The 54,597-nt window shown below is 40.6% G+C and carries 50 protein-coding genes; 23 read left to right on the forward strand and 27 right to left on the reverse strand.

Translation table 11 applies throughout. The features are described from left to right. The 9 genes from der to ndk form a co-directional block, all read right to left on the reverse strand. Nucleotides 1-1,457 (reverse strand): ribosome biogenesis GTPase Der (gene der / locus H5183_RS15315; protein ID WP_182732100.1); only part of this gene is annotated, 1,457 nt, incomplete at its 3' end. A 92-nt stretch (nucleotides 1,458-1,549) separates the two neighbouring features. After that, complete coding sequence (bamB, locus tag H5183_RS15320) at nucleotides 1,550-2,728, reverse strand: outer membrane protein assembly factor BamB (RefSeq protein ID WP_182732101.1); 1,179 nt, start codon at nucleotides 2,726-2,728, stop codon at nucleotides 1,550-1,552. Nucleotides 2,729-2,737: 9 nt separating this feature from the next. Then, nucleotides 2,738-3,358, reverse strand: coding sequence for a tetratricopeptide repeat protein (locus H5183_RS15325; RefSeq protein WP_145239705.1), 621 nt, complete (start codon nucleotides 3,356-3,358; stop codon nucleotides 2,738-2,740). A 16-nt stretch (nucleotides 3,359-3,374) separates the two neighbouring features. After that, the gene (gene hisS, locus H5183_RS15330) at nucleotides 3,375-4,655 is read right to left on the reverse strand and encodes a histidine--tRNA ligase (RefSeq protein ID WP_145239702.1); all 1,281 of its coding nucleotides are present in this window, start codon (nucleotides 4,653-4,655) and stop codon (nucleotides 3,375-3,377) included. A gap of 136 nt (nucleotides 4,656-4,791) precedes the next feature. Continuing rightward, nucleotides 4,792-5,910, reverse strand: coding sequence for a flavodoxin-dependent (E)-4-hydroxy-3-methylbut-2-enyl-diphosphate synthase (gene ispG / locus H5183_RS15335; RefSeq protein WP_145239699.1), 1,119 nt, complete (start codon nucleotides 5,908-5,910; stop codon nucleotides 4,792-4,794). Between the two features lie 5 nt (nucleotides 5,911-5,915). Beyond that, the gene (locus H5183_RS15340) at nucleotides 5,916-6,788 is read right to left on the reverse strand and encodes a RodZ domain-containing protein (RefSeq protein WP_145239694.1); all 873 of its coding nucleotides are present in this window, start codon (nucleotides 6,786-6,788) and stop codon (nucleotides 5,916-5,918) included. Then, nucleotides 6,785-8,746: a type IV pilus biogenesis/stability protein PilW gene (gene pilW / locus H5183_RS15345; protein WP_182732102.1), complete on the reverse strand. Its 1,962-nt coding sequence runs from the start codon at nucleotides 8,744-8,746 to the stop codon at nucleotides 6,785-6,787. Before pilW ends, H5183_RS15340 begins: the two co-directional genes overlap by 4 nt. Nucleotides 8,747-8,858: 112 nt before the next feature. Next, nucleotides 8,859-9,992, reverse strand: coding sequence for a bifunctional tRNA (adenosine(37)-C2)-methyltransferase TrmG/ribosomal RNA large subunit methyltransferase RlmN (locus H5183_RS15350; RefSeq protein WP_145239689.1), 1,134 nt, complete (start codon nucleotides 9,990-9,992; stop codon nucleotides 8,859-8,861). 171 nt (nucleotides 9,993-10,163) lie between these two features. After that, a complete protein-coding gene (gene ndk / locus H5183_RS15355; protein ID WP_008111339.1) occupies nucleotides 10,164-10,595 on the reverse strand; it encodes a nucleoside-diphosphate kinase in 432 nt (143 codons plus the stop codon). A 244-nt stretch (nucleotides 10,596-10,839) separates the two neighbouring features. On the opposite strand from ndk, the gene H5183_RS15360 reads away from it, so the two are divergent. The 4 genes from H5183_RS15360 (at nucleotide 10,840) to H5183_RS15375 (ending at nucleotide 15,121) form a co-directional block, all read left to right on the forward strand. After that, nucleotides 10,840-11,427, forward strand: coding sequence for a hypothetical protein (locus H5183_RS15360; protein WP_182732103.1), 588 nt, complete (start codon nucleotides 10,840-10,842; stop codon nucleotides 11,425-11,427). 557 nt (nucleotides 11,428-11,984) lie between these two features. Next, nucleotides 11,985-13,310 (forward strand): PAS domain-containing methyl-accepting chemotaxis protein, encoded by a 1,326-nt coding sequence (locus tag H5183_RS15365; protein ID WP_182732104.1) that lies wholly within the window; start codon nucleotides 11,985-11,987, stop codon nucleotides 13,308-13,310. Nucleotides 13,311-13,461: 151 nt separating this feature from the next. Beyond that, nucleotides 13,462-14,865, forward strand: coding sequence for a tRNA 5-hydroxyuridine modification protein YegQ (yegQ, locus tag H5183_RS15370; protein ID WP_182732105.1), 1,404 nt, complete (start codon nucleotides 13,462-13,464; stop codon nucleotides 14,863-14,865). Nucleotides 14,866-14,875: 10 nt separating this feature from the next. Then, a complete protein-coding gene (locus H5183_RS15375) occupies nucleotides 14,876-15,121 on the forward strand; it encodes a YfhL family 4Fe-4S dicluster ferredoxin (protein WP_182732106.1) in 246 nt (81 codons plus the stop codon). A 149-nt stretch (nucleotides 15,122-15,270) separates the two neighbouring features. Here the strand turns inward: H5183_RS15375 and H5183_RS15380 are convergent, their stop codons facing one another. Next, nucleotides 15,271-16,158: a LysR family transcriptional regulator gene (locus H5183_RS15380; protein ID WP_182732107.1), complete on the reverse strand. Its 888-nt coding sequence runs from the start codon at nucleotides 16,156-16,158 to the stop codon at nucleotides 15,271-15,273. Nucleotides 16,159-16,261: 103 nt separating this feature from the next. Between H5183_RS15380 and H5183_RS15385 the strand changes: the two genes are divergently transcribed. After that, entirely contained in the window at nucleotides 16,262-17,377 is a 1,116-nt protein-coding gene (locus H5183_RS15385; RefSeq protein ID WP_182732108.1) for an FAD-dependent monooxygenase, read from the forward strand. Between the two features lie 162 nt (nucleotides 17,378-17,539). Beyond that, on the forward strand, nucleotides 17,540-20,461 hold the full coding sequence (locus H5183_RS15390) for a TonB-dependent receptor (RefSeq protein WP_182732109.1): 2,922 nt from the start codon (nucleotides 17,540-17,542) through the stop codon (nucleotides 20,459-20,461). On the opposite strand, the gene H5183_RS15395 is transcribed toward H5183_RS15390, so the two are convergent. Both H5183_RS15395 and H5183_RS15400 read right to left on the reverse strand, forming a co-directional pair. Next, entirely contained in the window at nucleotides 20,458-20,814 is a 357-nt protein-coding gene (locus H5183_RS15395; RefSeq protein WP_145242060.1) for a ribbon-helix-helix domain-containing protein, read from the reverse strand. The two genes, H5183_RS15390 and H5183_RS15395, sit on opposite strands and share 4 nt — an antisense overlap. A gap of 21 nt (nucleotides 20,815-20,835) precedes the next feature. After that, nucleotides 20,836-21,393 (reverse strand): DJ-1/PfpI family protein, encoded by a 558-nt coding sequence (locus tag H5183_RS15400; RefSeq protein ID WP_182732110.1) that lies wholly within the window; start codon nucleotides 21,391-21,393, stop codon nucleotides 20,836-20,838. Between the two features lie 578 nt (nucleotides 21,394-21,971). Here H5183_RS15400 and H5183_RS15405 point away from each other — a divergent pair. The 5 genes from H5183_RS15405 (at nucleotide 21,972) to H5183_RS15425 (ending at nucleotide 25,980) form a co-directional block, all read left to right on the forward strand. Then, entirely contained in the window at nucleotides 21,972-22,961 is a 990-nt protein-coding gene (locus tag H5183_RS15405; RefSeq protein WP_259397344.1) for a GGDEF domain-containing protein, read from the forward strand. A gap of 17 nt (nucleotides 22,962-22,978) precedes the next feature. Then, nucleotides 22,979-23,695, forward strand: a complete 717-nt coding sequence (locus H5183_RS15410; RefSeq protein WP_182732111.1) for a Sir2 family NAD-dependent protein deacetylase — start codon at nucleotides 22,979-22,981, stop codon at nucleotides 23,693-23,695. A 127-nt stretch (nucleotides 23,696-23,822) separates the two neighbouring features. Beyond that, complete coding sequence (locus H5183_RS15415) at nucleotides 23,823-24,620, forward strand: response regulator (protein WP_145242054.1); 798 nt, start codon at nucleotides 23,823-23,825, stop codon at nucleotides 24,618-24,620. Nucleotides 24,621-24,892: 272 nt separating this feature from the next. After that, the gene (locus H5183_RS15420) at nucleotides 24,893-25,309 is read left to right on the forward strand and encodes a hypothetical protein (RefSeq protein ID WP_182732112.1); all 417 of its coding nucleotides are present in this window, start codon (nucleotides 24,893-24,895) and stop codon (nucleotides 25,307-25,309) included. Nucleotides 25,310-25,443: 134 nt separating this feature from the next. After that, entirely contained in the window at nucleotides 25,444-25,980 is a 537-nt protein-coding gene (locus tag H5183_RS15425) for a hypothetical protein (RefSeq protein WP_145242050.1), read from the forward strand. 136 nt (nucleotides 25,981-26,116) lie between these two features. On the opposite strand, the gene H5183_RS15430 is transcribed toward H5183_RS15425, so the two are convergent. Further along, nucleotides 26,117-29,056 (reverse strand): TonB-dependent receptor, encoded by a 2,940-nt coding sequence (locus tag H5183_RS15430; RefSeq protein ID WP_182732113.1) that lies wholly within the window; start codon nucleotides 29,054-29,056, stop codon nucleotides 26,117-26,119. Between the two features lie 201 nt (nucleotides 29,057-29,257). Here H5183_RS15430 and H5183_RS15435 point away from each other — a divergent pair, with 201 nt between their 5' ends. The 7 genes from H5183_RS15435 (at nucleotide 29,258) to H5183_RS15465 (ending at nucleotide 38,072) form a co-directional block, all read left to right on the forward strand. Then, complete coding sequence (locus H5183_RS15435; protein ID WP_145242046.1) at nucleotides 29,258-30,505, forward strand: amino acid deaminase; 1,248 nt, start codon at nucleotides 29,258-29,260, stop codon at nucleotides 30,503-30,505. A 12-nt stretch (nucleotides 30,506-30,517) separates the two neighbouring features. Next, nucleotides 30,518-31,369, forward strand: a complete 852-nt coding sequence (locus tag H5183_RS15440) for a MurR/RpiR family transcriptional regulator (RefSeq protein ID WP_145242044.1) — start codon at nucleotides 30,518-30,520, stop codon at nucleotides 31,367-31,369. Next, entirely contained in the window at nucleotides 31,369-32,841 is a 1,473-nt protein-coding gene (locus tag H5183_RS15445) for an amidohydrolase family protein (protein ID WP_257326829.1), read from the forward strand. The genes H5183_RS15440 and H5183_RS15445 overlap by 1 nt, the downstream gene beginning before the upstream one ends. Then, entirely contained in the window at nucleotides 32,834-33,217 is a 384-nt protein-coding gene (locus tag H5183_RS15450) for a RidA family protein (protein WP_145242042.1), read from the forward strand. The genes H5183_RS15445 and H5183_RS15450 overlap by 8 nt, the downstream gene beginning before the upstream one ends. A gap of 161 nt (nucleotides 33,218-33,378) precedes the next feature. Next, entirely contained in the window at nucleotides 33,379-34,827 is a 1,449-nt protein-coding gene (locus H5183_RS15455) for a sodium:solute symporter family protein (RefSeq protein ID WP_145242040.1), read from the forward strand. Continuing rightward, nucleotides 34,820-35,761, forward strand: a complete 942-nt coding sequence (locus tag H5183_RS15460) for a PfkB family carbohydrate kinase (protein ID WP_182732114.1) — start codon at nucleotides 34,820-34,822, stop codon at nucleotides 35,759-35,761. Before H5183_RS15455 ends, H5183_RS15460 begins: the two co-directional genes overlap by 8 nt. Beyond that, the gene (locus H5183_RS15465; protein ID WP_182732115.1) at nucleotides 35,754-38,072 is read left to right on the forward strand and encodes a family 20 glycosylhydrolase; all 2,319 of its coding nucleotides are present in this window, start codon (nucleotides 35,754-35,756) and stop codon (nucleotides 38,070-38,072) included. Before H5183_RS15460 ends, H5183_RS15465 begins: the two co-directional genes overlap by 8 nt. 58 nt (nucleotides 38,073-38,130) lie before the next feature. On the opposite strand, the gene H5183_RS15470 is transcribed toward H5183_RS15465, so the two are convergent. Continuing rightward, complete coding sequence (locus H5183_RS15470) at nucleotides 38,131-38,811, reverse strand: SDR family oxidoreductase (RefSeq protein ID WP_149981888.1); 681 nt, start codon at nucleotides 38,809-38,811, stop codon at nucleotides 38,131-38,133. 346 nt (nucleotides 38,812-39,157) lie between these two features. On the opposite strand from H5183_RS15470, the gene H5183_RS15475 reads away from it, so the two are divergent. After that, on the forward strand, nucleotides 39,158-40,012 hold the full coding sequence (locus tag H5183_RS15475; protein WP_145242032.1) for a mechanosensitive ion channel family protein: 855 nt from the start codon (nucleotides 39,158-39,160) through the stop codon (nucleotides 40,010-40,012). A 253-nt stretch (nucleotides 40,013-40,265) separates the two neighbouring features. On the opposite strand, the gene H5183_RS15480 is transcribed toward H5183_RS15475, so the two are convergent. The 5 genes from H5183_RS15480 to H5183_RS15500 all read right to left on the reverse strand — a co-directional run bounded on the left by H5183_RS15480 (nucleotide 40,266) and on the right by H5183_RS15500 (nucleotide 44,352). Then, nucleotides 40,266-40,799: a GNAT family N-acetyltransferase gene (locus H5183_RS15480; protein WP_182732116.1), complete on the reverse strand. Its 534-nt coding sequence runs from the start codon at nucleotides 40,797-40,799 to the stop codon at nucleotides 40,266-40,268. A 3-nt stretch (nucleotides 40,800-40,802) separates the two neighbouring features. Beyond that, on the reverse strand, nucleotides 40,803-42,149 hold the full coding sequence (astB, locus tag H5183_RS15485) for an N-succinylarginine dihydrolase (protein WP_149981885.1): 1,347 nt from the start codon (nucleotides 42,147-42,149) through the stop codon (nucleotides 40,803-40,805). A gap of 64 nt (nucleotides 42,150-42,213) precedes the next feature. After that, nucleotides 42,214-42,444 (reverse strand): helix-turn-helix domain-containing protein, encoded by a 231-nt coding sequence (locus H5183_RS15490; RefSeq protein ID WP_182719062.1) that lies wholly within the window; start codon nucleotides 42,442-42,444, stop codon nucleotides 42,214-42,216. 361 nt (nucleotides 42,445-42,805) lie between these two features. Beyond that, entirely contained in the window at nucleotides 42,806-43,816 is a 1,011-nt protein-coding gene (locus H5183_RS15495; protein ID WP_182732117.1) for a zinc-binding alcohol dehydrogenase family protein, read from the reverse strand. A 104-nt stretch (nucleotides 43,817-43,920) separates the two neighbouring features. Next, the gene (locus tag H5183_RS15500; protein WP_145242022.1) at nucleotides 43,921-44,352 is read right to left on the reverse strand and encodes a MarR family winged helix-turn-helix transcriptional regulator; all 432 of its coding nucleotides are present in this window, start codon (nucleotides 44,350-44,352) and stop codon (nucleotides 43,921-43,923) included. A 125-nt stretch (nucleotides 44,353-44,477) separates the two neighbouring features. On the opposite strand from H5183_RS15500, the gene H5183_RS15505 reads away from it, so the two are divergent. Both H5183_RS15505 and H5183_RS15510 read left to right on the forward strand, forming a co-directional pair. Then, nucleotides 44,478-44,906, forward strand: coding sequence for an organic hydroperoxide resistance protein (locus H5183_RS15505; RefSeq protein WP_182732118.1), 429 nt, complete (start codon nucleotides 44,478-44,480; stop codon nucleotides 44,904-44,906). A 440-nt stretch (nucleotides 44,907-45,346) separates the two neighbouring features. Further along, nucleotides 45,347-47,467: a methyl-accepting chemotaxis protein gene (locus H5183_RS15510; RefSeq protein ID WP_182732119.1), complete on the forward strand. Its 2,121-nt coding sequence runs from the start codon at nucleotides 45,347-45,349 to the stop codon at nucleotides 47,465-47,467. 267 nt (nucleotides 47,468-47,734) lie between these two features. Here H5183_RS15510 and H5183_RS15515 read toward each other — a convergent pair whose 3' ends face one another. After that, on the reverse strand, nucleotides 47,735-48,262 hold the full coding sequence (locus tag H5183_RS15515; RefSeq protein ID WP_145242016.1) for a hypothetical protein: 528 nt from the start codon (nucleotides 48,260-48,262) through the stop codon (nucleotides 47,735-47,737). Nucleotides 48,263-48,314: 52 nt separating this feature from the next. Between H5183_RS15515 and H5183_RS15520 the strand changes: the two genes are divergently transcribed. Next, entirely contained in the window at nucleotides 48,315-48,674 is a 360-nt protein-coding gene (locus tag H5183_RS15520; RefSeq protein WP_182732120.1) for a DUF1294 domain-containing protein, read from the forward strand. A gap of 46 nt (nucleotides 48,675-48,720) precedes the next feature. Beyond that, nucleotides 48,721-49,917: an iron-containing alcohol dehydrogenase gene (locus H5183_RS15525; protein WP_182732121.1), complete on the forward strand. Its 1,197-nt coding sequence runs from the start codon at nucleotides 48,721-48,723 to the stop codon at nucleotides 49,915-49,917. A 50-nt stretch (nucleotides 49,918-49,967) separates the two neighbouring features. Here the strand turns inward: H5183_RS15525 and H5183_RS15530 are convergent, their stop codons facing one another. From H5183_RS15530 to H5183_RS15560, 7 genes are all read right to left on the reverse strand, one after another. Further along, nucleotides 49,968-51,053 (reverse strand): rhomboid family intramembrane serine protease, encoded by a 1,086-nt coding sequence (locus H5183_RS15530; RefSeq protein ID WP_145242010.1) that lies wholly within the window; start codon nucleotides 51,051-51,053, stop codon nucleotides 49,968-49,970. After that, nucleotides 51,043-51,672 (reverse strand): hypothetical protein, encoded by a 630-nt coding sequence (locus H5183_RS15535; RefSeq protein WP_259397348.1) that lies wholly within the window; start codon nucleotides 51,670-51,672, stop codon nucleotides 51,043-51,045. The genes H5183_RS15530 and H5183_RS15535 overlap by 11 nt, the downstream gene beginning before the upstream one ends. Nucleotides 51,673-51,827: 155 nt before the next feature. Next, nucleotides 51,828-52,172, reverse strand: a complete 345-nt coding sequence (locus H5183_RS15540) for a PEGA domain-containing protein (protein ID WP_145242524.1) — start codon at nucleotides 52,170-52,172, stop codon at nucleotides 51,828-51,830. A gap of 263 nt (nucleotides 52,173-52,435) precedes the next feature. Further along, complete coding sequence (locus H5183_RS15545) at nucleotides 52,436-52,678, reverse strand: hypothetical protein (RefSeq protein WP_145242522.1); 243 nt, start codon at nucleotides 52,676-52,678, stop codon at nucleotides 52,436-52,438. 61 nt (nucleotides 52,679-52,739) lie between these two features. Continuing rightward, nucleotides 52,740-53,072 (reverse strand): immunity protein YezG family protein, encoded by a 333-nt coding sequence (locus H5183_RS15550; RefSeq protein WP_182732122.1) that lies wholly within the window; start codon nucleotides 53,070-53,072, stop codon nucleotides 52,740-52,742. A gap of 24 nt (nucleotides 53,073-53,096) precedes the next feature. After that, on the reverse strand, nucleotides 53,097-53,564 hold the full coding sequence (locus H5183_RS15555; RefSeq protein ID WP_145242518.1) for a YrhA family protein: 468 nt from the start codon (nucleotides 53,562-53,564) through the stop codon (nucleotides 53,097-53,099). 122 nt (nucleotides 53,565-53,686) lie between these two features. After that, nucleotides 53,687-54,421: a hypothetical protein gene (locus H5183_RS15560; RefSeq protein ID WP_182732123.1), complete on the reverse strand. Its 735-nt coding sequence runs from the start codon at nucleotides 54,419-54,421 to the stop codon at nucleotides 53,687-53,689. Nucleotides 54,422-54,597: the final 176 nt, after the last annotated feature.

Consider the following 54,597-nt stretch of genomic DNA (forward strand, 5'->3'; position numbering starts at 1 on the left):
CGGTTTTCTTTACTAAATGCGCGGATCTTACGTTTTTGCGAAAGCGTCACTTTATTAGTACGTCCTGCAAATGGGTTATCACCTTCTCTAAATTCGATTTTGATAGGCGTGCCCATAATTTTTAATGCTTTACGATAGTAATTCATTAAGTAGCGTTTATAGCTATCAGGTAAATCATGTACTTGGTTACCGTGAATTACGATACGTGGTGGGTTATAACCACCCGCGTGCGCGTATTTAAGCTTAACACGGCGACCACGAACCAGTGGCGGCTGGTGATCAGCTTGTGCCATATCCATGATACGGCGCAGCATAGCAGTGCTAATACGCTTAGTTGCTGATTCATAAGCTTCGTCAATTGACTCAAACAAATGACCAACACCTGTACCATGTAAAGCTGAGATAAAGTGTAAGCGTGCAAAGTCAATAAAGCCTAAGCGACGGTCAAGCTCCGATTTAATACGATCTTTCACGTAATCATCAAGGCCATCCCATTTATTCACAGCAATAACCAGTGAGCGGCCAGAATTTAAGGCAAAACCAAGTAAGCTTAAATCTTGATCCGAAATGCCAGCGCGGGCATCTACAACCAATAGCACCACGTTACAATCTTCGATTGCTTGGAGGGTTTTGATCACTGAGAATTTCTCAACCACATCACTGACTTTTTTGCGTTTACGTACACCAGCGGTGTCGATCAACACGTATTCTTTTTCGTTACGAGTCATTGGAATATAAATAGAATCGCGGGTTGTGCCCGGCATATCATAAACAATAACGCGTTCTTCACCTAATATACGGTTAGTCAGTGTTGACTTACCTACGTTAGGACGACCGATAATAGCAAGTTTTACTGGCTTATCTGCAAATGCTTCATGCGCTGTAGAATCTTCATCATCTTCAGAGTATAAATCGATTAACTCGTCGTCATCGCCTTTACCATCATCATTTTGCGCACTCAGCTCTGCAAGCAAAGGCTGTAAGGTGTGTTCAAGTAACAAGGTAATACCACGGCCATGAGCGGCTGCAATATGATGTACTTCGCCCAGTGACAATTGGTAAAACTCAGCACAATTTGAGTCAGCATCAATACCATCAGTTTTATTGGCAACAACAAAGCTTTTCTTTTCTTGTTTACGTAAATGGTTGGCAATAGCTTGATCAGCTACTGTCATACCTACGCGTGCATCAACTAAGAATAATACGATGTCGGCTTCTTCAATCGCCAGTAGCGATTGATCAGCCATTTCGATTTCGATGCCTTCTTCAGAGCCATCAATACCGCCCGTGTCTACCACGATAAATTCATAGCCATCGTAATTAGCTTGGCCATATTTTCGATCTCGCGTTAAGCCTGGAAAATCGGCAACGAGTGCATCACGCGTACGTGTTAAACGGTTAAATAATGTGGATTTGCCCACATTGGGTCGCCCAACTAGAGCGATCACGGGAAGCATAAACTACCTCTTAAAAAAACAACAAAAGGCTTCGCATAGCGAAGCCTTAAAAAAATAAATTAACTATTAATAACTTATAGTTATTTAGCAAATTAGTCCGGTATTTTTACCGCACTAACTTCACCATCTCGGGTGTATAAAATCAGTTTGTCGTCAGCAACAATTGGCTCAATAAAAAAGCCTGAACTGTCGAAGTCTTCACGCGATACAAGTTCGCCTGATTCTTTATTCAGCCAATGTAGATTACCTTCTTGGTCACCCATGGCTAAGTAATTTCCTGCTACCGCAGGCCCTGTTAAGTACCAACCACGAAGGGCTGGCTGACTCCAGCGTTCAATGCCAGAGGTTTTATCTAATCCATAAACAACACCATTACTATCTACTACGTAAATAGTTTGGGTATCCATGGCAATTTCACGGTAACTGCTGTATTCGCGTTTCCAGACAACATTACCAGAGCGAATATCTACAGCTGCTAAGTTACCATTATAGGCAATAGCATACGCATAAGGACCACTGATCAGAGGTTGTGTATCAACATCGACTAAACGTTCGAATTCTGATGCGCCTTTTGCTGTAGCAATTTCAGCACTCCACGCAGAGTAACCACTATCAGAGATAAGTACACTTAACTTGCCTGTTTCAAGGCCAACTAATACACCGCCGTTAGCAACGGTCGGAGAGCTTTGTCCGCGTAGTGTTAATGCGGGTACTTCTTGCTCATGACTCCAACGCTCTTCACCGGTATCAGGGTGAAGGGCTAATAATTTACCTGAGCCTAGGTTAACATATATAAGGCCATCACCGGCAGCTGGTTTTGATAACACTTCACCGGGAACTTTTTTGCGCCAAACAACATCACCCGTTTCACGGTCAAGGGCAATTAAATAACCATGCTCAGAGCCGATAAAAATTTTACCATAAGCTTGTAAAATACCACCGGATAATTTTGCACTAATGTCGCTTTGCCATGGCCAAAAGGTCAAATTTTCGCGAACATCCGTCTCCCAAAGAGTATTACCGTTTTCAAGTGATAGCGCTTCGACTTTACCAGCGCGGCTTGCTACAAAAACACGGTCTTTATATACCGCCGGTGTTAGCCGAGAAAAGTAATGTTCAACACCGTCACCAATGCTTTCTTGCCAAATTACTTTGGTTTCAAACTGATTAACGATTTCAGGCAATACCAGTTCGTCTTCGTCATCGCTTGATGAACAACCGACTAAGGTTGCCATACATAGCGCTATGGTTGCCGCTGTTAATTTTTTCATGGTAACCCCTTACGCCGTTGGGCTAGTTACTGCTAAGTCATCAAGTTTGATTTGCAATAATGGGTTATTCTCCAGACCGCCCGCATCTGCAGCAGTCTGATAAGCGGTGCGAGCTTGATTTGCATCGCCTTGAGCTGTGTATATATCACCTTTAAGCTCAGCGACTGTTGCAGTGAATGAATCTGCAAGTTTAGCGTTAAGCGTTGTTAAAGCTTGGTCGTATTGCTGCTGTGCTATTTGCACGCGAGCTAAACGGGTGGTCGCCGTTGCTTTTAAATCTGCATTGGTAACATTATTCATTATCCAGCTGAGCTTTTCACTGGCTACATCAAGTTGACCTTTTTCTACGGCTTCTTTAGCAGCAACAAAGGCTGCAAGTGCGCTGTAGTTAGTATCTTTGTGCTCTGCGATAAATGTATCTGCCGAACCTAATACTTCGCCACCTTCAACCAGCTGAGTATATGCATCAGAGGCACTTTCAGCAGTTGTAATTTGATTTTGGTTATATGCTTTCCAGCCATACAGGCCACCTAAACCAAGCACTACACCTAGCGCCAGTGATACACCATTTTCACGAAAAAAACGTTTGATCGCTTCAGCTTGTTGTTCTTCTGTTGAATAAATATCCATTACTACCTCGTCTTTTTTAGCTGTTTATTAGCTCAGCTAAAAGCGTTTTAATTTGTTCTAATTCTAAGGTGACCTGTTCTTTACGCTCACGTAAATACTTAACTGTCACTACGCCTTGTTCTAATTCATCTTCGCCGATAATCAGTGCAACGAGTGCATCGCTTTTATCTGCGCGTTTAAGTTGTTTCTTAAAGTTACCGCCACCGGCATGGACCATGATACGTAAGCCAGGTACTTCAGCACGTAATTTAGCTGCGATAATAGGGGCTTGAATGCTGGCTTTGTCGCCCATCGCTGCCAAATATACATCAGCGTTGCGACGAATGTCACCAACACATTCCAATGCTTGTAACATTAACACTAAACGTTCCAGACCCATAGCAAAGCCCACAGCTGGCGTTGCTTTGCCACCTAATTGCTCAACTAAGCCATCATAACGGCCACCTGCACATACAGTACCTTGTGAGCCGAGGCTATCTGTAACCCACTCAAAAACAGTGCGGTTATAGTAATCAAGGCCACGGACTAACTTTTCATTAACCGTGTATATGACGCCTGCGGCGTCTAAACGTTCACATAAATTTTCAAAATGTTCTTTTGATTCAGCATCTAAGTGTTCAGACAGTTTTGGTGCATCAACTAAAACCGCTTGTACATCAGGGTTTTTGCTATCTAGCACGCGCAGTGGGTTGCTGTACATACGACGTTTTGAGTCTTCGTCTAGTGCATCAATATGTTGCTCAAGATATGCCACAAGTGCATCACGGTATTGCGCGCGAGCTTCGTTTGAACCTAAAGAATTAAGCTCTAAACGAACATGTTCGCTGATGCCAAATTGTTGCCATAATTGCGCCGTCAGTAAAATCACTTCAGCGTCAATATCAGCGCTGGCAATACCGAAGGTTTCTAAACCAAATTGGTGAAACTGACGATAGCGACCTTTTTGCGGACGTTCATGACGAAACATTGGGCCCATATACCAAAGGCGTTGCTCTTGGTTATACAGTAAGCCGTTTTGATTACCAGCACGTACACATACAGCGGTACCTTCAGGACGAAGTGTTAAGCTGTCGCCATTATTGTCGGCGAAGGTGTACATTTCTTTTTCAACGATATCGGTGACTTCACCAATTGAGCGTTTAAAAAGATCGGTTGATTCTACAATTGGAAAACGAATTTCTTGATAACCGAACGATGCTACTGTCTCGCGTAAGATGTTTTCTACTTTCTGCCAAACTTGGGTATCGCCCGGCAGACAATCGTTCATTCCACGTATTGCCTGAATTTGTTTTGCCACTGCTAAATCCTAAAAACTGTTTTTTGCGTAATAAAAGATGACTACACAACAAGAATGCTAAAAATTGACCCGTCATTATAGCGTTCTAGCTATAAAGGTAAACGGCAAACGGCTTTGTTTGCCGACTATATTGTATTTATTCGACGATTTTAATGTCGATAGGGGTCTGTTTTTCTTTTTGTGCGATAAAGTCGCGTACATAGCCTTCGAGTTGATCAACAATATTGTTGTTATCAATTCGGGCTTTTTGACGTTCGCCATTAATATAAAGGCCCGAGCGACGGTTTGCACCAGCTAAACCAATATCACTCACTAACGCTTCGCCAGGTCCATTGACCACACAACCAATAACCGATACTGATACCGGTTCGATGATATCTTCCAAACGCTCTTCAAGTTGGTTCATGGTACTAACCACATCAAACTCTTGACGTGAACAGCTCGGACAGGCAATAAAGTTAATCCCGCGAGAGCGAATGCGCAGTGATTTTAAAATATCAAAACCGACTTTGATCTCTTGCACTGGATCAGCCGCCAACGATACTCGCAGTGTATCGCCGATACCTTCGGCAAGTAACATACCTAAGCCTACAGCTGATTTCACTGAGCCTGAACGCATACCGCCTGCTTCTGTGATCCCCAAGTGCAGAGGTTGGTCGATTTCTTTAGCAAGTAAGCGATATGCTCCCACAGCTAAAAACACATCAGAAGCTTTTACTGATATTTTAAATTGATCAAAATCTAAACGGCGCAAAATATTCACATGGCGCATGGCTGATTCAAGTAACGCTTCGGGCGTTGGTTCGCCGTACTTTTCTTGTAAATCACGCTCTAATGAGCCGCCATTAACACCAATACGAATTGGAATGTTGTGCTCACGGGCAGCATCGACTACCGCGCGAATACGCTCTTCACTGCCAATGTTGCCAGGATTAATACGTAAACAATCAACACCATACTTTGCTACTTGCAAAGCAATACGATAATCAAAGTGAATATCTGCAACCAGTGGAATGGTGACTTGTTCTTTTATGCTTCTAAATGCTTCGGCGGCGTCCATAGTCGGCACGGAAACACGCACTATATCGGCGCCGGCATCTTGAATAGCTTGAATTTGTGCAACAGTTGCATCAACATCCATGGTATCGGTGTTGGTCATTGATTGCACTGCAATAGGGGCGCCATCACCGATCGGTACGTTACCCACATTGATGCGGGTAGATTTTCTGCGTTTAATGGGAGATTCTGAAAACATAGTGACTACTCTGTTAACGGTAAATTAAATTTAGCTAAACGATTTTTTGGGAAACTGGAAATATCAATCTTTTCACCGTCAAGTGTGATATCAACAGCTTGATGCTTACCAAGCACGATAGAAAAAGGCAGATGACCTGATACAGTCATATCATAACCCGCTTTTTTAACACCAAATGCCACTTTATCACCTTTACCGTCATGAATTTCAACCCAACTTTCTTCATTGAAATGCATAACTATGGTGCCAAGGCCATCATTTTGTGGCTCGCTTGACGCTTCGCTCGGGACAACGTCTAGTTCGGTGGTATCGGCTTGTTGCTCCATAATTTGCGCCGCAGTGGGGTCATCAATCGATTCATCAGGGCCAGCTTGTTCTAGCTGGCTGATTGACGCCACGTCAGGCTCTGCTTGTGCGACTGCAACTGTCTCTTCGGCAAAGCTATTTAAAGATTGCGTTACAACTTGTTCGTCAAGAGGGGTTGAATTTTGCCACCACCATAATGCGGATGAACCAATAACAATTGCCAGAATAACGTAACTCACCAGCATCAACCGACTATCATGGGCTTCTTTTTCTGTTCGTCTAGAAAAGCTTTGCATGTTGGTTTTTTTAACGGTTTCCTGAGGTTCAGGGAACAGCGCTAAAACGGCCGCAGTATCTAAATTAAAGGCGCGACAATAACTTTTTGCATAACCTTTAACAAAGGTAGCAGGGCCGATTAATTGGTGTTCGTCATTCTCAAGACGTTGTAATTGCAACACCGATAATTTTAAATTTTTTGCCAACTCTTCTAAGCTGACATTCGCTTGCTCGCGGCTACTTTTTAAAGTTTGGCCAAGAGTGAGCGTTGTTGATTCCGTATTTTCATCATTCATAATGAGTATGATTCAGGGTCCACTAGTAACAGTCTATGCCCAGGTTTAAGTGCAACATCCGGGCTTAATTTATTCCATCGCATTAACTGATCAATTAACAAGCGACGCTTGGTGGCAATACTATACAAAGTATCACCGACGTTAATTTCGTAATAAATGTTGGGATCGTTGAGATAAATTTTCGTCCCATTGACCACCCGATCAGATTCTTTCAGACCATTCCATTGGAGTAATTTCTGTAGTTTAACATTGTATCGTACTGAAATGCTAAATAGGTTTTCACCATCTTGCAAAACATGGTAAGGCGTCGTTAATTGTGGGATCCGCGAATTTAGCAACGGTGCGTGAGTATTTTGTTGCGGATCTTGAAAACGGATTTCAGGTGTAGAGCTATAACCTGACTCTGCGAAGACGGCGGCGTTGCGTTTTGGCTGGTAAAAAACCACCTTTTCTTCATCCGTTAATTGATCACTAAATTGTGCTTGGCTTGGGGTTGAAGCCTGGCTGTTATTTGCAACGGCTTGGCTATCAGTGGGCGCACCAAAAGAAACAATTTTTACACCATCTTGTGCTTTGTTGCTGCGAGCAAGCGTTTGGGGAGGCGTTGCGGCAGTCGCTGTGGGCGCTGTTGCTAAATGCACAGTTGGTATTGCTAATGCTTTAGTAACTGCCTCCTCAGAGGCTAATGATGCAATGTCCGTCGCTTGAGTTGAATTTACAGCTGGATTGTTTGGTGTTTGTGCGACCACCAGAGCAGACATTACTGCGGCAGGATCATTATTGTTTGCTGGAGCACTGATCTGTACAGCGGTAGTATCAACGTTTGTTTGCACTGGCGTTGTTATTGCTGTGGTACTTAAAGCCGCCAAAATACCACTCGTATCGACAGGTGTTGATACTGTTGCTTGGCTTTGCTGGCTAGTTTGTGATGCGGTGCTTTGCGTTGGCGTAACCGGTGAGGTTAGCAACGCGGCAGTTAATTCATTGCTGCTTGCATTGTTATTTTTAACGGCCATTGTTGGCGTTGTGATACTTTGCGCCGACGTACTAGTTGCTGGCGCTTTTTTCTTTTTTACAATGCGTATTTTGGGTGCCGAAATCACCTCTCCCGCAGGGCTATTTGCTTGTAGCTCATCTAATTTTGCTTGGCGGTATTGCGAGCGCAGTATTTCAAACTCACTACGTTTGATTTTTTGCTCGCGAATGATCCCCGCTTCACTTGAGGTTGGGTAGGTTTGCAATATCATTGCCGCAGTGGTTTCGGCTTTTTCAATGTGGCCCATACGCTGCTCAACTAAATAGCTTAATAGTAATGAGCGAGACGATACTTGACCACTATTCTCATAACGCTCAAGTATTTCTTTTGCTCTATGTAAATCACTTTTAGCGTAATACAAAGCGGCTAAACTGATCAGTGATGAGGCACGCATTGAACTGTGATTAATGGCCGATTTGAAATATTTTTCAGCGTTATCAAAATCATCAAACTCAATGGCGCACAGAGCTAAATTTTCATAACTTTCTGCTACTCGTATATAACTTGGGATGGCAATGGCTTTGAGTAATTGTTCTGTGGCGCGGTCGTACTCGTCGATACCGCATAAAAATACCCCGTAGTTATTTCGGGTATTAGGATCATTGGGATCAATTTTTATTGCTTTTTGATAGGCTTTATCGGCTTGTACGTTTTCGCCGACTTGTTGGTAATAATAAGCAAATGAATAATGGACTTCAGGAAGATCAGGAGAGAAAGACGCGGCGCGTTCGAGGTTATACTTTGCTTGCGAGCTATTACCAGTGCTTAAATATTCTAATGCTAAGGCTATTCGGGTACGTGCTGCGCCGGTATTATTGATTTTATTTTCAACGACTGGTTTGTCATTGCCATCATAACTATTTTCAGTTACACACCCAGTTAAAGCGAGTGCACTGATAGTTAAAGCAAGTAAAGATCGCATTACTTCTTCTCTTTATTATTGTCCATGCACCTATATTACCGAAAAGCCCTTATCTTGCATCATTTATTTAAAAATAAAGCAGCGCTAAGGGCTTTTGATTCACGACAACAGATTATGCTTGGTGGATATTAACCGCAATCGCATTATCGTCGCGCATTTTCTTTTTCGCTAAACGTTTTGTACGGTCAACTACATCACCAACTAACTGGCCGCAGGCCGCATCAATATCATCACCGCGAGTACGACGAACAATACAGGTAATACCTGCTGCTTGTAGCACTTTTGAAAAGCGGTCAATACGGCTGTTGCTAGAGCGTGTATATTCGTTACCTGGGAATGGGTTAAACGGGATAAGGTTCACTTTAGATGGTGTGCCTTTGAGTGTTTTAACTAATTCATGGGCTTGATCTGTGCTGTCGTTAATACCATTTAGCATCACATACTCAATGGTCACATCTTTATTGGCTTTAGAGCCATCAATGTAACGACGACACGCCGCTAAAAACTCTTCAATTGGGTATTTTTTATTGATTGGCACTAAGATATCACGTAATGCGTTATCAGGTGCGTGTAGAGAAATAGCCAATGCAACGTCGATTTTTTCTTTCAATAAATCAAGTGCAGGCACCACACCAGAGGTACTTAAAGTAACGCGGCGTTTAGATAAACCAAAACCCCAATCGTCCATCATTAATTCCATTGCCGGAACTACGTTTTTAAGATTAAGCAATGGCTCGCCCATGCCCATCATAACGACGTTGGTGACCGGACGCTTTTCACTGTTGCCATCAAGGCCTATGTCTTTGGCCACACGCCAAACTTGGCCGATAATTTCAGATACTTTTAAGTTACGGTTAAACCCTTGCTGCGCTGTTGAGCAAAATGTACATTCAAGCGCACAACCAACTTGCGATGATACACATAAGGTGGCACGTTCTTTTTCTGGGATCCACACAGCTTCAACTTCTTGGCCGCCTTCAAGTATCAGCGCGTACTTGATTGTACCGTCACTGGCTTGTTGGCGTACGGTGATTTCAGGCGCGACAATTTCACATTCTGCTTTAAGTTTTTCTTTCAGCTTTTTGTTAACGTTGCTCATTTCGTCAAAGTTATCAACGCCAAAATGATAAATCCATTTCATCACCTGATCGCCACGGAATGGCTTTTCACCGAACGATACAAATAACTCGCGCATTGCATCTCGGTTTAAATCTAATAAGTTAATCTTTTTTTGCTCAGTGGTCATGAAACAACCTTAATCAGTGACGGTGGTGATAAAAATTTACAAAAGAGAATTGTACACAATTCACTCACTTTAATCATTAAGTAAAACATCATAAATTAGATAATTAATACTTTAACTAATGACTAAAAAAGGGCTCGAAAGCCCTTTTTACTTTTGCTTAGCGCGTTCGAATTAACGAGTACGTGGGCAAAGCTCTTCGTCTGCGAAGAAGTACGCGATTTCGCGAGCAGCAGATTCAACAGCGTCTGAACCGTGAACAGCATTTTCGTCGATGCTATCAGCGTAGTCAGCACGTAAAGTACCAGCTAGTGCTTCAGCAGGGTTAGTAGCACCCATGATTTCGCGGTTTTTAAGAACAGCGTTTTCGCCTTCAAGAACTGTAACCATTACTGGACCAGATGTCATGAAAGATACTAAAGCACCAAAGAAAGGACGCTCGCTGTGTTCTGCGTAGAAACCTTCCGCTTTCTCTTGTGAAAGGTGAACCATTTTAGCTGCAACGATTTTAAGGCCAGCAGTTTCGAAACGGTTGTAGATAGCGCCGATGTGGTTTTTAGCAACTGCATCAGGTTTTACGATTGAGAAAGTACGCTCTAAAGCCATCTTTATGCTCCAATAATTTTTAAGTAAAAGTGTGAATATTAACGGGCGCGAATTATACGCGTTTTAGTAGGCAATGCCTAGTTTTATTAAAAACTAGCTTGATGACAATTGTGCGATATTTAAATAACCGTGGACCGAGTATAGGAAATAGGGCTTTATTAGCAGGAAATTATTACTGTGTCGTAATTGTTTCATAAATTTGAGTTGTAATTAGAAAATTGAATATCTTAAAAAGGAAATAATAATGAAAAAGTTATTTGTGATTGTGCTGTTAGCCAATTTTATTACAGCGTGTGGTTCAGACAACGAGGCTGCATTAGAGTGCCCGCCTACAGCTATTGCAATTGATATAAATAAGATTGAACTAGCGGTTAATGGTGGTGAGTACCAAGCGAATACTTTAATTTCTTATGATAAAGTTGACTTATCATTTGAAGCTTCAGGAGCCAATGTTTACAGCGACGGTAACGAACTTGATGAAGGCAAAACTTATGCTGAAAATTGCGTAACTTTGCCTGTTGTTATTCCGGCTAATAATAAATTAACTAAGCTTAATATTTATTCGTCCGCTGACTTTAGTGCTGATTTAACATCTGGCAGCAGTTTAAATGATGTGTTTAGTGTCATTGAATTTAATATTGAGAACAGCCAAGAAGCTATTACAGTTGCAAAAGTGCAAGAGTTACTACCCGTTATGATGCAAAGATACTTTAATTTTACGCTCAATACAGCGCCTGAATTTGAAAGCAGCCATGTGTTTTATATCGAAATAAGCTTAGATAATGGCAAGCAGTTTTTATTACAAACACCTGAGGTGTTACTTTCTAAGTAACTCTTTGGTGATAGCTTGTAAGAACGATTGGCTGCAAGGTTTAAATGCCATTGCAGCTAATTAACATGTGCTCCCATCTACCTTACTGGATTATCTGCAGTTTGTAGACTGAAGTGGTCGACATATTGTTCTAACGAAAAAGTATCTAGGCAAAGATTACAAAAATGTAAAAAGTAACCACTTTAACTATTTACTTAGGCTCGCTTTGTTGCTGCCTGATATACTTTTTTAAAACAACTAAAAGCTGAATAATCAGCAGTCATGCCCCGCCTTTGTGACGGAAGAATTGATGCGCAATGTTTTCATTATTTTGATTATATTTAAGTTTATCTTAGTGGAATTGGTATTTTCATTTTCTTTTTAGGTAAAAAATTCTTATCCATCACAGAAAAAGAAATATTTTAACTCTTTTTGAGCTAGAAATAGTTATATTACGTACAATAGTATAACTAGCTTTAAGCTACACTTTTTTTATATTGTTTAGTCGTTTTCATTTTATTAGATACGTTTTCTGGCTAAAAATGTATACCGTGCACACTAAATAACTAGGGTAACATATGTTTTTTAACCAATCTTTTAAAAATAAAATTGCCGAATTAGAAGGCATGCTTGCTATTGGCGAGCAGGTAAAGCAAAGTCTAGAGAGCGAAATGCTTGTTCTAGAGCTCGATAAACAGGGCCATGTGATCAGACAGAACACTAATTTTGAACGCGAATTTAACTATTCAGATAGACAGTTATTGGAGCAAAGTGTACTTAATTTTATACCTGAAAATGCGAGACAAAATCCTGATTTTAACTCATTTAAAAAAGCGATAAAGGACTGTAAACATTGGGCTGGGGCAATTCAATTTACACACCAAGATGGAAAACGCGATTGGTTGCGGAGCATTTTACACCCAATAACCGATCAGCATGGGCAGTTTATTCATCTTACTTTGCACTGCACTTTGTTAACACGAACCATAGAAACTTCCCGTGAAAATCAAGATTTAATTAAAGCACTGCACCGCTCTACAGCTGTGATTGAATTTGACACCAATGCAATCGTATTAAGAGCAAACGATAACTTTTTAAAAGGTATGGGGTATTCTGAGCGAGAAGTAGTCGGTCAACATCACCGTATTTTTTGTGAGTCGGATGAAGCCAATTCAGCCGGATATGATGCGTTTTGGAAGCGATTACGCAAGGGCGAATACATCGCAAGTCGTTTTAAACGCATTGATAAATATGGCAATACTGTATGGTTAGAAGCATCTTATAATCCTATTTTTAATGAGGCGAATGAGCTTTATAAAATAGTTAAATTTGCCACTGTGATCACCGAACAGGTAGAAAGAGAGCAGGCTATTGCAGCTGCTGCAAGTATTGCCCATAGCACATCAACAGAGACCGACAATATCGCCGATCAAGGTGCGCAAGTAGTACAACAAACAGTACAAGTTATGAATGAATTAGCCGTTCAAATGGAGCAAGCCGGCAAAGAGATTTCAGCACTAGATAAGCAGTCTCAGGTTATAGCAAATATAGTACAAAGTATTAGTAGCATTGCCGACCAAACGAATCTATTAGCGCTTAATGCCGCGATTGAAGCCGCCCGAGCGGGCGATCAAGGCCGTGGTTTTGCAGTAGTTGCCGATGAAGTTCGCCAATTAGCTTCAAGAACCAGTAAAGCAACCGAAGAGATTGTTGATGTGGTACAACAAAATCAAAGTTTAACGCAATCAACAGTGGCGGTTATTGAACAAGGCAAAGTTAAAGCACAACAAGGCTTAGAGCTGTCCAACGAGTCTGGCATTGTAATGAGCAAAATTAAAAAAGGTGCGCAACAAGTCGTTGATGCTGTTAGTCAGTTTGCAAACCAGCTCGGGAGTAAAAATTGATTTAACGAGCAGAAGGATCCTGCTAGTTGATTACAGTCTTTTATGATCTTGATCAAGGTTGCGGTTAATCGTAATCCTTATACTTGCGCGCTTTATTTACCCTAACTATTCATGCAACCGACTTGTACTCGGTTCGATGTATGGAGCGCACATGCCGTCAGCCACTAATACCTCAGAGTTTTTTTCAACTAAACCATTTATCCCAGAGTTATTGTCACCAGCAGGCAGTTTAAAAAACATGCGTTATGCCTTTGCTTATGGGGCTGATGCGGTGTATGCCGGGCAACCTCGTTATAGTTTGCGAGTGCGTAATAATGAATTTGATCTGGAAACGTTAAAAATAGGCATTGATGAAGCGCATGCGCTGAATAAAAAGTTTTATGTAGTATCAAACATTGCCCCGCACAACGCCAAAGTGAAATCGTATTTACGCGATATTGAACCGGTAATTGCGATGGGGCCAGATGCGCTGATCATGTCAGATCCGGGTTTAATCATGCTAGTACGTGAAAAATGGCCTGATATGGCTATTCATTTATCAGTACAAGCAAACGCAGTTAACTACGCAAGCGTACAGTTTTGGGCGAAGCAAGGTATTGAACGGGTGATTTTGTCCCGCGAGCTATCACTTGAAGAAATAAGTGAAATTCGCACGCTTTGCCCAGAAACAGAGCTAGAAGTATTTGTACATGGCGCATTATGCATGGCGTATTCTGGCCGTTGTTTGTTGTCAGGTTATATTAATAAACGCGATCCAAATCAAGGCACCTGTACCAACGCATGCCGCTGGGAATACGATGTAAAACCGGGTGTTGAAAACGAAACCGGTGAAATGGTACATAAATTTGATCCTCAGCAGATTATTCCTACTCTTGGCGACGGCGCGCCAAGTAATGATATTGTAATGCTTGAAGAGCAAGGCCGCCCAGGTGAATATATGCCCGCTTTTGAAGACGAGCACGGCACTTATATCATGAACTCAAAGGATTTACGCGCCGTGCAATACGTAGAGCAGCTTACAAAAATGGGCGTTCATAGCTTAAAAATAGAAGGCCGTACTAAATCGTTTTATTATGTTGCGCGTACAGCACAGGTTTATCGTAAAGCAATAGACGATGCCGCAGCAGGAAAACCATTCGACGCTGATTTATTTAAAACATTAGAAAACCTAGCCCATCGCGGTTACACCGAAGGCTTTTTAAAGCGCCACGCCCATCAAGATTATCAAAACTACGAATACGGCCATTCAGTTTCTACCAAGCAACAATTTGTTGGCGAAGTATTAGGGCGAAATGCCACTGGTTTAGTTGAGATTGATGTTAAAAACAAATTCTGTGTGGGTCATTCATTAGAGCTGATGACCCCTAAAGGTAATATTAGCTTTACCCTTGAATGCATGGAAAACAAAAAAGGCGAAAGTATTACCGATGCTAAAGGTTCAGGCCACATAGTAAAAATTCCACTGCCTGATACTATCGATTTAGAGCACGCCATACTTATGCGCAACTTGGATGAAAACCAAGACACCCGCAATCCTTTCAAACAAGCTGTTTAACGGGTAAATCATGGCATTACTAATAAACAGCAAATGCATTAACTGCGACATGTGCGATCCAGAGTGCCCTAACGAAGCCATTTATATGGGCGCTAAAATCTACCAAATCGACCCAGCAAAATGCACTGAATGCATAGGCCATTACGACAAACCCACCTGCGTGAGTGTATGCCCCATTGATTGTATAAAGCCCGATCCGAATCATCGTGAAAGTATAGATGAACTGGCCGAAAAGTATGTGAGATTGATGGGTTAAAAAGCACTGCCCATTATTACCGAAAAATTTAAACGCTTTATAGATACGTTTATTGCAGTTTTTAAATTTTGCAGACAGTGTCTGCAAAATTTAGCTGGTTAACTCTTACCTTTCTCTTTTAACCATATACATCTAACTGCATTGATCCCCTACTGAATTGTAGCGCATTTAGACTTTAAGAATTCTAAAAATACTTTTACCTTTTCTAGCGGGTATTTCCTGCCTGCATAAAATGCGTATAACACCAGATCTTCTGGTTCATGGTCGAGTTTAATATTGATCAATGAGCCGTTGTCTATATCTTCTTGGCATGCATGAGTGGGTAAAATGGCATAGCCGAGTCCTTTTAGTGCAGCGGCTTTGGCCATGTTGCCACTGTTTACTTTAAAATTAGATTTTACTTGCACTGCTTGTTGTTGTTTAAAACGCCAAGGCATACCTTGCAGTACTGATAAGCTAGTAATACAAGGAACTTTACTTAACTCATCTAGCGAGCGAGGCGGTGGCGCATTGTTTATCAGTTGTGGCGCGCCAACAATGCAACTGGGCCAGCGCAGCAGTTCTTTAGCAATCCAACCTGAATCGTCCAATGGCCCACGGCCAAAGCGTAGCACCAGATCAAATCCCTCTAACAAGCCTTCGGTTGGATTTAATTGCGTATCGCAACTTAGTTGTATTTGTGGATGCACAGAGCAAAACTCTGCGCTTATTTCGGCTAAAAAAGGCAGATCAGGCATGATGATTTTAAGGTGCCCGGCAAGAGAATCACCATACACAGACACCTCTTCTAGCGAGTCATTCATTGCTTGTATCAGTGGGGTGATAGATTGATAAAGTTGTTTTCCTGCAGCCGTTGCAATCATTTTTCGGGTGGTACGTTGTAATAACCTTAAATTAAGTTGCTTCTCTAATAACGCGACATGGCGGCTAACATTAGATGTAGGCAATTGCAGTTGTTCGGCTGCGAGTTTAAAGCTCAGTTGTTCATATACGCACTGAAAGCTGAGTAACCACTGAAGTTCGATTTTATCAATCATTAATTAACTCAAAATATGGGATTAATAACGCAATTATTACTAATTTATCTTAAAAAATGACTTTGTGATAATGGTTATTCAGTTAATTATTGAGGTAAAGAATATGAACAGCAAGCGAATTGCCATTGTGGGTGCGGGCATCGGGGGAATAGCGCTGGCCATTCTTGCAGCACGAAAAGGTTATCAGGTGAGCATATTTGAGCGCGATAGTGAGATTTCTTCTATAGGTGCCGGGGTAACGTTATGGCCGAATGCAATGTTTGTGTTACAGCAAATGGGCTTGGATAAACATATCCAAGCGCTGGGCGGTATGCCTTTGTTTATGCGTCTGTGTGATCAGCATGGCACGGTGCAAAGTGAATTTGATATTGCAAAAGTAAATACACTCAGTGGTTTTTCTAGTATCAGTATATTGCGCCGTGATCTTATGAGTGTGTTGGGCCGCACATTAGCTGATTTAGGAGCAAACATACATTTTAACAGCGCAATAACCGTATCAGAGATTGCTCAACTAAAACAAGATTTTGATTTAGTTGTGGGTGCTGATGGGCGGATGAACTCGGTGGTAAGGCAATTCTTATATGCTGAAAAAATCACTCCTCAGTATCAGGGGTTTATTAATATTATTGCTATTAGCCAGTTAAAACCGGGCACTTTAGATAATGTGATCCATGATTTTCGCGGCAGTGGCGAGCGCTTTGGTATTGTGCCTGTTAAAGCTGACCTTTGTTATTGGGCTGCCGGGTGGAGTGCAAATATTGATAAAGCGCGGCCGCTATCTACTTGGTATGAAGAAATGCACCAACGTTTTTTAACTTGGCCAGATGCAGTACAGCAGGTGCTTAAGTCTTATGATGAAAACTCACTGAAGCGAATATTTGTGCACGATATTGACCGTTTGCCATATTGGCATCAAGGTAACGTACTGATTATGGGAGATGCGGCTCATGCTCCTTTACCTACTTCAGGGCAGGGGGCATGTCAGGCGCTAGAAGATGCTTGGCATCTTGTACGGGTGTTAGAAAAGTATGATGATTTAGAGCACGCCTTAACGGCTTTTTATCAACAACGTATAGATAAAACCTCAGCCTCTCAACTTGTTGGTCGGCAAGTTGCGCAGAAAATTTTTACTACAGCAGCTGACACTAATGAGACCCCAGCGCTAGGTATTTGTGCTCAGCAGTTAGTAACGTTATGGATGCAAGGCTTGAGTAATTAACCTATCGAGCTCTGTTATTTAGGTGCGAGCAAGGCTACTTATGAGGTGGTTATTTGTTCGCTTATTCAGTTACTTGCAAGTTATGGTTAACAATCCATTAAGTCTGGCTGTGTACAATTGCCGCCTTTACAATTGTTAACCAGTAATGGACTCGTACATTCAATGTCAACCTCAACGTGTTACTCGCCTTTAGCAGCATCGCTGCGTTTTTCCGTTATTAGTTTATCGGTTTTTAGTGCTATGAATGCGGCGGCTGCCGAGCAATTAACAGGCACTCAAACAGAAAAAGATATGGAAGTGATTGAAGTGCGAGGTATTCGCTCTAGCATGGCTGAAAACTTAGCGGTGAAGCGTTTATCGAGTTCTGTGGTTGATGCCATTACCGCTGAAGACATTGGTAAATTCCCTGATAAAAACGTGGCTGATTCATTAGCCCGTGTGCCGGGTGTAGTGATTGAACGTGACGGCGGTGAAGGATCAACGGTAAGTATTCGTGGTTTATCGTCTGATCTTACTTACACGCAGTTAAATGGTAATTTTATTGCCTCCTCACCAGGGGAGCCATCTCGTTCATTTGATTATGCTTTACTCCCATCAGCGATGATCGCAAGCGTTGAAGTATTCAAATCACCTGAAGCGCGACTAGATGAAGGTGGCGTCGGTGGTACAGTGTTAATGCATAGCCGCAAACCACTGGATATGGATGCTAATTCGGGCGTTTTTAATGTTGAAAGTACTTATGCAGATGTAACGGAAGATTATGAACCTCAGTTTACTGGTTTGTATTCATGGAAAAACGATAGCGATAGCTTTGGTTTTTTACTTGGCTATACCCGTCAAGAACGCACCAATCGTACGCTCTCTGGTGGCACAGATGCCAATGTTTGGCGTTACACAGGTCAGCAAGCCGTTGATATAAATGGTAACGAGGTTGATAACAGTAATGACTGGGGCGCAGTGACTGATGCCAACGGGCAACGTTATGAGAATATGTGGTTTCCGCAGGTGGTGCGCAGCTCTGTTGTGAATGAAAAACGTGAACGTGAAGGCGTGCAGTTTTCGACTCAGTGGCGACCAACTAATCGCATTGAACTAGGTTTTAATTACTTTGGTTTTAGTTTAAAGCAACAACGCAGCGACTCGGTCGTTGATATGCCGGAATGGGCGTTAAATCCTGACTTTTTAACAGGTATTACACTTGATGAAAGTGGCACAATTGTCAATGGCATGGACTATAGCGCCATGGCCAGTGGCGTTGAAAAAGATATGCAATTGCCGTGGTTGCGCGGCAGTTATGTGGATGAAGAGTCAACCTCTGATACTTTTGATTTTAACTTAAGCTATGAAGGCGATAACTTTACAGCACGCTTTGTCGTCGGTAAAACTAAAGCTAAAGGCGGGCCAAAAGAAAGTTGGCAAGCAGCGTATAAAAGCTCAAACGCGGGTGAGGGGCAAAGTAATATTGAGAACGCTTCGCAAAGTGCCGCTTGGTCAATCAGTGATGACCGTATCTCGATGCTGATAGACCCAAATACACTCAATAACTTACTCGCAGGTGTTGGCGGAGGTCGTGATGCAGGATCATCGAACTCAAGTTTTGTACGTAGCACCTTAGAAGAAAAGTACTACCAAGGCGACGTTGATTTTTATGTTGATTGGGGCATATTGACCACCATTCGCACTGGTGCAAAATACCGTGATGCATCACTGCATCGCGAAACGGGCAACAACTTTTTCCTTGATCCGAGTTTTGATATTGCCGCAGGCGAGGCAAGCTCAGGGGGTATCACGCAATTTGATAGCTATCAATGGAATAATGGTATGCCACAGGCACAAGATGTGTTTAATGTGGAAGGTGAAAGCAATATTGCTGGTGGCTTTAATATCAATTTAATGCCAACTATTAATTGGGATAAATATCGCGATTATATTTACAGCAACTACGTGCCGTATACTCGAATTGAAGATAACTTTGTCTATGATATTGCCGAGCAGATCAGTGCGTTTTATTTACAAGGTGATTTTGAATACAGTGATATACGCGGTAATTTTGGTGTGCGCGTTGTACAAACCAAGACTCGCAGTGCTTCAACCGATCTCTATACCTTTTTATTGGATGAAACCGATGACGAAACGGGCGAGCAAATCACCGGTGATGATCGTTTAGTTGAGCAATACCAGTTGATCACGCAGCAAACAACAGACACCCACGTATTGCCGAGTTTAAATATTGCGTGGGATGCCAGCGATGATGTGGTGATCCGTGGTGCGCTTGCTAAAGTGATGTCGCGCCCCGATTACGGCGATTTGGGTAGTCAACAGCGTATTACTTATGTGTCGGACGAATGGGCAGATGATCGCGCCGCTTTTAATGAACAACCCGGATTTAGTGGCAGTGGTGGCAATAAAAATTTAAAAGCGTTTGAGTCAGTACAAGCCGATTTATCTCTTGAGTATTACTACGCGCCAGGCTCTGCATTAGGTGTAGCGTTATTTCATAAACAGGTCGATAACTTTATCGTGCCACTGGTGATTGATTCACAGCGTGAATTTGCAGGGCAAGCAGGTCTTGTTGATGCTGGTACTATTAGCATTTCCCCGTATAGCACCGTAGGTAATGGTACTGATGCGGTATCAAAAGGGGTGGAAGTGTTTATTCAACACGCCTTTGATAATGGCTTTGGTATTTACGCAAACTACACGTATAACAACACCAATCAGGCCGATGTAACAGTTGCAGGTGAAAAGTTAGCAGAGTCGCCATTAATAGGCAGTGCTGAATATCAATATAACACCTCCGTTTATTATGAAGGGGATAGTTTTAACATTCGCGCTTCGTACAATAAACGAGGTGAAACGGTGCTCGGTATTAACAGTGGTTTAAATGTCTACCAAGACCCATACCAGCAAGTAGATGTAAATGCAGCATATAACGTTACCGATAACTTAAGCTTTACCGCAGCGGTAATTAACTTAACGCAATCGGAGTCGGTAACACGTTTGGGTAAAGATACCGATGCGAGGCTACTTAATACTAGTTATTCAGGCCGCCGTTATTATGCTGGGATTAATTACAGCTTTTAATTTGAAAAGTACCGGCTTTGCTCACGGTTGAGCACTTGCTGTACATCAACACTCGCCAATGGTTGGCTAAGATCACGACAGATCTCGCCATTGGCGATCAGCGCGAGATAACGTGAGCAACAAACTCTTAAAAAAGAGGTGAAATTGCTCACGTCATGTTTTGCTTGCAGGGATTCGCGATACAGTTTACAAATCATCTGATTAATACTCATGTTATCGCGTGCGGCAATTTCTTCTAAAGTGTGCCAAAAAAACTGCTCTAACCGAATTGAAGTGACGACACCATCAATACGTAAAGACTTCGTTTTATTACTCCATAATTCACTGTGAGCATTTATAAATAATTGGCACATGACCTTTCCCTGTAATTTTAGTTAAAACAAAGCGACAAACTGTTTTAACATAGCCGGATGCGCAGGCCAAGCTGGTGCTGAAACTAAATTACCATCGGTAATTGCACCATCCATTGGTAACTCAACGTACTCGGCACCGGCCATTTTCACTTCAGGTTGGCAAGCTGGGTAAGCAGAGATTTTTTTACCTTTAATAACACCTGCGGCGGTGAGTAATTGCGCGCCATGACACACCGAAGCGATAGGTTTATTGTTATTTGCAAAATACTTAATGATCTCAATTACTTTAGCATTCAAACGTAGATATTCAGGTGCACGTCCTCCTGGTAAGTAAAGCGCATCGTAATCAGCGGCATTAATGTTGGCAAATGTCGCGTTGAGCGCAAAGTTATGACCGCGCTTTTCGCTGTAGGTTTGATCCCCTTCAAAATCATGAATAGAGGTGGCAATCATATCGCCTGCTTTTTTATCTGGGCAGACTGCATCCACATCGTGGCCCATTGCCATTAATGCCTGAAACGGCACCATATTTTCATAGTCTTCTACAAAGTCACCAGTGATCATTAGTACTTTAGCCATTTGCTGCTCCTTACGATTTGTTAATGTATTTACTGCTTGTCCAGTTAAACATGCTCACAGTAAGTAAGGGTAGTATGGGAATACTACAGCTTTAATTTATCAACTGATCGGTAATATCATGCTGCAATCGCTACGGTAAAAAATCAATAAATGCTCTGACCATATGTTTTTAAGGTTTTCTCGCTAGGCTTATAAAAAACAAAATATAATTATTAAATGATACTTTTGAGGCCGCTTTTATCCTCTGCTTTAGCAATATTTCCAGTCTTACCGAGTCTGTTGCAACTTAGATAAGACTGAAGATTATTGTTAATGAGCAGGCGAATTTTTTATGCAATGAGGTGCAAAAACCTATTTGCTCAGCTTAGTAATACGAAGATGTTATCCGTGTATAAGTTGACTTTTAGTAATTATTTCCTACTTTCACTTTTACAATGATCTTATGTCTAGACTATATTTGAACTGGTAACTGATTAATTATTTTAATTTTAGTGCAATCTTACAATCAGCTTTTGTATGCAAAGATTGCCTTTACTATTGATAAGTGATGCATTGTATTGATGATTAGCTATTCCGATATGGCCGAGCGAAAACTTATTATTAGGTTATTCGCCGCAATAGGTACGGTAACAACGCTTTGTATGGCGATGATAGCTTTGTTTAATAATCAACCTATTTTGGCTTATCCTTTATTAGGCTCATCGGCTTTATTTGCTTCCTCTTTTTTTCTTGGCGATAGAGTTGAGATTTCCTCTTTAATTGTTCTGTATACTTTATATGCTTTAATGATTTATTTAGTACTTACAGGTGGGAGCCATGGCACTGGGCCGATTTGGATTTTTATTGTATCTCCGGTTACTTTTTTTGTGCGTGGTTTTAAACGGGGAATCATTGATTTAATTATTTTTGTAATTTGCGTAACTGGCGCCTTTTATTTATCGAGCTACTTTAAATTTTACAGCGGCTACTCGGTTTATTTTCCAATTCGCATTATTGCTTCTTTTATTATTGTTGCTCTGTTGAGTGGCTTTTATGAATATTTTCGGCAAATGTACAGCCATCGTTTGATTGAACTTGTTCAAAAAAATGAATATTTAGCGACTCGTGACCCTTTAACAAACCTACCCAATCGACGTTATGCAATGGAAGAGCTCGAGCAATTTGAAGCACAGCAGCAAACGGCGAGTATCATTATTGCGGATGTAGATAATTTTAAGGATATTAATGATCAATATGGTCACTCAGTTGGCGATGAAGTGCTAAAACACCTTGCTGAATTATTTGTTGCTCAGTTAAGTGAAAATGATATGGTGGCGCGCTGGGGCGGTGAAGAGTTTTTATTTTTTCTACGTCATAAAAATAAACAACAAGCGACACAATTTGCCAACGATATTCATCATGCTTTATCACAAAATCGTTTAGATATTGGTGTAAACCAGCTGGCTGTTACAGTGAGTATGGGGATCAGTAAATTAACCGCGGATGTGTCTATTGATAAAGCGATGCACAAAGCTGATGAATTGCTTTATCAAGCAAAGGAGCAAGGCAAAAATAAAACGTGTGTTTAGCGCTTATTGGGAACGCTATGAATACATTATATATAACAGGAGCCGGTGTGAGTGCCGCCAGCGGTATTCCTACCTTTCGAGGTGAAGATGGGTTTTGGACTATTGGTAGTAAAAACTATACGCCAATGGAAATGGCTACACGTGCTATGTATGTAAACAACCCGCGTGAGTTTTTAGCTTGGTATTATCATCGCTTTGCCACCTACCGTAACCATGGTCCTAACGAAGTTCATCAATGGTTGAGCGATAAAAACCTGATCACACAAAATATTGACGGGCTAGATGGCAAAGCAGGCAATAAAAACTATATCGCCATTCATGGTCGGCTTGATAAAATGACTTTGTTTCATGAGCAAGGTGATGATGTGAAAGCGCATGCGACACCGTGGGATAATGTAGACGAAAGCCGCTTACATGAGTCACTGCTTGAGCTGTTTAACATCGAAAACCAGCAGCCTGTGCTGGATCAATCTTTAAAGCCTTTTGTGTTGTTATTTGATGAATATTACACTGAGCTTTATCGTATTAGCGAAGCACAACAGCGGATGCTTGATGCCGATAAAATCGTTTTTATTGGCACTTCGTTTAGCGTTAATATTACTCAAATGGCGCTAGAAGTGGCACGCAGTTACGATATCCCAATCGAAATTGTTGATCCAGAACCTGCGCATGTTATGCATCGTAATGTTAATTATCATAAAATGACGGCATTAGACTATATTCAACGTAACTAAACGCGAGCTTGATACGCGCTTTATTTAGCAAAAAAGATCATAAAAAGCATAATCACGATGACTGTATTTTTGATTTTTACAAAAATAACCGTTACTAATTAAACATAGCAATACTGAAGAGATGTAAATGAAAGACTTAACAGCAATAGCCAATTTATCAATATTATTAGTAGAGCCATCAGATGTTCAGCAAAAGCTTATTATAAAGTCACTTACTCAATGCGGTGTTACACAAATAGAAACTGCTACTTCTCAAGCGCAAACGTTAACAATGCTGGAGAATTATCAGCCGGATTTGGTCATTAGCAGCATGTATTTTTCTGACGGTAGCGCTGATTCTTTATTGCAAAAAATCAGAGTAACCCCAGGTATTGAGCATCAAGCTTTTATGTTGGTATCGACAGAGCGCAATAAAACCTATCTTGAACAGTTAAGGCAGTCCGGGGTATTAGCTATTTTACCAAAGCCGTTTAGTGCTGAGGCAATTACGCGAGCGTTAAAGGCAACATTAGATATTATTACTGAAGAAGAAGTTGAATTAGAACATTTTGATGTAACGCTATTGCGTGTCCTTGTGGTTGATGACAGTCGTTTTGCACGCAAGCATATTATTAGGGTCTTGGCTGGAATGGGAATACCGGCGCCTGTAGAAGCCGAAAATGGCAAACAAGCGATTGACCACCTTAATAGTCAATCATTTGATTTAATTGTTACTGATTACAATATGCCAGAAATGGATGGTAAAGAGCTAACGGAGACCGTAAGAAGCTCGAATGCTTACTCGCATATTCCTATTTTGATGGTGAGTTCTGAGGCAAACGACACTCATTTAGCTAATATTGCTCAAGCTGGTGTAGACGCCATATGTGACAAGCCATTTGAACCTGCCACAGTAAGAGAGCTGCTATTTAAAATAATGTCTTAGATATTAATGGCTTAATAGTAATCTAGGCTGCTATTAAGTCTCGTAATTAAGAAAAGTAATTCTGAACACTAAAAAGACATAGTTGTTGTCTTTGCTAATGAAGTCATGTTTAAGCGTCAATATTCATCAAATTACACTGGAAGTTGCAGGCAGTTACGATATCCTTGATATATGTTTGCTCCAGCGTCAGCGCAAATGTGAGTTATAAAGAATGCTGGTATTGCAGTGCTGCCAATAGCTAACTCCAAGTGTATGTAAAGGAATACGTTGATATGCAATACATTGAGTATACTACAATACTTGCCGTGATATTTATCAGTGGTTGCAGTGATATTAAAATAGAGAAGCAGTGCTTTGAGCCCATTCATTATCAAGCAAATAAATTATTTCAAAGTAGTGAAATTCGTGTCGAACCTATATGGTTTGGCCATCCTCGAAACGACTACTTAAAAGATCACAACGTAGAGGGTCATCTCAGCCCTTACGGCGGGTTTGAAAAGATATCAGCCTCTAGTCAGCTTACTCTTACCGGAAATATATATAAGATAACGCCAAATATAGGTGAGCGTTATATTGGCAGAAATTCAGAGTATCTTTTATTTGAAGTCACAGTTGATGCAAAAAAGTATGTGATTTCTGATCAGATCCCTGAGCATATCCTGCTACCTTTACGGTGTTTTTTTAATTAATGCCGTGTCTATATAGATAATGTTATTTCGTTGGCTGCTAGTGGTGCTTATCTTGTCGCCTACTTGCATAGTTAAAAACATGGAAAGTCATTGTTCAAAAATTTAATTTAATTTAAATAAGGAAATGTTTAACAATGAAGTATTTTAAAACCCCTGAATTTTTGCATGAAGTGTTTGGCGAAAAACAATCGATTTTAGAGATCACCGGTACTATTTTGTTTGCTTTAGTCGGCAGTTGGGTTATTTATTCGGTTGCGGAGATTAAACTCGATAATTGGCGAGCAATCTTAGCTTTTATATTAATTGCTGACGTATTAGCAGGATGTATTGCTAATTTCACTCTTGGTACCAATGAGTTTTACACAAAGCGTCCTAAAAATAGGCTGATTTTTATTGCCATTCACGTTCATATAATAGTGATTGCGTGGTTACTTTCACAGCCACTAGATACTGCACTGCTTATGTGGGCATATACGATAGTGGCAGCATCTGTTGTTAATGCGTTACATGGTAAATCAATCCAGGGTTTTATTGCTGCAAACTTAATGTGTTATGGCATCTTTTTGTTGATTTACTTATCGCTGCCAACGTGGTTTTTGATGGTGAGTCTATTTTTTATGATCAAAGTTTTATTTAGTTTTGCTGTTGATCACTATCGGCAATCAGCCTAGATGAATCCACTTAGGTATAAAAACCAGTACAGCTTAATTAGCTGTACTGGTTTGCTATTTGGCAAAAAAGCTTATTTAAATAATGCTAAGTCTTTTTATCTCCTGGGCAGAAGTGTGCCAAATGTGTTGTTAAGCGTTAAAAACGGGTACGAATACCAAACGTAATACGACGCTCAAAGATATTTTGGGTGATCACATGATCAGACCACTGTGCGTAAATATCTTCTTTTTCTTCGGTTAGATTGCTCACTGAGGTATAAATGCTCATATCTTCAGCAAATTCATAGCCGGCATACATATCAAAGTACAAAGTGCTATCGGTCCAAAATGGCATTACCCCTTCGCCCATTGGCGAGCTTAAGCTGTCTAAGCGATCACTACGGTAGTTAGCTGCAAGACGTAGTTGTAATGGGCCTTTTTCGTACCAAAGTACAGCATTGGCTGATTTTTCTGAGTTATCTTGAATTGGTAAACTTTTGCCATAAACATCAACGTTAGCGCTGTCACTTGGCGCATAAGTAAAGTTTAGTGATGAGCCTAAGCCATCAAATGGCGCTGGTAAAAAGTCAAATGCTTGCTGATAAACAACTTCAAAACCTTTTATGTCACCACCTTGGCCATTTATTTCAGTGGTTACAGGTACTTCACGGCGAATAATGCCATCAATATCAGGCAAGCCTTGCATGACAATACCGTTTTCAACAAATGACTCTATGTCCATTAAAAAGGCTGAAATACTTAATAAACCGCTGTCATTAAAATACCACTCAGCAGATAGGTTATAGTTAGTTGCGCGCCATGGTTCTAGATCAGGATTACCATTTTGGCGACCTTGTACTGCCACTAATAAGTCAGGGCTTACTCCAAGCTCAGCGGCAAGTACATCTCCTGCTCGGGTACGACCAACACTTATACCACCAGCAAGCTTTCCAATATCGAGCGTGGTCATTGTTTTACCGTAACCTGCACGTAGGATCACATCTTCGGTTAGGTTTAAATTAAAGTTCATTGATGGTAAAAAATCTGAGTAATCTCTGTTTAGCCATTTTTCACCGGTTTTCTCACTGGCAGTACACAACGAACAAGGACGCGCAGAGCCTAGTTGATTTTGCAGCATGTCGAGTTCGGTTTTAATATATTGTGCGCCGATATTTGCGGTATAGCTCAAATCACCCAATTCACCAGCAAAGTTTGCTTTAAAGTAAGCTGTTTGAGTTTGTTCTTTTACTTGGTAAGTACGTGACGGATTAGCTAATCGTTTGTTACCCGGGTAAATTGCATTTTGAAATGCCATTGGATCGTCCATTACTTTAGGATCGATTAAGTAAAAACTATGCCCAGTGCCACCTGGCCCTAAACCATTGACTTGGTTGACCCAACCATCGGGCATATCACTAAAAAAGTTAGTTTTCCCTATGGTTAAATCACCACCTGCTACGCTATTTTCACCGTCGCCATTGGTATCACCTAATGATGCGCCGGAATCTTTCCACATCACATCGGCACTAATATTGCCGGTGGTAAATGGTGCAACGAGAATATAGGTTTCGCGCTCTACGTCTCGTTTTGATGCCCGCAGACCAAAATCAAGATTCTGTAGGTGATCTGTCTCAAAGGCATAATGGCCATCAATACGGGCAACATCAAGTGTGGCTTGTTCTTCAAAGTTATTTTCAGAGTAGGTTGAAACGAGATTATATTGGCTTATATCATTACCAAAGCCTTCTGCAAAACCAAGGGTTAAATATTCGCCGCTGCGAGAAAAGCTCACATCAACTTCTTCTGGGCCATAGCCATTGGGGTTAACTGGCGTAATACCATCACCATGATTTTTTAATAAACCATGTTGTGCGCCTGAGGTTAAAAAGCCGTGGGCCACATTTTCAGTATGGCTTCGCTCTGCAGAGCCATGAATATACCTAAATTCACCAGAGAGTGGGCCATCACCTTGGTATTCGAATAAAAAGCTAGCATTGGTTGATTCACGGTCGTTAGTTAAACTTTCAGAGTAGGCGCTTACCCGACGAACTTTTAAGTTAGCATCGTTGACTGTGTATATTTGTCCGCCCCGATCATTATCTAAGCGAGGAATAAAGTTATCAGAATACGCCCAAATAGAACCACGGGCATTATCAACCATCACCCCTTGCTTACGATCGGCGTCATCCATTTTTGTATAAAACAAGTCACCAGTAAAAGTTAGTGTGTCGGCAATTTGATATTGAATGGTAGTGTTTAGGCCAAGGCGATCACGCTCTGTTTCTCGGTCCATCACGCCATAAAAACGTTGGCTGTAAAAGCTGTCGTTAAAATCGCCATCACCGTTAAAATCGCGGTCGGTTTCATTTTGCACTTCTGAAGAGGTTAAAATTGTGCCATTACGGTAATTCGCTAAGGTGCTTTCGTCATAAGCGGCAGTAACAATAATGCCAAATTTGTCATTGTTATATCCGGCAAAGGCTACCAGTTTAGGGTCGGTTTGCTCTGATAAACTACCACGGGTTGCTTCTCCTGTGAGTGAGAAGGTTGTGCCTTGGTCAAGATCAAATGGTCTACGTGTTTTTAAATCTAAAGTACCTGAAATGCCACCAGCCAAGGTGTCGGCTTGAGGTGATTTAAGCACATCAATCCCTGATAGCAGCGCCGCTGGGACATCAGTGAAGTCTGGTTGTAATGTTGTAATTGAACCTGCACTTAAGAATTGTTCGCCATTGAGCAAAGTGGTTACTTGCGGCATACCGCGAACGTTAATGGTTGAGCCCTCACCCGCAGAGCGGCGAATTTGTATGCCAGGGATACGTTGCAGCGTATCGGCAATGGTTACATCAGGCAATTTACCAATATCTTCCGCGGTAATAGAATCCATTACTCCAGTACTAAAGCGTTTGTTGTTAATATCTTGTTTATTACTGGCGGCAATACCGCGCACTTCAATAGTTTCTATGTCGTCATTTGCTGTCTGTGCTTGGTCTGCGGCAAAAACGCCAAAGCTGGTATAGCCACATACAATAGCGGCGACGGTTTTTGCTATTAGGCTCCTATTTAAAGTGGGTTGGTGACGGTTTTTAATGCTCATGCTGATATACCTCATCCTGTAGATTTAAAAGTTAATTATTATTTCCTGTTAATTTGTAACAGATGTTGACTACTTGCTTGTTATTAATTAACATCACTTTCAAACAAAATGCAATAACAATTACATTAACATTTGATAATTTTTTGATTTTTAATCCAACGTTGCTATCTAAGGTAATGATTTAAAATAAGAGTTTTATTTATGGAAAAGTTAGCCATGAAACGCGCCGCAAAAATTTATACTATGAATAAAGGCTTAGGCAACAGCGAAACGATCATACAAGGTGATTGCAATGTTGCTAAGCAGCAGGTGAGTCTTCCTTGTGCGTGTATTTATCAAACGCGTTTAGATAATAACATTGCATGGATGGCTGAGTTCGCCAAACAAAGTCAGGTGGAGTTTTCACCGCATGGTAAAACCACCATGGCACCGGATATTTTTAAAAAGCAATTAAATGCAGGTGCTTACGCGATCACCATTGCAACTGTGCAACAAGCAGTGGTAGCAGCACAAGCTGGCGCTAAGCGCATTATCATGGCGAACCAATTAGTTGGTAAAGCCAACATGCAGCAGCTTAGCTATTTATTAAAACAGTATCAGGTTGATTTTTATTGTTTAGTGGATGATGTTAGCAATGTAACAAGCCTTGGCGAGTTCTTTAGTAAGCAAGGCATACAAGTTAAATTATTTATTGAGTTAGGTGTGCCAGGTGGACGTTGTGGTGTAGTTGATGAACAAAAGCTCCAACAATTGGTTGCGCATATTAAGCAGTTTTCTTCATTACAGCTTGCGGGCATTGAAGTGTATGAAGGAGTGTTGAGTACACAAAGTGAAGTGACTGCATTTTTAACGGATGCGGTAACAACATGTAAAGAGTTGATTGAGCAGCAGGCTTTTGCCACAGAACAAGTAATTATTACCGCAGGTGGCTCAGCGTGGTACGACTTAGTCTGCGATGCTTTTGCACCTAGTAACATGCTCGATAACATGGTGCCTGTGATCCGCCCTGGCTGTTATGTCGCTCATGATCAAGGGATTTATGGCCATGCGCAGCAACAGATTCTAGCGCGTAATCCGTTGGCGTGTAATATTGGTAGCGATTTACAATCATGTTTAGAGGTTTGGGCATATGTACAGTCATTGCCAGAACCGGGACGAGCAATTATTGGTATGGGTAAGCGCGATGTGGCATTTGATGCCGGGCTACCTATTGCGAATTTACATATTGACCAACACGGTGTTGTTACTAAAGCAGGTGCTGATTGGCAAGTTGAAAAAATAATGGATCAGCATGCCATGCTGCGTGTTGATCAAAATAGCCACTTAAAAGTCGGTGATATTATTGCCTTTGGGACTTCACATCCTTGCCTGACATTTGATAAATGGCGTTATATTAATGTTATCGATGATAATTATAACGTTGTTGGTATCTTTGATACGTATTTTTAGGAGAGTAGTTAATTGGATATTGTTTCACGAATTAAAGAGCGTTTAGGCCATTTACGGCAATCAGAGCAACTCGTTGCACAATTAATTTTAGCCGATCTGCAATATGCAGCATCGGCAAGTATAAGTGATTTAGCACAGCGCGCAAAAGTCAGTCACGCATCTATCACTCGGCTAGCAAAAGCGCTGGGCTGCGATAATGTGCGTGATATGAAACTACAGCTTGCACAATCACTGGCAGTAGGAGAGCGCTTTATTAGTGAAAATGCCTCTGTACGTGAAGATATTCCAGCTATATACAAAGCAATACACGATATTCTCGATATTAATGCCGGATTAATTGAACAGTCGCAGATTGAAGAAGCAGCTCGCTGTATTGCTGAAAGCCGTCATACGTTAATTTTTGGCGTTGGTGGGGGTAGCTCTGTAGTTGCACAAGAATGCCATAACCGCTTGTTTCGACTGGATGTACTCAGTAACGCTTACAGTGATCCGGTGATGATGAGAATGACTGCCGCCAGTGTTGATATCAGTGATGTGGTGGTGGTGTTATCGCTTACAGGCTTAGCAAATGACTTAATTGATGCGGCAAATATTGCCAAAGATTATGGCGCTAAAGTGATTGCGGTTTGCCCAGAGAGTGCGCTTGCTGATATCGCAACGATTCACTTACCAATTAAAACTAACGAATCAGATTACATTTTTACGCCCAGTACAGGCCGTTACGCGATGCTTGCTGCAGTAGACATATTGGCAAGTGAAGTGGCTATTTTAACGCAGAAAAAATCTCGCGAAAAACTTCGTCGCATCAAACATGAGTTAGATGAGTATCGTCAAGGACCAGACAGAGCACCACTAGGAGATTAATGATGCGGCACGATATCTCGCAATCAGCAGACACAATCATTTATCAAGCAAAAGTATTTGATGGTTTAGGCAATGCGCCTCAGTACATGGATGTCGCAATTAAAGGTGAACATATTGTCGCACTCGGCGAGTTATCACAGTGGCAGGCAACACACACAATAATGGCCAATGGATTATGCCTAGCCCCGGGGTTTATCGATGTACACACCCATGATGATCTTGAGTTGTTAAGAAACCCAGCGATGGCAGCGAAAATAAGTCAAGGGGTGACAACGGTGATCACCGGTAATTGTGGGATCAGCGCGGCGCCGGCAAAACTAACTGCAGATGCGCCGGATCCAATGAATCTGCTGGGTGAAAAAGCAGAGTTTACTTTTGCACAGATGCGCGATTATATCGATGCATTTAATGTACAAAAAGCCAATGTGAATGTTGCAGCATTGGTAGGGCATACCACATTGCGCAATAACGTGATGGATGACTTATTACGTCCAGCGACGCTTGACGAAATTGCCGCGATGCAATTGCAATTGGATGAAGCCATAACCCAAGGTGCCCTCGGTTTGAGCACTGGGCTTGCCTATCGCAATGCACAGTGTGCACCTGAACAAGAGGTACAGGCATTTGGCGCTATCTTACAAAAGCATGATGCTTTATATACCACCCATTTACGCACCGAGTTTGATGCCGTGCTTGAGGCGATGGATGAAGCGTTTGCTATGGAGCAAAAGTTTGGCATTAAAGTGATTATTTCCCACTTGAAGTGTGCAGGTAAAAATAACTGGGGACGCGCCCCAGAGCTGTTAGCAAAATTTGCAGCACAAGGCGAGCACTCAAAATGTAGTTGCGACGCATACCCGTATGCGGCCAGCTCCAGTACCTTAGATTTGAACCAAGTGACTGACGACTTCGATATTTTTATCACTTGGTCTGATGCCCACCCTGCAATGGCCGAGCAATTACTTGCTGATATTGCTAAACAATGGGACGTCAGTTTGCTGGATGCTGCTGAAAAACTGCAGCCAGCTGGTGCTGTGTACCATGGGTTAAATGAAGACGATGTAAACACTATTTTAGCGTTTGATAAAACCATGATTGGTTCAGATGGTTTACCGTGCGATCCACACCCACACCCTCGGTTATGGGGCTCATTTCCCCGAGTGCTGGGTCATTACAGCCGTGAACAAGGAATTTTTTCATTAGCAACTGCGATTCATAAAATGACAGGCTTAAGCGCGGCTAACTATCGGTTGGCAAATCGTGGAGTGATCAAAGTAGGCAACTTTGCCGATTTGGTGTTATTTGATGCCAATGAGATTATTGATAACGCAACATTTGTTGATCCAGAGCTGGCGGCTTCAGGAATTCATCGTGTCTGGACCAATGGCCAAGCAACCCTTATAGATAAACATATTCTACCTGCATATTCAGGTAAATTTTTAACATCCCTAGGAGCAAGTAAAGATGATTAGACGAATTGGTATTGAAGGCGGTAAAGGTACCGGTGGTCAGCACTTACCGTTTGCACGCGCAGTAGAAGCGGGTGGTTGGCTGATGGTATCTGGACAAACCCCAATGAAAGATGGAGAAGTGGTTGAAGGGGGGATTATTGAGCAATCAACACTGGCGATTGAAAATTGCCTCGAGATTATGAAAGAGGCCGGTTATGAGCTCAAAGATGTGGTGCATGTTACTGTTATTTTAACTGATTCTCGTTACTTTCAGTCGTTTAATAAAGTGTTTAAAGAGTATTTTGGCGCTAATCCACCGGCACGTATTTGTGCGGTCGCGGATTTAGTCGTCGATTGTAAAGTTGAGGTGGATGTTACCTGTTATAAGGCGCCTTAAGATTTTGTCAGTAGCTGAATGACAGCGCTGACATTTACACCTAAGAGCACACAAAATAATAACCGCTCTTAGGTCAGAATAATAACTAACATCAACCACGTAATTAATAATTAGAAGTGCTGTTACAAAGCGCAGCGTGGATTGGTGGAGCAGGGTGTCTTATGAAGTGGCAATTATTAATGGCCTTTTTAGGCTACTTAGGATTTATGATTTGGTTTGGTTGGTGGGTAAGCCGAAATTCTAAAGGTGGCGATGACTTTTTACTGGGGGGACGTAATTTACCGTTTTTTCTTACGTTAGGTACTACAGTTGCCACTATGGTAGGAACAGGATCATCAATGGGGGCTGTGGGATTTGCTTATTTAAATGGCTGGGCTGGGATGATCTATGGCCTTGGTGGTGCTGCGGGAATTTTATTATTAGCAAAATTATTTGCGCCAGTGCGTGAACACCAATTCATGACTATGAGTGAAGAAGTATCATACTATGTGGGAGCACATCCACTCGTTAAGAATACCATCGCAATATTTATTTTTGTCGCCAGTATTGGTTGGTTAGGAGCGCATATTCTGGGCGGTGGTATGTATTTAGCATGGCTTACTGGGTTATCGCCATTTTCGGCAAAACTTATTATTGCACTGGGCTTTAGTATTTACGTGGTGATTGGCGGTTATGTTGCTGTGGTATGGACCGACTCTATTCAAGCATTGGTGTTATTTGTTGGCTTTTTCTTGATGGCTGGGGTCGCTCTTTATGAAGTGGGTGGCTTGGCTGATATGGCCAATGCGCAACCTGCGCTTAACCAAAGCTTTTTATCATTGGATAAAATAGGTGCAGTGCATGGCTTATCATTATTTTTCGCGGTGTTAATAGGCGTCTTGGTTGCGCCATCATTTCGCCAACGTATTTATTCTGGCAAGCATGTTAAAAGTATTCGTCAATCGTTTTATTTATCGGGTGGCTTGTATTTAGTATTTGCCATAGTACCTGCCATTATCGGTATGGCAGCTTATGCACTGAATCCTGCTTTAGAGAACAGTGCATTTTCTTTCCCTTTTATGGCGTTTGAATTATTACCTTTTGGCTTGGCAGCGCTGGTTATTATTGCTGGCCTTTCAGCCACGATTTCCAGTGCTAGCTCAGATGCGATTGCAGCTGTGAGTGTATTAATACGTGATCTGTATAGTTTAGTATTCAAACGAATGCCCCACGCTAAAGATGTTGTATTACTTTCGCGGATGGGCTTAGTGATGACGATAGGCATTGCGTTATTATTGGCGTTATTAACTAACGATGTGATTGGTTACATTACAAATATGATCGCCACTTTAATGTCGGGTCTATGTGTATGCGTGTTATTTGGTCATTTTTGGCCACGCTTTAATTGGCAGGGGGCCATTACTGCTTTATTGGTTTCGCTGTTGGTTTCGTTGGCGATTATTTTAACGCCAAATTGGCTGGCTTATTGGAGTAACCCAATTATTCCGGCCACTTTAGGCTCCGCTTTATTAGCTGCTATGGTAACTTTGTTTACCCCAGTTCAAGTGTGCACATCTGCACAAGCATTAGCTATTTTAAAAGCTCAACGCGAGGAAATGCAACATGATTAAGATTGCATTTTTTGGTGAAGCGATGCATGAACTATCTACAAATCAAGAGCTTAATTTTGGGGGGGACACCTACAATACGGCAGTTTACTTTAAACGTCTTATGGGAGAACAGGTGCATGTTTATTTTATATCTGCCATTGGTAGCGACGAACTAAGTAAGCAAGCTAAGGCTAGGTGGCAGCAGCAAGCGCTTAAACTCGATTTTTTACAATATGCAACAAATCATACTTTAGGCGCTTATGGTATTACGCTTGATGCTAATGGCGAGCGAGTTTTTCATTATGATCGAAAAAATAGCGCTGCCAGAGAGTATTTTAAGCTTGATAGTCAACATCAATTCTTAACTGCATTGCAGCAGCAACAGTTTGATTACCTTTATTTTTCAGCTATAAGTTTAGCAATTTATGATGACCCAACTAAACAGCTATTAATGACTGCTATTGCACAGTTTAAGCAAGCTGGTGGCATCGTTATTTTTGATAGTAATTATCGCCAAGTGCTTTGGCAAAGTAATATGCAAGCACACTATTGGTTTCGCCAAGCCTTTTTAGTTGCAGATATCATTTTTGTTACCAACGACGATCACTTTGGTGTGTTTGGTGATTGTGAACAACAGCAGTTGGTCGACTTTTATCGGGCATACCCACAAGCGTTGCGAGTGATTAAGCAAGGACTGGATGACACCATTGTGTTACAGCAACAAACAATTAATTACTATCCAGTAACCGCAGTCGCGAAGGTAATTGATACTACCGCGGCTGGAGATGCGTTTGCAGCGGGTTTTTTAGCTGAACAAATATTAGCGAGTCCTTGTGCAATTGCAGTGCAGACTGCCCAGCAACTTGCGGCTCAAGTGATCACCGCCGCAGGGGCAATTGTCGCTACAACAGTGACTCTCAAAGCAAGCAAACAACAGGAATTAAACAATGCATAAAATTATTCATTTTATGATGGGGGCAATGCTACTGAGCAGCTCTTGTTATGCTTTTTCTGCGCCCGCCACCGAAGCGCTGATGCCAATGCCTAAAGAGGTGCAATCATTGGCTGGGAGTACTACCTTTGAAGCAACTCTTAAGGTATTTATACCTAAAACGCAGCACGCTATCGTCCTGCCTTTATTAAATAGTTCGTTGTTTGCTACCCAATTTCAGCATCTACAAGTTACGCCAAGAGCGGCTGCGCAATTACACATTAATATCACGCAAACAGTGAGCGAGTTACCTTATTTAAATATGGATGAAAGTTACACGCTAACTATTGCAGATAATAAAATTGACCTAACGAGTGCTAATCAATACGGCATGCTTAGAGGATTGGCGACTTTATCGCAGCTATTATTTAGTGCTAAGCAGCCGCTACAAGTTAATAATCTAATTATTACGGATGAACCAACTTATCCGTGGCGTGGTTTATTATTTGATGGCGTGCGTCACTTTTTGCCAATTGCAGATGTAAAACGGACATTACGTGGCTTGGCTTCAGCCAAGTTTAATGTGTTTCACTGGCACTTAACCGATGATCAGGGCTGGCGAATTGAGCTAAATAGTTACCCTAAACTACACCAGCAGGCATCCGATGGTCTTTATTATACTCAAGCACAAATTAAAGAGGTGGTTAGCTATGCGGCAAAGTTAGGTATTCGGATGGTGCCAGAGTTTGACGTTCCGGGTCATGCCAGCGCGATTATACTTGCGTATCCTGAACTTGGTAGCGGAACTCAATTAACTCAGATGGAGCGACGTTGGGGCGTATTTAAACCGTTACTGGATCCAAGCAACCCTGAGGTTTATAAATTTGTTGATGCAGTAGTCGCCGAGCTTGCGGGTTTGTTTCCTGATCCGTATTTGCATATTGGTGGCGATGAAATTGATGATACTGATTGGCAAGCCAATAGTCATATTCAAGCTTATATGCATAAGCAAAAACTGGCTGATAGCCATGCATTACACGCCTACTTCAATCAACGGGTTGCTAAAATATTAGCAAAATACAATAAGAAAATGATTGGTTGGGATGAGGTATTACATCCTAATTTGCCTAACAACACCTTAGTGCAATCATGGCGTGGTCATCATTCATTGGCGGCGATCACTGAGGCCGGTTTTGATGGTTTGTTATCAAGCGGGTTTTATATTGATCAGCCGCAGTGGACGAGCTATCACTATCGTAATCATCCGCTGCCGCCGGCGAAACCCGCAGTAACGGCGAAGACTGTAATCGGACATGTTGATTTTACCCTCACACGCATAAAAGGCAGCGCGGTGACTGGCGATATTACTGTCTTTGCAAGTGATCAGTCTCGTATGCAAGCAATTGTCAACATCGCGGGTAAAGGGGCATTCATCACTGATAAAGTGACTAAAATAGCGAATAACTATCAGGTGCTTATTGATACTTGGCTTGGGCCAACTCAGCTGACATTTAGTTTAACGCAGGCTAGCAAAGATCCCGCATTCGTGGGTAATACTCCTTATGTGTTTAGGGCAAATGTCGGTGGTGAGATACCTCTGGTGCAGTTGAACCAACAACTAAAACATCAGCAGCAACGAGCCAAGCTAGGTAATGTATTGGGTGGTGAAGCAACTATTTGGGCTGAGCTTATCACCTCTGATAATTTAGATACGCGTATTTGGCCAAGACTCTATGCAATAGGAGAACGTTTTTGGTCACCTACTAGCTTAACGGATGAGCGCAGCATGTACACTCGGCTTGCGCTAATGGACCAATACGCCGATGAACAGTTAGGCTTACTACATCAACAGCAGTTTATTCAACGTTTAGAGCAGCTACCAGAGGTTTCAAGCAGTGCGCTTAACGCGTTACTTACTTTTAGTCAGCTGATAGAGCCCGCACACTATTACACGTTGCATCATTTAGCGTTTCTAAGCGATGATTACCATCAGTTAGCGCCACTGGATAAATTAGTGGATGTTTTACCGGTAGAGAGTTTAACCTTAAAACAATTTGATTATGCGGTGGATGATTACCAACAACAATGTGATCGCCAAAAACTTACCGCATTGCAAAGTCAGCTAGTAATGTGGCAGCAAGTACTTACTAATAATCCGCAGGTATTTTTAGCGGTTAATGAGTGGCAAGCAAGCTATTTGGCAATTGTTGATGCTCTGCAAAATAAAGATGCGTTAAGTGAGTCGCAAGTTATCGAGATCAATAATGATACGATTGCGCAAGTTATCGCATCAATTAACCGATTAAAACAGGCGCGTTTAAGTTGCAGTAATTAATTTACTGCTTGGATCAAATTAAATGCCCTGTTAAGGGCATTTATTACTGTCGAGTCCGTTAATTACTCGGCATCAAAAATAACTCTCGTATATTGCAACGTGGGTTTGCCTCTATAGCAAATAGTACCGCCTCGGCTACATCATTTGGGTCGAGTTTGTCGGGTTTTGCTTCATCAAAAAAAGGCGTATTGACCATGCCTGGGGCAATAGTGGTGCAGCGTCCTTGCCATGGCTTCATTTCTTCAGCTAAGTTTTGCCCAAAACCGTAAGCAAACCATTTTGTTGCGCCATAAACAGAGCCTTTAAGGGCAATCCGTCCTGCGGCTGAGCTGGTTAAAATAAAGTGTCCTGTGGTTTTTCTTAGGTGTGGCAGAGTGAGTTTTGCGGTGTAAAGCAGTGCATTGATATTAATATCAATCATTGTTTGCCATTGCTCAGGATCGCCCTCTTCAACACCTGGCGTTTGAACACCCATACCGGCATTGGCAAATGCAACATCAAGGCGGCCAAAGTGTTTTATACCTGCATTAACTACGTTTTCAAGCGATGAAAAATCAGTGGCATCTGCGCAAACTGCTAATGCGTTATCAGCCCCTAACTCTTCAACCAGCGCATTAAGTTTGTCTTCACTGCGAGCGGTCAAAATTACTTTATGACCGTTTGCGACTAAGGTTTTTGCTGTTGCTTCACCAATACCACTGGAAGCGCCTGTAATAAGTACAACTTTCTCTTTACTCATGACTTGCTCCTCGATTAAATCTGAGACTAGGTTTGATACTCTTAGTGTTGATGGTAACAGTGAAGGATTAACCTCCATTGAATGCTTATTACACCAACTTGCTGGCTTGATTTAACTATATGATTTTTAATTGTTTTTAAAGATTAAAATAAAAAGTTAGGTTTATATTTATTATGCTATATAATCGCGCGGTTTCGCTTTGAGGCCAGCTTATTTTTTAGCAGGCTACAAATCGCAAATGGTTATAGCAGCTTACACTTATTGGCTTATAACAATGTGGTTTTAACCTTGTGTAAGCTATGTTAAACCTTGCTCAATTGCAGCAATTACTTAGTGGAAATAAACAGTGAAAGATAAGTTATTAGTGTTTTGGCAAAATCATTCAGAAACCATAATGACTCTAGGTTATAAACTGATTCTAGCGTTGGCTATTGTTATAGCTGGTGCTCTAATTGCGCGCTCTGTTAAAAGAGCGATCCAAAACTCTAAGTCGCCTCTTAAGAAAATGGATAAAACCTTACTACCAATTTTATCGAGTGTGCTGGGCTACTTGGTGTATATCATTGCAGGGTTGTTTATTTTAGATATTTTTGGTGTTAATACAGCCAGTTTAATAGCACTTATGGGGGCGGCTGGCCTTGCGATTGGCCTTGCGTTAAAGAATACCCTCAGTAATATTGCCGCAGGTATTATGTTATTAATACTTAGGCCATTTAAAGTTGGTGACTTTGTTGATGCCAGTGGCACAACGGGTACTGTGAGTGAAATTAACCTCTTTACAACTATTTTTAAAACCAATGATGGCCTGTATATCGCTTCGCCAAATGGCAAAGTGTGGGGTGGCAATATTAAAAACTTCACTCGCAATGGTAAAAGACGCATGGATATTGTAGTAGGTATTTCGTTTGCTGACTCAATAGATGATGGCTTAAATGTACTTAAAGAAATAGCCGCATCAGAAAGCAGATTATTAGCGGATCCAGCACCTAAGGTGATGGTGACATCGATAGCTGAAAGCTCAGTGAATATTCAATTACGTGCGTGGACAGTTAACGGTGATTATTGGCAAACAGTCTGGGATCTTAATAAACGCGTAAAAGAGTCTATTGAGCAAGCAGGACTGACAATTCCATTTCCGCAGCGTACGTTACATATATCGGAGTCGATGGCATCGGCAATAACCGTTAACAAGGATGTATAAATAACAGATAGTGATTTAATATATTAAATAGCAATCTGTCAGCTTAACGCCAGTTAATTAATATTGACTGGCGTTTTCTTTTTGTGCTCATTGAAAACATGCTGATAAGTTCGTCTACTTGATCCCATTTTATCTGTTCTGTCAACGTATCAGCAGCGATTTAAACGTTATAGTAAATGCCTTTATGGTAGGTTACAAAAACGAAGTGACTGCTGATAACATTATAAGGTTGTAAGCGATTGACGAATTTAACTCACTTAAGTAATTTATAAAACAGCACAGTACTTTGTAATTCGCCCGATGAACTAAGGGCAAACTGTGGTATTTCACCGGCTTCTATATAGCCTAATTTTTCATATAAAAGTGAGGCAATATCGCCTAAGCGGGTATCCAGTACCAGTAGCTTTAATTGTTGCTGCAGCGCACTTTTTTCAAGGGTATGCATAAGTTGTTTTGCAAATCCTTGGCCTTGGTATTGGCTATGTACCATTAGCTTTTCAACCTCACCGCGGTGAGCGCCATTAGCTTTTTGACACAGCGATAATTGCACTGCACCAATTACCTCAGATCCTTCGGTGATAACAAATAATTCGCGGCTATCATTTAATAAATCGCATTCAATACTGTGCCAGTAGTGATCTGCTTGTGCGCGCGTCAATGGCGCGATAAAACCAATCGATGCACCATTGTTAACGCTATCAACCAGTAAATGATTTAGCGATTGCTGATATCCCGCTAGTGAACTGATTTTATGTATTTGCGTATCTACAACGCTTGTATCTTGCATGGTTTATCCTTCTAATTGAAATGGATACACAGAGCCTAGGTGCAGATGTTGAGTTAATTCATCCAGCGCTTGCCAGCTTTCACGTAACAAGTTTGGATCTGCAAAATCATCATTACTAAGTTTGTCACGATAGTGCTTATTTGCCCAATCACATAGTTGTTGGTACTTACTATCGTTTAAAATAACCGCAGGATTGACTGCCGCGAGTTCTTGCTGATTTAGCGCTACACGTAAACGTAAGCAAGCAGGGCCACCACCATTTTGCATGCTTTGTTTTAAATCAAAAAATTGCACTTGATCAATTGGATTGTCTGCAAGGATCATTTCTTCAATATAACTGTTAACTGCCTGATTGTTTTTACATTCTTGTGGAGCAACTAGTAACATTTTGCCATTGTTTAAACTAACCAGTTGGCTATTAAATAAATAGCTAGTTACAGCATCTTGCACGCTTACTTTGGCTGTTGGCACCTCAATAATATGCAGTGTTTTGTCGCCAATATATGCATCTTTTATTTGTTGTAGGGCGAGAGGCTGATTTAAGAAAGCTTGCTCGTGACAGAGTAATACATTGGCGTTACCCACCGCGATTACGTCATTATGGAACACCCCTTGATCAATCACCTCAGGGTTTTGTTGAATCATTAATTGGCTAGATGGTTTTAGCTGATGTAGTCGGCATATTGCTTGGGATGCTTCAAGTGTCTGCCTTGCAGGAAATTTAACTGGCTTAGGCAGTGCGCTGTTAAATGCGCTGGCACCATATACAAACAGCTCCAAACCTTGAACACCATGCTCGTCGCCTAAGCGAGTATGGTTAGCCGCGCCCTCATCACCAAAAAAACCTTGATCTGGCAAATGGGTATGATGACTAAAGTAGCCTTCGTTATTAAACATGGCTTTAAGTAATCGTGTTGTTGTTTGAGGCTCAAGGGAGCGATGAAATTTGTTATTCAAATTAGCAGCAGTAAAGTGAACTTTGCCATCAAGTGTGTCGGCTGATGGTGATACAGTGCCGGCATTGGCAGTCCACATTGATGATGCTGAATAACATGCGCGAACTAAAACAGGATCAGCTTTAAACGCTTTACTGATCACTTGTTCAGCAGTGCCTGTAAATCCTAAACGACGCAATACATTTATATCAGGGCGAGCATGTGGGGCAAATACTCCTTGAGTTAGCCCCAAGTCATGCATAGCTTTCATTTTCGCTAAGCCTTGCAGTACCGCCTCTTTTGGATTGGAGTAACTGGCCGCATTATTTAATGATGCTACGTTACCGTATGATAATCCCGCGTAGTTATGAGTCGGGCCTACAAGGCCATCAAAATTAACTTCTACAGCTGTCATAGTTATCCTGCAATTTTACTAATTTTAGTGTATTTAAACTATACAGAAAATAATCAGTAGTAGGTTAATTAAAATTAGCTAATTCTAGCTCTACGCTCTGCAAGTTTTGTTGCAAACGTTTTTGTGCTGCGAGTAGGTAGCTTTTTTGCTGTGCTATTTTTGCTTGTTGTTGACGCAGTGCTTTATAGATAACTCGTTTGGGCAAATCATAGTGCTCAGAGGCTTGGCTAATTGTTAATTGATGCACCGACAACTTTTTAAGCGCTTCATCTAAGTGCGGGTAGTTACTTAACATATTCACGCTCCTTTTCTGCGGTGGTATGTGGATCATTAGCATGGTGAATATGCCAAATGCTTATATCTAAGCGCCATAGTAAATACAACATATGATAAATATTAGTCATAGCTCGCTCCCTGTAGACGAGGTAAATGAAGGTAAAACTCAGATTAGTGAGTTACTCTTTTGTAAGGAAGATCTGTGCCAGTCTTAATAATTATTTTTAGTTAAAACAAATCAATAGCTTAAGGTTTTTTCGTTGTTGTATGATTGAGTATAAGCACTAATGTAGTGAAAAATAATGATGGCTTTGCACTTTGCTGGAGCAGAAGGGGAATTATTGCGCGTTCAGATGAGCGCGCAATAATATTAAGTAAGTTTAAAACCCTTCAAGTACCAGCTTACCGCGTGATTGATGAGATTCTAATATTGCGTGCGCTTTGAGCAGGTTTTCTATATTAATTTTCCCTAAATGTTGGCCTAAGGTAGTTTTAATGATGCCGTTATCAACTAGCTCTGCTAATTCAGTAAGTAACTGATGTTGCGCTATCATATCGTCAGTTTGGAACATTGAACGAGTATACATAAACTCCCAATGCAGTGAGATACTCTTGCGCTTGAGCGCTAAAATATCAAAACTTGCTGGGTCGTCTATTAAAGCTAATTTACCTTGTGGTTTGATCACTTTAATAATTTCATCAAGATGTTGATCGGTATGAGTGAGGCTAATTACATAATCAAATTCAGCAAGATTATGCTCTATTCGTTGTGCATCTAAGCTTTGTGAGTGATCAAGCACTTGATCAACACCTAGCGCATTTAACCAGCTAACGCTATCTACGCGTGATGCTGTACCTATCACCGTTAAGTTGGTTAGCTGTTTGGCCAACTGCACTAAAATTGAGCCAACACCGCCTGCGGCACCAATAACTAATAATGAAGCTGGTTTTGCATTGTTGGAACGTGATATTTGCAAACGATCAAACAGTAATTCCCAGGCTGTAATACTGGTTAGCGGTAACGCAGCAGCTTGGGCATCGTTCAAGGTAGTAGGCGCACGGCCAACAATACGTTCATCAACTAGTTGAAATTCAGCATTACTGCCTGAGCGAGTTAAATCACCGGCGTAATAAACCCGGTCGCCCAGATTAAATAAACTTACTTTATCACCAACAGCTTTTACGATCCCAACAGCGTCCCAACCAATGACTTTGTGACCTTGTTCAGGGCTAACATTTGCGCGGATCTTCGCATCGACAGGATTAACTGAAATTGCTTTTACTTCGACCAATAAATCGTGACCGGATGCTGTTGGAATAGGTAACTCGATGGCTTCGAAAGAATGATTGCTAAGTGTTTTGGTTGCTGTTTGGTATCCAATTGCTTTCATGAGTTGCTCCGTTAAATTGTTTTGCTGCACCCACTATAACGCAGTTTTATAATAGAAAAAGAGTGGGGTATATATACACGAATCTCTCTCAAAATTTTTGATAATTAACTTAAGTCAGTATTGAGTTTATCAAGTAAAGTAATTAGTTGTGTGGCTTCTTGCTGCGTAATAGATGGAAAACGGCAACGAATTTGCTCAGGGATATTCGCTGCTTGTTGTTGCAGCTGTATGCCTTGTTTGTGTAACTTTACGACTCGCTTACGTTTATCTGTTTCATCTTTAACCACGGCTAATAAGCTTTTATCGGTCATTTTTTTCAAAATTTGTGTCATGGCGCCGCCATCTATTGCGGTTTTTTCCAGCAGCTGTGCAATACTGATCTCATCTTCTTCCCAGAGCGCCATCATCACCACATACTGTGGATAGGTCAGTTCAAGTTCGTTTAGTGCATCTCGATAGGCACGTACCACTGAATTGGAGGCCATATACAGACGATGACAAATTTGATTATCTAATTTCAATTGTGGATATTTCATAGTAGCTCTCGAATGATGACACTGCATTTTAATTTGCATGCAAAATATTTGCAATGATCAATAAACTACTTTATTATTTTGCATGCAAAATAAATTTAGTCCCAACCTTAAATAAGGAAAACATTATGAAAGAATTACTACAAGTCGCTTACACAGCTAAAGCAACTGCAACGGGTGGCCGCGAGGGCACTGCAAAATCAGACGATGGCCGTTTAGATGTGGCACTTTCAACTCCAAAAGGGTTAGGTGGCGATGATGGTCAAGGCACTAACCCTGAGCAGTTGTTTGCAGCGGGTTATGCAGCGTGTTTTATTGGCGCATTAAAATTAGTTGCAGGCCAAGCTAAAGTTAAGTTATCTGCTGATACCCGTATTGATTCAGAAGTATCGATTGGTCCAATCGAAGGTGGTTTCGGTATCGCTGTAAAATTAGCTGTTTTTGTCGGTGATGTAGATAAAGACACCGCAGAAGCGTTAGTGGCTAAAGCACACGAAGTTTGCCCATATTCAAATGCTACTCGTGGTAATATCGCAATTGAATTGTCGGTTATCTAACTTATTGTAAATTTAATAATTTATATTTTTAAAGGCGCATTTTTATTTTAAATGCGCCTTTTTTGTGGCTTTTATTTATAACCATGAGCTTTTTAGAGCGCCATTTATTACCAAGAAGCGCAATTGTGATAATCTGTACTAAAATTTGTAATCCTTAGTTTGCGCTACCCGACAATCAATATCCTCACTTATATCATTGTATATTAATACTATTTCAGTATGTTAAACCATGTATGTCATTGCCAAGCATTAACACAAATAGTTCAGTAATGATCAACTCGATGTCTAAATTGGCTTTGTTATCGGGAAAGTTTATTAACCACTGGTTAGGTTGAGTGGTCTAGGAATATCCATTAATACGGTTTTTTTCAACAAAATTGATTAACTTATGAATAATTGAACTAGAATGTAAACGTAGTTTTAATTCGAGGATAAGTGGAATGCGGCAATTAGCGTTGGCGAAAAAGTTACTATGGCTTACTTTAGGTAGTATTTTTATCACCGTTGTAGTGCTATCGAGTGTGCTTTGGTGGCAATTATCAAGCAGCAATAAAGTGTTATCAGCACAAGCTGAAAAATTGATAGTTACAGAGGTAGAAGAAAAGCTCACCAGTAATGCTGCAGTGTACGGTGAAAAAATCGCAGGGTTTATCAACGAAGCATATCGAGTGCCTTTTTCACTCGCTGCGATACTTGGTAATGAATCGGCTAAAGATGCTTTAACACGTGATTCGGTGGTACAGCTTAATCGCTCTATTATAGAAGGTAATTCGATACTTTCTTCAATCTACTCGCAATTTGAAGCTAATGGTTTTGATGGTAACGATCAACAATATAAAAGTGGTTTTGATCATTCAGTCGCAGGCCAAGGCACCTTAGAGATTTACTTCACTCGCAGCCGTGAAGGTGTGATTGAACAGCAAGTTGTTGAAGATGCAGCAGAAAAATACGTTACGACTTTAAACGAATTTGGTCAACGTGAGGCTGAGTGGTACTTATGTGCTAAAGACACTAAAAAACCGTGCATTATGGAACCCTACTTGTACGAAATCTCCCCCGGCAATTCGGAAATGATGACATCTTTGACTGTGCCAATACTGCGCGACGGTAAGTTTATTGGCCTCAGTGGCGTTGATATTACACTGCCAGTTTTTCAAACTATGACCGAGCAGTTATCAAAAGAATTATATAATGGTCAGGCGCGAGTTACCTTATTAAGTTCGATGGATTTAATTGTGGGTAGCAGTCATAACAAAGACAAACTTGGTCGTCCGCTAAAAGAAGCAGTCTCTGCCTCGGTGTTAAAAAATTATACTAGTTTGAAAGAAAGCTCTGGAGTACAAAAGAGCGAAAATGAATATTTAGTCAATTACCCAATAGATATTAAACTTGCTGGTCGTCAGTGGACTTTGCTAGTAGAAGTACCTGCAGAGCTTGCACTACAAGGACCACAGCAGCTCAGTGCAAGTATGCAAGATAATGCCAACACTCTTGGTGGGTTAATTTTAATATCTGGGTTAGTGATTGCTGGCGCTGCATTTATTATTATGACTTTAGTTGTCAAAAGCATCGTGGCGCCGCTGCAACAAATTCAGTTACGGGTTGATAATTTAGCCAGTAGTGAAGGGGATTTAACACAAACGTTAACGGTTGACACTCATGCAGAGTTAATTGCGCTCGCTGTTGGGTTTAATGCGTTTTTGGAAAAGTTACGTGATTTAATTGCGCAATTAAAAGATGTATCAGGGCAAACTAAGGAGCAGGCACAAATTGCCGCACATGTAGCCGTTGATACTAAGCAAAATGTGCAAGCTCAGTTTCAAGAAATTGAAAGTGTCGTAACGGCAATGAATGAAATGAGTGCCACTGCACTTGAAGTTGCCCGTGCTTCAGAGCAATCAGCGCAGCAAGCGGATGAAATTAATTCATTAGTGGTCAGTAGCGAAGCGAGTTTATCGTCTGCGGTATCACAAGTGAAAACTATGTCTGAAGAAATAAAGCAAGCCAATCAAGCCGTAGCCAAAGTGGCGGCGCGTAGTAACGATATTACACAAATTTTAGATGTGATCCGCACTATTTCAGAGCAAACTAATTTACTCGCACTTAATGCTGCGATTGAGGCAGCTCGCGCTGGTGAACAGGGGCGAGGCTTTGCTGTCGTAGCCGATGAAGTGCGTGCTCTGGCATCTAAAACTCGTGCGTCAACAGATGACATTAGTGGCTTAATTGACAACTTACAGCTTGAAGTGGGTAATGCCTCAACAGTGATTGAAAAAGGAGTTGTGCGAGCACAAACTGCAGTTGATGAAACTACCGTTGCTTTTGATGCTTTACACAGTGTGGTAATTAAAGTGGAAGAGATAACTAATCAGATCACCCAAATAGCGACGGCTGCAGAGGAGCAAAGTTCTGTAACTGAAGAAATTAATCGTAATTTAACGTTGATCTCCGATGCTGCATCACAACTTGCTGATTTATCAACTCAAGCTGGCGATGGTAGTCAAATGCTCAATCAGCTTGTTGCACAACAAGACGATGAATTGAATAAATTGAAAACATAATACCTCCAATGTGATTAACTTGGTTCTGTATAAAACCGGTATAACTTAACCTGTCGCTCACAAACTAGCCACGCCACTTCGGCGTGGTTAGTTTGAGTTACATTATCAACTCTAAACTAGGTCCACCCCTAATTCAGCTGTCAAAATAATACAAACCAAAGAGCGGCAAAATATTTCAACGCGCTACCTCTTTCAAATTAGGTATGGCTTTTATACGTAAATCATCAGTCCAGCAAATCGATTTACTCGACTATTTTTATGCCGTTTCTATTTAAAAATAACCTGTTTGTTACTGCGAGTGTAAATACGTTTTTCAGGTTTTGTCCATTCACCCTTTTTTAAATAAGAGGTAGAGACAACAAACTGCTCATCTTTAAAATCACTGGTTGATTTTACTTTTGTAATGCCTTCTTTTGAACCTGTTACGGTTTCGTATGCTACAAACTGCGTAGGGCTCAATACTTTCAATGTCCCTTGAGTATAAAAGCCTGCTGTAGTGAAATAATAAAAAACTAATGACTGCTTTTTACTATCCCAAAATATCATTGATTCGCCGCCATATTCACCTTCATTAATTGAGTGAAGGGTACGAATTGCTTTCCCATTGAGGGCTCGCTCCCAGCGACTTACATCCTGAATCTTTGGCTTATTATCGGCAACATTGAAATCAGCTTGCCATGTGCCGAGGTAAGGTTTAAATACTTCAAGCTCTGGTGCTAAGTCAATCGTTTGTGCACTAATAGCACCAGCGTAGATAAAGCAAAAAGATAGTAAAAGTGTTTTTAGGTATGACATAATCGTGCCTATCATTATTAGTTTTTCAAATTGTAGTATAGGCGAGAGTCCGTTGATTAAAAAAACATTATTGCTTTTTTCTGTTAGTTTTCTAGTTGTATTAGTGATTGGTGGGCTGCTTGATTATTGGCCATATTTGGTCGCCAGTGTTTACTGTACTGTGAGCAGTATTACGTTTTTAGTTTATAAATGGGATAAGCGTTTGGCGATAGAGTCAACAGATCAGCCTATTAGAGTGCCGGAACGTAGTTTACATATTTTAGCATTAATTTGTGGTTGGCCGGGAGCACTGATCGCTCAGCAATGGTTAAGACATAAATCACAAAAACGTGCATTTATTGCGGTACTTTGGCTCACTATCATTATAAATACTTCTGTATTAGGGGCTGCCTATTATTGGCAATTGCTTTAAATTGATGCACTATCAGGTAACCTAAAAATAACAAAAGTCTGATTTTATGTATTTTTTATATCGCTGCTATCATTTTATTTTAAAATGTATTGTTATTTTTATTGGTATTCCTGATCCGCGTTTGTATCAAGGTTATAGCGGGTTTAAGCAATGGCTTGCATTACTTAATCCTAATAAACCTGTGTTAGTTGTAACTGACAATACGTTAAAAAATTTAGGCGTTGTTGCTCCCATTTTAGCTTTGCTGGATGAGCAGGCAATCTCTTGGCAGCTGTTTAGTGACGTTGATGCTAATCCAACGATTAGCAATGTTGAAAGCGGTTTAGCACTTTATCAGCAATACACATGTCATAGTATTATCGCCGTTGGTGGCGGCTCAGTAATTGACTGTGCCAAATTAATTGGCGCACGTGCAGTAAGACCTAATAAATCAGTTAAGCAGTTAAAAGGCTTGTTTAAAGTACTGAAAAAACTTCCCCCATTATGTGCTATTCCAACAACTGCAGGTACTGGCTCAGAAACGACCGTTGCTGCGGTGGTAAACGATCCGCAAATGCAAACAAAATATGCCGCCACTGACTTTGCTCTTGTACCAAGTGATGCAGTTTTAATTGCTGAGCTAACACAAACGGTGCCTGATTTTATTACCGCAGCTACAGGTATCGATGCACTCACGCATGCACTTGAGGCATACATAGGCACTAATGGCCTTGCTTTTAGTGATGACAAGTCATTGCGGGCAATCGAACTTATTTTACAAAATTTATTAACAGCGTATAAAAATGGTAATGACTTAGTTGCGCGGGAAAATATGTTACTCGCTTCATTTTATGCAGGACAAGCGTTTACCCGAACATCTGTAGGTTATGTGCATGCTATAGCGCATCAATTTGGCGCGCAATACGGCACAGCTCACGGTTTAGCAAATAGTGTGGTATTGATGCATGTGCTGAAATTTTATGGTTCCAGTATAGATAAAAAGCTGGCGGCTATTGCTGATCATTGCCAATTAGCACAATCACACCAAAAACCAGCAGAAAAAGCAGCAATACTATTAAACACCTTAGAGCAGTTACTTATTGATCTAGCTATCCCTCGTCATTTAAAAGAGCTAAAAGTAGCTGATATACCTAAGCTTGCTGATGCTGCAATTGTAGAGGCTAACTGGGACTATCCAGTACCAAAATTTATGAACGTAGCTCAATGCCAAGCCATTATTCATAAAGTAGTGAGTGATACGTAATAAATGAAAACCTTCCCATCAGCACAGATAGGGAAGGTTTAAGCGTTAAATTAGCGTTTTAACTGTGCTTCAGGTTGATTTAATAATTCAATTATAGGATTTTGTGCAGTGATTTTTGCTTTAAGAGCAAAGCCGATCAATAACCCTGCGATAAAGCCACCTATATGAGCGCCATAATCGATACCATCAGGTGCTGCAATCATGCCATAAATATTGATCCCTAACCAAATTACAAAAAACCACACTGCAGATAATTTCTTTTGATAAATGATAAACATAAAAGTTAGGCTGGCGTGCCTAAACCACATTAAGTACATACCAAATAGCCCTGCAATTGCGCCGCTAGCCCCGACACTTGGAATAATCGAGCTGGGATCAACGATAAAGCTAGCAAAAGACGCTGCCAAACCGCATACCATATACCATATTAAAAACTTTTTATGACCTAATACGTCTTCGAGGTTATCACCAATAATGTATAAAAAGTACATATTACCAATAAGGTGCATTACTGAGCCGTGTAAAAAAACACAGGTAATCACGCTCCATAAATGTTCGCCTTGAGAGATCTTACTTGGATTCATTGCAAATAATTCGAGGGTGGCACTGAATGCGTCTGAATTGAAAAAATACAAGGCAAAAACAATGGCATTGAGTGCAATTAAACCGCGAGTAACCCACGGCGTTTGTTTTGGTTTTAGGTTATATTCAACGGGCATTTGCGTTAAAAATTGAAACAGATAAGTTTTCCAACTAACTTTTTGGTTTAGCTTGTCTAGGCTTGCTTTGAGCTCGGGGCTGTTTTCAACGCTTTCTAATTGACCTTTTTCAATCCAACTGCCATCACAATGACGGCAAACATCAATTTCGGTATGAAAATCTTCGAGTAAATGAAAGCGCTCAAGGTTCTTACTGCAATCGGGACAGTCTAGCTTAGAAATACCTAATGACTCACCAAAATGAGTCTCGTATTTTTCACCAATAGGACCTTCGTTGATTTCGGCAATCATCCGGTTAACTTCGTTTTTTTCAAACCATAAGCCACCGCATTCGCGACAGATATCTATCTCTTCACCTTGATAATGAGTAACATCCAAAGGGTGATCTTTGCAGTGAGGGCAGCGTTTAGTTGGCATTATCAGCCTCCTTCAATGAGCCGATAATAATATCGTTTTGTTGTAATTCTTGTTGTAAATTTAATGCACTAGCTTTTAGTTGAGGTAATGTTTGTTGCTCAATAATATCGGCAATTTGATTTAGTTCAATTGACGCTTGGCGCGCAGACATTTTACGCTTTAACGCCGCATCAATGACAAACTCAGCACGACTATAAAAACGACGAATTTGTGTTAGAAATATACTCGGAGTTTCAAGAGTTGTTGGTGAGTACTGCATAGTTTGCCAAATATACTTTTCAAGCGTGGGTTTATTATATTCAAGTTCACTTGTGTGTGGGCTTTTGGCTAAAAGTAACGAATAGCGTTTTATATTCTCTAAATTATCATTTACTTCATCATATAATGAAGTACGCAAATAATAGTTATCCTCCATTTTACTATATGAATCAAATTTTAGTGCTTGCTCTAAACCGCTTTGCGCAGCTAAGTAAACACCAAAAATAGTTGAAAGTACTAAAAACACTTGGTTCAACCAAAAGCTAGTACTTTTTAGCTCTTTATTATCAACTTTTTTCAGTACGTTAGGTATTCGAGGAGGTGTATTTGCTTGGTCAGAGTGGTTTTGTGATGACTCCAAAATTCATATCCTTATTTTTACTGTCCATTTAATAAGCGCAACAGGATACGGGGATTTTTTTAATACGACAATTACTTTTTATGGAAACTATACTTAATTTTTAACACAGGCAATACAAATTGGTGATGGCAAGAATAAACTTGCCATCAGTGGTGTCATAATGCAGATTGGCTTGCTTCAATTTGATCTAACTCGATAGTCAGGATCGTTTTCTTATCAACAGTAACCCACTTTCTATAGGTTAAGTAACCGTCTTTAGTAATTTCGATGTCGTATTTACCTTCATCGAGTTCAATACCTGCTTGGTATTTCGGCTTTATATTCATTATGCGAATACGGGCATCATCAGGAGAAGTAATAACGGTCAGTGATATTGCACTGTTTACTTCTTCTGTGGTGACAACAGATTGCTCAGCAGAAGCCGTCTGTTGTTCAACTTTAGGGTTACTTGAACAACCTGATAGCATCACTATAGCAACCAGCGCACTTAATTTTTTCATAATTACTCCATTAAATTGTTCATTATAAACATCTTTGTTTATATCACTTTTAGCAACGAAAAATCATGGAATAACAATAGGAAGGATTATGTATTTACTAGAGTCTTCCATGACTTTTATATTTACTTTAACTATAAATCAAATGGCATTTTAGTATGTATAAGGATGAGGTTCAAATCATAGTTGCAAAAAATACCAGTTTTCCTTATTTTATTATGTTTATAGCAATAAAAGAAACAGTTTCATTATGACTATAATAAATATTAGTTTAGGGTTTTGCTCTTTTTAAGCTTAGTAAATCGTTGCCATGTACCCAATATTAAAAAAGCGACTAGCATAAATACAGTGATGTAAAAGGCCATTATGGCCACTTTGATCATTAGTAAACACGCGATAATAATGGCGAAGATGATCGCGATACGAATAATAGGGCTTTTGATAAATCTATTTGAAAAAAGTAAGGCGGTTAGGCTTAGCTTGCTGCGGGTGTTTTTCTTAACATCCATGTTTTGTGTCCTTAGTGTTTTTTGTATTAGCGTAATTTACGCGTTTAAATTAGTGTGTATTTTATGCAGTGATAACGTCATCATCATTATTATCACGCTCAAAGTTCAGATTAAATTGGCCTTGGCGATTAATGGTAAAAATAGCGCGCGTCCATTTTTCTGGTTGGTGCTTTGTGGCTTTATCAAATACTTGTTTGAATAAATTGACAATCTCGTCTGTCACGGTAATTGGATGTTCGCTTGAGTCGTCGACTGTTTGATAATGGGCTTTGCATTCAAGTACGTTTTCATCTTCGCAATTTAAAATGAGCAGGGCTTCAAGCCAAGGCTCATTTATTTGCTGGTACAAGTATTGCCCAAGTTGTTGTGGGATGTTTTTAATATTTGGTTGCATGTGCTGTCCTTAGCGTTGTTTGATTTATTCAAAAATATTTGCTGTTTTAAGTAAAGAGCTTATCGCCAAAGTTAAAGTCGGGAAACTTTCTAGCTCTTCCCACGTGAAAGAGTCTACAATCTGAAATTGATTCACCTTTAAGTTATAAACCACCCTGGAGCTGCTTTCATCACAAAAAGCGACGAAATTACGTAAAGATTCTTCCGTATGAAATTCTTGATTGGCTTCAATAATTCCAGCTAAGTAATATGGTTCATTTTGTTCTTTAGCACTATAGACATTTAATCCATTTACAGAAAAGCCATTTGATATCTTTAATATATCTAAAAGTTCATTTGGGGGTTGAAAGTTGAAAGCTTTTGTGAAATGCGCATTAAAAGCTTTTAACTCATCTAAACTAATTGGTGTTAGAAGAAAGCCTTCGCCAAAATGAGTTTGCTCTTCTGAGTTTTTCTCTATCAGGTAATTAATTAACTTTTTTATATCACTCATAGTAACTTTGGTCTGCCCCTACATAGAAACTTAAAAAGGTCAAAGAGATCTAATAAAAGGGCTTTAACCCATAACATTTTTGCATGCTAAGCTAGCGCTACTAAAGCCTTTTCAAATCAAGTTTAATTTTGCTGAGATAGCTGTTTTTCATATAATTGCTGAATGTCTATTTCGGCTTCTTCAATATAGTCACAGTCACCATAACCAATGGCAAGCTTCAGTCGTTGCTGAAATAGATTGGTTGATTTTTCAATTTCGCCTAATTCAAATTTAAGCACGGCTAGCTGGAATATGCTGTTAAACTTATTTATAAAAGTATCTTCAGGGTAACCACAGTCTGTTTTTGACATTTCTTTTAGGTAATGCTCAGCATCTTCCATCAAACCAAGTTCGTAACTATTGTTTGCTAAATTATTTAAAATGAGATGTTTTATTTCTTCTAAATCAGGATTACTCAAAATTTCTTTATTAAGCTGCAACGCTTCTTTATATCGCCCAACCTCATGGAAGCAAGCCGCTTTTAACGCAATTAAATTAGACACTTCGTTTTGAGTACGGTGGTTAGCATTAGCGATTGCTGCTTGTAAGTATTCAAGTGCATTTTGATGTTCATTGAATTCACTATATGCTTCGTATAAACGGTGATTTAAAGAAAATACTTGCTCTTGATTTAACTTTTTTAAAGTTGCATTTAATTCCAAAGCTATCGTTGAGTGACTAATAATTTCAGATTCATAATCATAACTCTTAGAGTAAATCATTGATAAGTAGTAATTTGCGTATAGTTTTTCTTCATTTGTTTGCGAACTAGCTAATAATTCACTTAAATCCTCTCGCATTCCAGAGAAGCTAAACATACGTTCAGGGTCTTCTATCGTTTTACCCAACTCGAGGATTTTAGATACAAGGTAAACGTATAGCTAACGACACCTAGCTTTACTTTATGTACCAAGGTAACAGCGGCTCAAGGTTGCTTGGCTGCTCAGCAATATGTTGTAAACAAGTTGCAATATAGTCATGCATCACAAGGTCA

This window comes from Pseudoalteromonas sp. SR44-8, assembly GCF_014163635.1.
In the GTDB taxonomy this organism is placed as follows: Bacteria; Pseudomonadota; Gammaproteobacteria; order Enterobacterales; family Alteromonadaceae; genus Pseudoalteromonas; species Pseudoalteromonas rhizosphaerae.

Excerpts from the sequence above, each read along its gene's own strand:
- H5183_RS15470 (WP_149981888.1), bottom strand. The coding sequence starts at position 38,811 with ATGAGTAAAGAGAAAGTTGTACTTATTACAGGCGCTTCCAGTGGTATT.
- H5183_RS15555 (WP_145242518.1), bottom strand. The coding sequence starts at position 53,564 with ATGAGTGATATAAAAAAGTTAATTAATTACCTGATAGAGAAAAACTCA.
- H5183_RS15540 (WP_145242524.1), bottom strand. The coding sequence starts at position 52,172 with ATGAAAAAATTAAGTGCGCTGGTTGCTATAGTGATGCTATCAGGTTGT.
- H5183_RS15325 (WP_145239705.1), bottom strand. The coding sequence starts at position 3,358 with ATGGATATTTATTCAACAGAAGAACAACAAGCTGAAGCGATCAAACGT.
- H5183_RS15515 (WP_145242016.1), bottom strand. The coding sequence starts at position 48,262 with ATGTCATACCTAAAAACACTTTTACTATCTTTTTGCTTTATCTACGCT.
- H5183_RS15350 (WP_145239689.1), bottom strand. The coding sequence starts at position 9,992 with ATGACCACTGAGCAAAAAAAGATTAACTTATTAGATTTAAACCGAGAT.
- H5183_RS15400 (WP_182732110.1), bottom strand. The coding sequence starts at position 21,393 with ATGGCTAAAGTACTAATGATCACTGGTGACTTTGTAGAAGACTATGAA.
- H5183_RS15405 (WP_259397344.1), top strand. The coding sequence starts at position 21,972 with ATGGCCGAGCGAAAACTTATTATTAGGTTATTCGCCGCAATAGGTACG.
- H5183_RS15500 (WP_145242022.1), bottom strand. The coding sequence starts at position 44,352 with ATGAAATATCCACAATTGAAATTAGATAATCAAATTTGTCATCGTCTG.
- H5183_RS15340 (WP_145239694.1), bottom strand. The coding sequence starts at position 6,788 with ATGAATGATGAAAATACGGAATCAACAACGCTCACTCTTGGCCAAACT.
- H5183_RS15455 (WP_145242040.1), top strand. The coding sequence starts at position 33,379 with ATGAAGTGGCAATTATTAATGGCCTTTTTAGGCTACTTAGGATTTATG.
- H5183_RS15380 (WP_182732107.1), bottom strand. The coding sequence starts at position 16,158 with ATGATTGATAAAATCGAACTTCAGTGGTTACTCAGCTTTCAGTGCGTA.
- H5183_RS15415 (WP_145242054.1), top strand. The coding sequence starts at position 23,823 with ATGAAAGACTTAACAGCAATAGCCAATTTATCAATATTATTAGTAGAG.
- ispG (WP_145239699.1), bottom strand. The coding sequence starts at position 5,910 with ATGTTTTCAGAATCTCCCATTAAACGCAGAAAATCTACCCGCATCAAT.
- H5183_RS15435 (WP_145242046.1), top strand. The coding sequence starts at position 29,258 with ATGGAAAAGTTAGCCATGAAACGCGCCGCAAAAATTTATACTATGAAT.
- H5183_RS15490 (WP_182719062.1), bottom strand. The coding sequence starts at position 42,444 with ATGTTAAGTAACTACCCGCACTTAGATGAAGCGCTTAAAAAGTTGTCG.
- H5183_RS15425 (WP_145242050.1), top strand. The coding sequence starts at position 25,444 with ATGAAGTATTTTAAAACCCCTGAATTTTTGCATGAAGTGTTTGGCGAA.
- H5183_RS15550 (WP_182732122.1), bottom strand. The coding sequence starts at position 53,072 with ATGCAACCAAATATTAAAAACATCCCACAACAACTTGGGCAATACTTG.
- H5183_RS15525 (WP_182732121.1), top strand. The coding sequence starts at position 48,721 with ATGTATTTTTTATATCGCTGCTATCATTTTATTTTAAAATGTATTGTT.
- bamB (WP_182732101.1), bottom strand. The coding sequence starts at position 2,728 with ATGAAAAAATTAACAGCGGCAACCATAGCGCTATGTATGGCAACCTTA.
- yegQ (WP_182732105.1), top strand. The coding sequence starts at position 13,462 with ATGCCGTCAGCCACTAATACCTCAGAGTTTTTTTCAACTAAACCATTT.
- H5183_RS15375 (WP_182732106.1), top strand. The coding sequence starts at position 14,876 with ATGGCATTACTAATAAACAGCAAATGCATTAACTGCGACATGTGCGAT.
- H5183_RS15395 (WP_145242060.1), bottom strand. The coding sequence starts at position 20,814 with ATGTGCCAATTATTTATAAATGCTCACAGTGAATTATGGAGTAATAAA.
- H5183_RS15545 (WP_145242522.1), bottom strand. The coding sequence starts at position 52,678 with ATGGATGTTAAGAAAAACACCCGCAGCAAGCTAAGCCTAACCGCCTTA.
- H5183_RS15460 (WP_182732114.1), top strand. The coding sequence starts at position 34,820 with ATGATTAAGATTGCATTTTTTGGTGAAGCGATGCATGAACTATCTACA.
- H5183_RS15510 (WP_182732119.1), top strand. The coding sequence starts at position 45,347 with ATGCGGCAATTAGCGTTGGCGAAAAAGTTACTATGGCTTACTTTAGGT.
- H5183_RS15505 (WP_182732118.1), top strand. The coding sequence starts at position 44,478 with ATGAAAGAATTACTACAAGTCGCTTACACAGCTAAAGCAACTGCAACG.
- H5183_RS15360 (WP_182732103.1), top strand. The coding sequence starts at position 10,840 with ATGAAAAAGTTATTTGTGATTGTGCTGTTAGCCAATTTTATTACAGCG.
- H5183_RS15410 (WP_182732111.1), top strand. The coding sequence starts at position 22,979 with ATGAATACATTATATATAACAGGAGCCGGTGTGAGTGCCGCCAGCGGT.
- H5183_RS15445 (WP_257326829.1), top strand. The coding sequence starts at position 31,369 with ATGATGCGGCACGATATCTCGCAATCAGCAGACACAATCATTTATCAA.
- H5183_RS15390 (WP_182732109.1), top strand. The coding sequence starts at position 17,540 with ATGTCAACCTCAACGTGTTACTCGCCTTTAGCAGCATCGCTGCGTTTT.
- H5183_RS15385 (WP_182732108.1), top strand. The coding sequence starts at position 16,262 with ATGAACAGCAAGCGAATTGCCATTGTGGGTGCGGGCATCGGGGGAATA.
- H5183_RS15365 (WP_182732104.1), top strand. The coding sequence starts at position 11,985 with ATGTTTTTTAACCAATCTTTTAAAAATAAAATTGCCGAATTAGAAGGC.
- H5183_RS15495 (WP_182732117.1), bottom strand. The coding sequence starts at position 43,816 with ATGAAAGCAATTGGATACCAAACAGCAACCAAAACACTTAGCAATCAT.
- H5183_RS15560 (WP_182732123.1), bottom strand. The coding sequence starts at position 54,421 with ATGTTTAGCTTCTCTGGAATGCGAGAGGATTTAAGTGAATTATTAGCT.
- ndk (WP_008111339.1), bottom strand. The coding sequence starts at position 10,595 with ATGGCTTTAGAGCGTACTTTCTCAATCGTAAAACCTGATGCAGTTGCT.
- H5183_RS15430 (WP_182732113.1), bottom strand. The coding sequence starts at position 29,056 with ATGAGCATTAAAAACCGTCACCAACCCACTTTAAATAGGAGCCTAATA.
- pilW (WP_182732102.1), bottom strand. The coding sequence starts at position 8,746 with ATGCGATCTTTACTTGCTTTAACTATCAGTGCACTCGCTTTAACTGGG.
- H5183_RS15465 (WP_182732115.1), top strand. The coding sequence starts at position 35,754 with ATGCATAAAATTATTCATTTTATGATGGGGGCAATGCTACTGAGCAGC.
- H5183_RS15420 (WP_182732112.1), top strand. The coding sequence starts at position 24,893 with ATGCAATACATTGAGTATACTACAATACTTGCCGTGATATTTATCAGT.
- H5183_RS15450 (WP_145242042.1), top strand. The coding sequence starts at position 32,834 with ATGATTAGACGAATTGGTATTGAAGGCGGTAAAGGTACCGGTGGTCAG.
- H5183_RS15480 (WP_182732116.1), bottom strand. The coding sequence starts at position 40,799 with ATGCAAGATACAAGCGTTGTAGATACGCAAATACATAAAATCAGTTCA.
- astB (WP_149981885.1), bottom strand. The coding sequence starts at position 42,149 with ATGACAGCTGTAGAAGTTAATTTTGATGGCCTTGTAGGCCCGACTCAT.
- H5183_RS15530 (WP_145242010.1), bottom strand. The coding sequence starts at position 51,053 with ATGCCAACTAAACGCTGCCCTCACTGCAAAGATCACCCTTTGGATGTT.